The sequence below is a fragment of the Roseburia hominis genome (genome assembly GCA_040702975.1).
Lineage (GTDB): Bacteria > Bacillota > Clostridia > Lachnospirales > Lachnospiraceae > Allocoprococcus > Allocoprococcus hominis_A.
Window position 1 is genome coordinate 1,095,761 of record CP159990.1, and the last position, 57,671, is coordinate 1,153,431.

At 44.5% G+C, this 57,671-nt stretch carries 53 protein-coding genes, 1 tRNA gene and 3 pseudogenes (2 of these 57 running past the window's edge); 46 read left to right on the forward strand and 11 right to left on the reverse strand.

Translation table 11 applies throughout. The features are described from left to right. From ABXS75_05110 to ABXS75_05120, 3 genes and pseudogenes are all read left to right on the forward strand, one after another. Nucleotides 1-1,085: pseudogene (locus ABXS75_05110) on the forward strand (virulence-associated E family protein); it begins 112 nt to the left of the window's first position. 255 nt (nucleotides 1,086-1,340) lie between these two features. Beyond that, nucleotides 1,341-1,571: pseudogene (locus ABXS75_05115) on the forward strand (excisionase). 124 nt (nucleotides 1,572-1,695) lie between these two features. Continuing rightward, the gene (locus tag ABXS75_05120; GenBank protein ID XCP86189.1) at nucleotides 1,696-2,895 is read left to right on the forward strand and encodes a site-specific integrase; all 1,200 of its coding nucleotides are present in this window, start codon (nucleotides 1,696-1,698) and stop codon (nucleotides 2,893-2,895) included. A 233-nt stretch (nucleotides 2,896-3,128) separates the two neighbouring features. On the opposite strand, the gene ABXS75_05125 is transcribed toward ABXS75_05120, so the two are convergent. Then, nucleotides 3,129-4,601, reverse strand: coding sequence for an IS1182 family transposase (locus ABXS75_05125; GenBank protein XCP86190.1), 1,473 nt, complete (start codon nucleotides 4,599-4,601; stop codon nucleotides 3,129-3,131). A 141-nt stretch (nucleotides 4,602-4,742) separates the two neighbouring features. Here ABXS75_05125 and ABXS75_05130 point away from each other — a divergent pair, with 141 nt between their 5' ends. Beyond that, on the forward strand, nucleotides 4,743-5,204 hold the full coding sequence (locus ABXS75_05130; GenBank protein XCP86191.1) for a low molecular weight protein-tyrosine-phosphatase: 462 nt from the start codon (nucleotides 4,743-4,745) through the stop codon (nucleotides 5,202-5,204). Between the two features lie 660 nt (nucleotides 5,205-5,864). Further along, the gene (mgtE, locus tag ABXS75_05135) at nucleotides 5,865-7,280 is read left to right on the forward strand and encodes a magnesium transporter (protein ID XCP86192.1); all 1,416 of its coding nucleotides are present in this window, start codon (nucleotides 5,865-5,867) and stop codon (nucleotides 7,278-7,280) included. Between the two features lie 67 nt (nucleotides 7,281-7,347). Here mgtE and ABXS75_05140 read toward each other — a convergent pair whose 3' ends face one another. Genes ABXS75_05140 through ABXS75_05150 form a run of 3 tightly spaced genes read right to left on the reverse strand, consistent with a single transcriptional unit; the run spans nucleotide 7,348 to nucleotide 11,896 of the window. Beyond that, nucleotides 7,348-8,763, reverse strand: a complete 1,416-nt coding sequence (locus ABXS75_05140; protein ID XCP86193.1) for a HAMP domain-containing sensor histidine kinase — start codon at nucleotides 8,761-8,763, stop codon at nucleotides 7,348-7,350. Further along, entirely contained in the window at nucleotides 8,764-9,465 is a 702-nt protein-coding gene (locus ABXS75_05145; GenBank protein ID XCP86194.1) for a response regulator transcription factor, read from the reverse strand. A gap of 55 nt (nucleotides 9,466-9,520) precedes the next feature. Continuing rightward, nucleotides 9,521-11,896 (reverse strand): endonuclease MutS2, encoded by a 2,376-nt coding sequence (locus ABXS75_05150; GenBank protein XCP86195.1) that lies wholly within the window; start codon nucleotides 11,894-11,896, stop codon nucleotides 9,521-9,523. A gap of 232 nt (nucleotides 11,897-12,128) precedes the next feature. On the opposite strand from ABXS75_05150, the gene ABXS75_05155 reads away from it, so the two are divergent. From ABXS75_05155 to ABXS75_05170, 4 genes are all read left to right on the forward strand, one after another. Further along, nucleotides 12,129-13,484 carry a trypsin-like peptidase domain-containing protein gene (locus tag ABXS75_05155; GenBank protein ID XCP86196.1) on the forward strand — a complete coding sequence of 452 codons (1,356 nt, stop codon included), beginning with the start codon at nucleotides 12,129-12,131 and terminating at the stop codon, nucleotides 13,482-13,484. Nucleotides 13,485-13,639: 155 nt separating this feature from the next. Next, a complete protein-coding gene (locus ABXS75_05160) occupies nucleotides 13,640-14,581 on the forward strand; it encodes an HD domain-containing protein (protein ID XCP86197.1) in 942 nt (313 codons plus the stop codon). Between the two features lie 108 nt (nucleotides 14,582-14,689). After that, nucleotides 14,690-16,261 (forward strand): 23S rRNA (uracil(1939)-C(5))-methyltransferase RlmD, encoded by a 1,572-nt coding sequence (gene rlmD / locus ABXS75_05165; protein ID XCP86198.1) that lies wholly within the window; start codon nucleotides 14,690-14,692, stop codon nucleotides 16,259-16,261. Next, nucleotides 16,254-17,291, forward strand: coding sequence for a virulence RhuM family protein (locus ABXS75_05170; GenBank protein XCP86199.1), 1,038 nt, complete (start codon nucleotides 16,254-16,256; stop codon nucleotides 17,289-17,291). Before rlmD ends, ABXS75_05170 begins: the two co-directional genes overlap by 8 nt. 63 nt (nucleotides 17,292-17,354) lie before the next feature. Here ABXS75_05170 and ABXS75_05175 read toward each other — a convergent pair whose 3' ends face one another. Then, nucleotides 17,355-18,602, reverse strand: coding sequence for an IS110 family transposase (locus ABXS75_05175; protein XCP86200.1), 1,248 nt, complete (start codon nucleotides 18,600-18,602; stop codon nucleotides 17,355-17,357). Between the two features lie 920 nt (nucleotides 18,603-19,522). On the opposite strand from ABXS75_05175, the gene ABXS75_05180 reads away from it, so the two are divergent. The 14 genes and pseudogenes from ABXS75_05180 to ABXS75_05245 all read left to right on the forward strand — a co-directional run bounded on the left by ABXS75_05180 (nucleotide 19,523) and on the right by ABXS75_05245 (nucleotide 28,155). Further along, complete coding sequence (locus tag ABXS75_05180) at nucleotides 19,523-19,681, forward strand: hypothetical protein (protein ID XCP86201.1); 159 nt, start codon at nucleotides 19,523-19,525, stop codon at nucleotides 19,679-19,681. Nucleotides 19,682-19,766: 85 nt separating this feature from the next. Continuing rightward, nucleotides 19,767-19,964, forward strand: a complete 198-nt coding sequence (locus tag ABXS75_05185; protein ID XCP86202.1) for a hypothetical protein — start codon at nucleotides 19,767-19,769, stop codon at nucleotides 19,962-19,964. Nucleotides 19,965-20,091: 127 nt separating this feature from the next. Next, a complete protein-coding gene (locus ABXS75_05190; protein ID XCP86203.1) occupies nucleotides 20,092-20,721 on the forward strand; it encodes a CatB-related O-acetyltransferase in 630 nt (209 codons plus the stop codon). A gap of 114 nt (nucleotides 20,722-20,835) precedes the next feature. Then, nucleotides 20,836-21,186 (forward strand): DUF2200 domain-containing protein, encoded by a 351-nt coding sequence (locus ABXS75_05195; GenBank protein ID XCP86204.1) that lies wholly within the window; start codon nucleotides 20,836-20,838, stop codon nucleotides 21,184-21,186. A gap of 16 nt (nucleotides 21,187-21,202) precedes the next feature. Continuing rightward, nucleotides 21,203-21,607 carry a DUF1801 domain-containing protein gene (locus ABXS75_05200; protein XCP86205.1) on the forward strand — a complete coding sequence of 135 codons (405 nt, stop codon included), beginning with the start codon at nucleotides 21,203-21,205 and terminating at the stop codon, nucleotides 21,605-21,607. Nucleotides 21,608-21,609: 2 nt separating this feature from the next. Continuing rightward, nucleotides 21,610-21,987, forward strand: a complete 378-nt coding sequence (locus ABXS75_05205; protein XCP86206.1) for a DUF5655 domain-containing protein — start codon at nucleotides 21,610-21,612, stop codon at nucleotides 21,985-21,987. Between the two features lie 141 nt (nucleotides 21,988-22,128). Next, a complete protein-coding gene (locus tag ABXS75_05210) occupies nucleotides 22,129-22,587 on the forward strand; it encodes a helix-turn-helix transcriptional regulator (GenBank protein ID XCP86207.1) in 459 nt (152 codons plus the stop codon). A 7-nt stretch (nucleotides 22,588-22,594) separates the two neighbouring features. Beyond that, nucleotides 22,595-23,017, forward strand: a complete 423-nt coding sequence (locus tag ABXS75_05215) for a hypothetical protein (GenBank protein XCP86208.1) — start codon at nucleotides 22,595-22,597, stop codon at nucleotides 23,015-23,017. 3 nt (nucleotides 23,018-23,020) lie between these two features. Further along, nucleotides 23,021-23,740 carry an NAD(P)H-dependent oxidoreductase gene (locus ABXS75_05220; GenBank protein ID XCP86209.1) on the forward strand — a complete coding sequence of 240 codons (720 nt, stop codon included), beginning with the start codon at nucleotides 23,021-23,023 and terminating at the stop codon, nucleotides 23,738-23,740. Further along, entirely contained in the window at nucleotides 23,728-24,555 is an 828-nt protein-coding gene (locus ABXS75_05225; GenBank protein XCP86210.1) for a KilA-N domain-containing protein, read from the forward strand. Before ABXS75_05220 ends, ABXS75_05225 begins: the two co-directional genes overlap by 13 nt. Before the next feature lie 179 nt (nucleotides 24,556-24,734). After that, a pseudogene (rhuM, locus tag ABXS75_05230) lies at nucleotides 24,735-24,974 on the forward strand (RhuM family protein). A gap of 441 nt (nucleotides 24,975-25,415) precedes the next feature. Beyond that, the gene (locus ABXS75_05235; GenBank protein ID XCP86211.1) at nucleotides 25,416-26,285 is read left to right on the forward strand and encodes an AraC family transcriptional regulator; all 870 of its coding nucleotides are present in this window, start codon (nucleotides 25,416-25,418) and stop codon (nucleotides 26,283-26,285) included. 52 nt (nucleotides 26,286-26,337) lie between these two features. After that, a complete protein-coding gene (locus ABXS75_05240; GenBank protein ID XCP86212.1) occupies nucleotides 26,338-27,387 on the forward strand; it encodes a C45 family peptidase in 1,050 nt (349 codons plus the stop codon). 432 nt (nucleotides 27,388-27,819) lie between these two features. After that, nucleotides 27,820-28,155, forward strand: a complete 336-nt coding sequence (locus ABXS75_05245; protein XCP86213.1) for a PBECR4 domain-containing protein — start codon at nucleotides 27,820-27,822, stop codon at nucleotides 28,153-28,155. A 171-nt stretch (nucleotides 28,156-28,326) separates the two neighbouring features. On the opposite strand, the gene ABXS75_05250 is transcribed toward ABXS75_05245, so the two are convergent. The 4 genes from ABXS75_05250 to ABXS75_05265 form a co-directional block, all read right to left on the reverse strand. Next, a complete protein-coding gene (locus tag ABXS75_05250; GenBank protein ID XCP86214.1) occupies nucleotides 28,327-28,641 on the reverse strand; it encodes a DUF6618 family protein in 315 nt (104 codons plus the stop codon). A 19-nt stretch (nucleotides 28,642-28,660) separates the two neighbouring features. Continuing rightward, the gene (locus ABXS75_05255) at nucleotides 28,661-29,467 is read right to left on the reverse strand and encodes an AAA family ATPase (protein ID XCP86215.1); all 807 of its coding nucleotides are present in this window, start codon (nucleotides 29,465-29,467) and stop codon (nucleotides 28,661-28,663) included. Next, on the reverse strand, nucleotides 29,467-30,735 hold the full coding sequence (locus ABXS75_05260) for a DDE-type integrase/transposase/recombinase (GenBank protein ID XCP86216.1): 1,269 nt from the start codon (nucleotides 30,733-30,735) through the stop codon (nucleotides 29,467-29,469). Before ABXS75_05260 ends, ABXS75_05255 begins: the two co-directional genes overlap by 1 nt. An 89-nt stretch (nucleotides 30,736-30,824) precedes the next feature. Next, nucleotides 30,825-31,610, reverse strand: a complete 786-nt coding sequence (locus ABXS75_05265) for a DUF6431 domain-containing protein (GenBank protein XCP86217.1) — start codon at nucleotides 31,608-31,610, stop codon at nucleotides 30,825-30,827. Nucleotides 31,611-31,650: 40 nt separating this feature from the next. Here ABXS75_05265 and ABXS75_05270 point away from each other — a divergent pair, with 40 nt between their 5' ends. The 8 genes from ABXS75_05270 (at nucleotide 31,651) to ABXS75_05305 (ending at nucleotide 37,845) form a co-directional block, all read left to right on the forward strand. Continuing rightward, nucleotides 31,651-32,043, forward strand: coding sequence for a hypothetical protein (locus ABXS75_05270; GenBank protein ID XCP86218.1), 393 nt, complete (start codon nucleotides 31,651-31,653; stop codon nucleotides 32,041-32,043). 20 nt (nucleotides 32,044-32,063) lie between these two features. Further along, nucleotides 32,064-32,600, forward strand: coding sequence for a GNAT family N-acetyltransferase (locus ABXS75_05275; protein ID XCP86219.1), 537 nt, complete (start codon nucleotides 32,064-32,066; stop codon nucleotides 32,598-32,600). A 259-nt stretch (nucleotides 32,601-32,859) separates the two neighbouring features. Then, entirely contained in the window at nucleotides 32,860-33,507 is a 648-nt protein-coding gene (locus ABXS75_05280; protein ID XCP86220.1) for a helix-turn-helix domain-containing protein, read from the forward strand. Between the two features lie 146 nt (nucleotides 33,508-33,653). Next, nucleotides 33,654-35,009: an MFS transporter gene (locus ABXS75_05285; protein ID XCP87087.1), complete on the forward strand. Its 1,356-nt coding sequence runs from the start codon at nucleotides 33,654-33,656 to the stop codon at nucleotides 35,007-35,009. 39 nt (nucleotides 35,010-35,048) lie between these two features. Then, nucleotides 35,049-36,020, forward strand: coding sequence for an alpha/beta hydrolase (locus tag ABXS75_05290; GenBank protein XCP86221.1), 972 nt, complete (start codon nucleotides 35,049-35,051; stop codon nucleotides 36,018-36,020). A gap of 41 nt (nucleotides 36,021-36,061) precedes the next feature. Continuing rightward, nucleotides 36,062-36,379, forward strand: a complete 318-nt coding sequence (locus ABXS75_05295) for a MazG nucleotide pyrophosphohydrolase domain-containing protein (protein ID XCP86222.1) — start codon at nucleotides 36,062-36,064, stop codon at nucleotides 36,377-36,379. Nucleotides 36,380-36,432: 53 nt separating this feature from the next. Continuing rightward, complete coding sequence (locus tag ABXS75_05300) at nucleotides 36,433-37,197, forward strand: NUDIX domain-containing protein (protein ID XCP87088.1); 765 nt, start codon at nucleotides 36,433-36,435, stop codon at nucleotides 37,195-37,197. A gap of 168 nt (nucleotides 37,198-37,365) precedes the next feature. Next, a complete protein-coding gene (locus ABXS75_05305; protein ID XCP86223.1) occupies nucleotides 37,366-37,845 on the forward strand; it encodes a flavodoxin in 480 nt (159 codons plus the stop codon). 6 nt (nucleotides 37,846-37,851) lie between these two features. On the opposite strand, the gene ABXS75_05310 is transcribed toward ABXS75_05305, so the two are convergent. After that, nucleotides 37,852-38,772, reverse strand: coding sequence for a LysR family transcriptional regulator (locus tag ABXS75_05310; protein XCP86224.1), 921 nt, complete (start codon nucleotides 38,770-38,772; stop codon nucleotides 37,852-37,854). A 159-nt stretch (nucleotides 38,773-38,931) separates the two neighbouring features. Between ABXS75_05310 and ABXS75_05315 the strand changes: the two genes are divergently transcribed. The 8 genes from ABXS75_05315 to ABXS75_05350 all read left to right on the forward strand — a co-directional run bounded on the left by ABXS75_05315 (nucleotide 38,932) and on the right by ABXS75_05350 (nucleotide 47,781). After that, entirely contained in the window at nucleotides 38,932-40,236 is a 1,305-nt protein-coding gene (locus ABXS75_05315; GenBank protein ID XCP86225.1) for an NCS2 family permease, read from the forward strand. Nucleotides 40,237-40,248: 12 nt separating this feature from the next. Beyond that, on the forward strand, nucleotides 40,249-41,985 hold the full coding sequence (locus ABXS75_05320; GenBank protein XCP87089.1) for an adenine deaminase C-terminal domain-containing protein: 1,737 nt from the start codon (nucleotides 40,249-40,251) through the stop codon (nucleotides 41,983-41,985). 193 nt (nucleotides 41,986-42,178) lie between these two features. Next, nucleotides 42,179-42,754: a GNAT family N-acetyltransferase gene (locus ABXS75_05325; GenBank protein XCP86226.1), complete on the forward strand. Its 576-nt coding sequence runs from the start codon at nucleotides 42,179-42,181 to the stop codon at nucleotides 42,752-42,754. A 162-nt stretch (nucleotides 42,755-42,916) separates the two neighbouring features. Next, nucleotides 42,917-44,179 carry a glycosyltransferase family 4 protein gene (locus ABXS75_05330; protein XCP86227.1) on the forward strand — a complete coding sequence of 421 codons (1,263 nt, stop codon included), beginning with the start codon at nucleotides 42,917-42,919 and terminating at the stop codon, nucleotides 44,177-44,179. A 335-nt stretch (nucleotides 44,180-44,514) separates the two neighbouring features. Then, the gene (locus ABXS75_05335; protein ID XCP86228.1) at nucleotides 44,515-45,678 is read left to right on the forward strand and encodes an MBL fold metallo-hydrolase; all 1,164 of its coding nucleotides are present in this window, start codon (nucleotides 44,515-44,517) and stop codon (nucleotides 45,676-45,678) included. An 18-nt stretch (nucleotides 45,679-45,696) separates the two neighbouring features. Then, nucleotides 45,697-46,641, forward strand: coding sequence for a DMT family transporter (locus ABXS75_05340; GenBank protein XCP86229.1), 945 nt, complete (start codon nucleotides 45,697-45,699; stop codon nucleotides 46,639-46,641). Nucleotides 46,642-46,977: 336 nt separating this feature from the next. After that, nucleotides 46,978-47,403: a hypothetical protein gene (locus ABXS75_05345; protein ID XCP86230.1), complete on the forward strand. Its 426-nt coding sequence runs from the start codon at nucleotides 46,978-46,980 to the stop codon at nucleotides 47,401-47,403. An 18-nt stretch (nucleotides 47,404-47,421) separates the two neighbouring features. After that, on the forward strand, nucleotides 47,422-47,781 hold the full coding sequence (locus ABXS75_05350; GenBank protein ID XCP86231.1) for a YccF domain-containing protein: 360 nt from the start codon (nucleotides 47,422-47,424) through the stop codon (nucleotides 47,779-47,781). A gap of 116 nt (nucleotides 47,782-47,897) precedes the next feature. Here ABXS75_05350 and ABXS75_05355 read toward each other — a convergent pair. Further along, nucleotides 47,898-47,980 (reverse strand) — tRNA-Leu (locus tag ABXS75_05355). Between the two features lie 227 nt (nucleotides 47,981-48,207). On the opposite strand from ABXS75_05355, the gene ABXS75_05360 reads away from it, so the two are divergent. The 7 genes from ABXS75_05360 to ABXS75_05390 form a co-directional block, all read left to right on the forward strand. Then, nucleotides 48,208-49,923 (forward strand): AAA family ATPase, encoded by a 1,716-nt coding sequence (locus ABXS75_05360; protein ID XCP86232.1) that lies wholly within the window; start codon nucleotides 48,208-48,210, stop codon nucleotides 49,921-49,923. Nucleotides 49,924-50,189: 266 nt separating this feature from the next. After that, on the forward strand, nucleotides 50,190-50,822 hold the full coding sequence (gene pgmB / locus ABXS75_05365) for a beta-phosphoglucomutase (GenBank protein XCP86233.1): 633 nt from the start codon (nucleotides 50,190-50,192) through the stop codon (nucleotides 50,820-50,822). Nucleotides 50,823-50,955: 133 nt separating this feature from the next. Beyond that, entirely contained in the window at nucleotides 50,956-52,068 is a 1,113-nt protein-coding gene (locus ABXS75_05370; GenBank protein ID XCP86234.1) for a DUF4432 family protein, read from the forward strand. Between the two features lie 134 nt (nucleotides 52,069-52,202). Then, nucleotides 52,203-53,936, forward strand: coding sequence for a sensor histidine kinase (locus ABXS75_05375; GenBank protein XCP86235.1), 1,734 nt, complete (start codon nucleotides 52,203-52,205; stop codon nucleotides 53,934-53,936). Beyond that, nucleotides 53,930-55,414, forward strand: coding sequence for a response regulator (locus ABXS75_05380; protein XCP86236.1), 1,485 nt, complete (start codon nucleotides 53,930-53,932; stop codon nucleotides 55,412-55,414). The genes ABXS75_05375 and ABXS75_05380 overlap by 7 nt, the downstream gene beginning before the upstream one ends. 219 nt (nucleotides 55,415-55,633) lie before the next feature. Continuing rightward, nucleotides 55,634-56,962 (forward strand): extracellular solute-binding protein, encoded by a 1,329-nt coding sequence (locus ABXS75_05385; GenBank protein ID XCP86237.1) that lies wholly within the window; start codon nucleotides 55,634-55,636, stop codon nucleotides 56,960-56,962. Between the two features lie 134 nt (nucleotides 56,963-57,096). Next, nucleotides 57,097-57,671: the 5' portion of a sugar ABC transporter permease gene (locus ABXS75_05390; protein XCP86238.1), read on the forward strand. The gene runs 295 nt beyond the window's last position; the window shows 575 of its 870 coding nt (coding positions 1-575); its start codon is at nucleotides 57,097-57,099; its stop codon lies off the right edge, out of view.

Sequence of the window (57,671 nt, forward strand, 5' to 3'; positions counted from 1 at the left end):
AGCGGAATGACCTGATAAGGCCCATCCGCAAACGGCGCAGCCCCGGCAGAGCCTTGACGGATACCGATATGAAGTATATCCGGCTGTATCTGGAAAAGAATTATAACCTTACCAGCGAGAAAAAGATCGAGGACGCTGCCGAGCTTGCCGCCGAGGAAAACGCCTACCACCCTGTAAGGGAGTACCTTGACAGCCTTGTGTGGGACGGCACGGAACGAATCCGCTATTGCCTGCGGCACTTTCTGGGAGCCGACACGGACGAATACACCTACCAGTCTCTACGGCTGTTCCTGCTGGGGGCGGTATGCCGGGTATTCTCACCTGGCTGTAAGTTCGAGGTCATGTTCTGTCTGGTGGGCGGGCAGGGAGCCGGGAAATCCACGTTCTTCCGCTTCCTTGCGGTCAGGGATGAATGGTTCTCTGATGACCTGCGGAAGCTGGACGATGATAACGTGTACCGGAAACTGCAGGGCCACTGGATCATTGAAATGTCGGAGATGATCGCCACAGCCAATGCCAAAAGCATTGAGGAAATCAAGTCCTTCCTGAGCCGCCAGAAGGAGGTCTATAAAGTGCCGTATGCCATCCACCCGGAGGACAGGCCGAGACAGTGCGTGTTTGGCGGTTCTTCCAACGCCCTTGATTTCCTGCCCCTTGACCGCACCGGGAACCGGCGCTTTTTGCCGGTCATGGTCTACCCGGAACGGGCGGAGGTACACATTTTAGACGATGAAGCCGCTTCCAGAGCCTACATCGGGCAGGTATGGGCGGAAACGATGGAAATCTACCGCAGCGGCAATTTTAAGCTGGTATTCAGCCCCGAAATGGTACAGTACCTGAAGGTACACCAGCGGGATTTTATGCCGGAGGATACCAAAGCGGGGATGATACAAGCCTACCTTGACCGCTATACCGGCAGCGCCGTCTGCTCCAAGCAGCTTTACCGGGAAGCCTTGAACCATCCCTGCGAGGAACCCAGGCAGTGGGAAATCCGGGAGATCAACGACATCATGAACCACTGTATCACGGGATGGCGGTATTTCTCCAATCCCCGGATATTTGGGGAATACGGCAGGCAAAAGGGCCGGTTGCCGGGAAAAATCCCGTAACTGCGGGCTTTTCTCCCCCTTAACAACCAAAAAATAAAAGAAAAAGTAAATAGATAAGCAGACCGCCAGACAGAGATTATTTTCAATGTTTTTTGAAGCCCGTTGCCGGACTTCGTTGCCGCCCATCCCCTGTCTGGCTTATTTCATATGCGCGGGCAACGAGCCAAGCGGATATGTTTGCATATCCATTTGGTGACTGCTGTACAACGATAGTTATGGAGGTAAATGCCTATGGCAAGTAGTAAGACAAGTGTTAATGAAAACTATAATTCTGATATTCCGGTTTGGCACAGATATACGCTGACCATTGAAGAGGCTGCAGGATATTATCATATCGGCGAAACAAAGCTGCGGACGATTATTGGCGAACATCCAAACGGAGATTTCTATGTTATGAATGGAAATAGAGCGTTGATTAAACGTGAGAAGTTTGAACGGTATCTGGATCAGGCGACTGTCGTGCAAAAACTCTTGAAAAAAGATCGTGGCAGACTGCTGATTTTCCATGATAAAGCTATACGGAGAGCTGGATTTGTGGTATGATGACATCGCAAGTCTGACTCTCCTTTTTGAAAGGAGAGATTTCATGAGCGAAAAAAGGCGAGATAATCGTAATAGGATTTTGCATGAAGGTGAATACCAGCGTACAGATGGGAGGTATCGTTTTCGGTATATTGATGAGGACGGTAAGGAAAAGAATGTATATAGTTGGCGGTTGGACAAAAAGGATCCGACACCCAAAGGCAGGAAGCGTGAGCTATCTCTGAGAGAGAAAGAAAAGCAGATCGAAGCGGATTTGTTCGATCATATTGTTACCAACGGAGGCAATTACACGGTTCTTGAGTTGGTGGAGAAGTATGTATCTCTGAAAACAGGTGTCCGTCATAATACCGTTGCCGGGTACAAGACAGTTATTAATGTCCTGAAGAAAGAAGCATTTGGAAAGCAGCGCATTGATAAAGTACGTTTGTCAGATGCAAAGGCGTGGCTGATTAAGCTCCAGCAGGCGGACGGCAGAGGGTACAGCTCCATTCACTCTATCAGAGGTGTGCTTAGACCGGCCTTTCAAATGGCAGTGGATGACGATCTGATTCGCAAAAATCCCTTTGGATTTGAACTTGCATCTGTAATCGTCAATGATTCCGTTACCAGAGAAGCGATCACCCGGAAGCAAGAGCGGGATTTGCTGAAATTTATCAAAGAAGATAGGCATTTCAGCAGATACTACGATGCAATTTATATCCTCTTTCATACGAGCCTGCGGATTTCGGAGTTCTGTGGGTTGACTATTCCCGATATTGAGTTCAGCGATATGCGAATCAAGATAGATCATCAGCTGCAGCGCACATCGCAGATGCAGTACGTGATTCAGGAACCAAAGACGGAAAGCGGTGTCCGTTATGTGCCGATGACAGAGGAAGTGGCGGAATGCTTTCGCCGCATCATTGCTAACCGGGAAGCACCGAAAGTGGAACCGATGGTGGATGGCTATATTCGGTTTCTGTTTCTGGACAAGAATGATATGCCGATGGTGGCTCTTCACTGGGAGAAGTACATGGAACATATTGTTGAAAAATACAATAAGATTTATCGTATCCAGATGCCGAAAGTTACTCCACATGTATGCAGGCATACCTTCTGTTCCAATATGGCAAAATCCGGAATGAACCCGAAGACATTGCAGTACATTATGGGGCATTCGGATATCAGCGTGACGTTGAACACCTACACACATGTGCAGTATGATGACGCAAAGGCAGAGCTGCTTCGGGTGGCGGACGCCTGAAGAGCCTGTTGGTACAGGGCGAAATTTTACCAACAGTTTTACCAATATTGCAGAGAAAATATGGGAAGATTTGAAAAGATAGTCCCAAGACAAGGGAAAGCTTAAATACCGGAAAAACCTGTAATATAAGGGCACTGAAAAACTTCCATTTTTTAAGTGGGAGTTTTTCTTTTATGACAATTTTTCGTGATTTTCAGTTCTTTTTCGATAAGATTACAGAATAATGCTATGGTTTAAGCCATAGCCAATTCCTGTAATCTTACTATCCTTTTTACATTTGCTGTAAATGCGGTAAAATACATTTGAACATGCATAGCAAATAACCCTCTTGAATCTGCTCTGCGCAAACCGTGGGCTTCTTTTAATTCTCCATTCTTTTCTTCTATCCTATGCCGGATTTTCATTCTCTCTTGGAAGTATTCACTTTCTTCAAATTTAAGCCTTTCCATGTTTTTCGCGCTTGCCTGCGTGATACTGTAACTTCGTTCTTTTGAGTTTGATTTTCCTACACGGCAGTTTTCTCTTTGTGGGCATTTCCGGCACTTAACTTTGCTAAATATATATCTTAAATAGGTGTTCCCGTTTTTGGCAGCTCTCTTTTCCACTCGCATGGAAAGCTCTCCGGCAGGACATTGCAGCAACCCTGCATCTTTATTGAAACAGAACCCCTCCGCAAGGTTTCCGTTTGCAGCCGCCGCTACAGCTGTATTCGTTCGGGCAATCAGTGCAATCTCTTTTCCGCATACTTCCAGATTATCATCACTGACATATGCCATATCTCCGATAACTTCTGTTACTTTTATTCCATTTTTCTGTGCTTTTTCTATCAGTTTCGGCAATTCCTGACCATCCGGTGCTCCTCCATCTGTTACACTTATCCCAGCAATCAGACGGCCTTCTGTCATTGCGAGATGATTCTTATACCCATAAAACGTACTGGTCGCCGTTTTGTGCCCAAACCGTGCATCTTTATCATCTTTGGAACGGATCTCTCTGATCTGTTCGTTCTCAAGCAGTTCTTTCATCTCTTTAGAGATTTTCTGTATCTTTTGATTTCCACAGGTTTCTATCCCTTCCTCCAGAACCTGGAGCAGTTCCTTCGTATAGGCGATCTCTTCGTCCAATCCTGCTTCCAAAGATGGTTTCTCTGGAAATCTTTCTGATAATTCAAAAGCATTTTTATAAATCTCTTTCCGAAGTTGTTTACTCATATCCCTCAGGATTTGTGTGGGGGATTTCGCTCGGACGGATGCAGTTGTGTGGGTAGAATCCACGATAATCGTTCCCGATTTGATTAGACCTTTGTCCAGAGCCTGCTGGATTGTTTCTTTCAGCATTTCCTTCAGAATATCTTCCGTGATGCGGGTCTTTCTGAATTTCGTCAGAAGACTGGGATCTATCATTTTTTCTTCTGGTTCCAGATCCAGAAAAAATTTATATGCCATGTCTGTCTGAGCACTACTGATCAGGGTTTCATCGGACAGATCGTACAGCTTTTTCAGAAAAAGCAGTTTAAACATCATCTCCGGTTCTTTCGCCGGCCGCCCGAAATTTTCACAATACTGTTTACGGAGCATTGGATTTACAAAACTAAAATCTATATTTTCTTTAATTCTACGCAAAAGATGATTTGCTGGAATGATTGCATCATAAATCCCCTGATAGGGTGATAATGAAAGTTTCAACTGTGAATGGTCTTTCAACATGGCAGAACCTCCTTCCTCATGATTCTATTATAATGGATACATTAAAAAAGCCCAATTCTTTTTTAGAATCAGACTTTTTCAGTGCCCTTTAATATTGGGCATTTGAGAAGAAATATAGGACTTATAAGGAGCTATAAGAATATGATAAAAATACTTTTTGTGTGCCACGGCAACATTTGTCGTTCCCCCATGGCGGAATTCATTTTCCGCGACATGGTGCAAAAACGAGGCATGGGATCCTTATTTTCCATCGCCTCCGCGGCAACCAGCCGCGAGGAAATTGGTAATCCGGTTCATTATGGAACCGCAAGGAAACTAAAAGAACATGGTATCAGCACATATGGGAAATATGCTGTACAGATGAAAAAGCAGGATTACGCAGCCTATGATTACATCATAGGAATGGAATACCGCAATATTCGAAATATTGAACGTATTATCGGTTCAGACCCGGAGCATAAGGTTCATCGGCTGTTGGATTTTTCGGCCAATCCCAGGGACATTGCGGATCCGTGGTATACAGGTAATTTTGACAGAACCTATGATGATATTGTGGAGGGGTGTGAGGCTTTATTTTTGCATATTATGGAAAATGAGCAGTAATATATGCAGTATTCTAATATTGTTATGGCGGTCAGACATATATAAAAGATAGCCGGAAACTGAAAATATTTTCCAAAAATCACAAATAGCGGGGTAAGGGTTTACATATCCCGGAAAGAAGTCTATAATACGATTAAAGTTTATCCTGATTCATGAAATAACAGGAAGAAAAAGGCAGGTGAGCAGAATGGACGGCTGTGATAGTCGAGGTCGAAGTAGTTATAGGACAGGAATATGTGAAAAGGCAAGAAAGACAGACGGCTTTAGGCAGGCAATCTTTCTGCAAACTTGCAGGCGCTATTGTGAGAGAATATAGGATTCTTATGAAAGATAGTTCGCTTTTGGGATGAGTTCCGTAGATGAAACATTAGAACGTTAAAGAGTTCTTTCATAAAGTGTTCCCTATCAGAAAGTTCTCCCCGCAAGGGAATGTTTCGCCGTCCCCCCCTTAAATAAGCCGGCAAAGCATCTATTTGTCGCAACAGGTTCATTTCTATTTCTTATTTACATATCCGGTCCTAAGCAAAATTTCATGATTTATACCCAAAGGGCATCCCGTATGGTCATTCGGCCGTTTCATAAGGTATAAGTAAAGAAGGAACATGAGTGGAGGAGTACGTCCTGCACTTCTTAAAATGCGCGCAAAGGAGGACTGGAAAGATGGAGAAGAAAATATTGGAAATGACAGAAGAGACCAGAATGGTCCGGAGACCGGACTACAAAAGCGAGATAACGGAGATAGTCCGGAGTAATTTTTCGCCGAAGCTGATGAGCAGCCATCTGCGCGATTATCATGAAAATGATATTGCGGAGGCGCTTTCGACCCTGGCTTTGCCGGAAAGAAGGAAGCTGTATCGCATTTTGGACGCAGCCGTGTTGTCTGATATTTTTGAATATATGGACGAAAATGATGTGGCGTTATATTTGGAAGAGATGGATTTGAAAAAGGCGGCAGTTATCATTTCCAATATGGAGACAGATGCTGCGGTGGAGGTGCTTCGCGAGATTCGGAAGGAGAAGCGGGAACTGTTAATTGAGTTGCTTGATGAGAGTATCCGAAAGGATATCGCGCTGATTGCTTCGTTTGATGAGGACGAGATTGGCAGCAGAATGACGAAGAATTACATTGTGATCCGGGAGAATTTGTCGGTAAAGCAGGCGATGAGCGAGTTAATCGCTCAGGCGGCTAAAAATGATAATATCGCTACACTTTTTGTGGTCGACGAATCAGATGCATTTTACGGGGCATTGGATTTGAAGAATCTGATCATTGCCAGGCAGGATACGGCGCTGGAAGAATTGGTCATGACTTCCTATCCCTATGTTTACGGGAATGAGGCGATAGATGATTGTATCGAAAAACTGAAGGATTATTCGGAGAACTCGATACCGGTACTGGACAATAATAACCATCTTCTGGGGGTAATCACTTCGCAGAATATTATCGCGGTCGTGGACGAGGAGCTGGGAGAAGATTACGCCAGACTGGCAGGTTTGACTGCCGAAGAGGATCTGAAGGAACCGCTCAAAGAAAGTATGAAAAAAAGGCTTCCCTGGCTTTTAGTGCTTCTGGTCCTTGGTATGGTGGTTTCCTCGGTAGTCGGTATATTTGAACAGGTAGTATCGCAGCTCACCCTGATTATGTGTTTCCAGTCGCTCATTTTGGATATGGCGGGAAATGTTGGGACGCAGTCACTGGCTGTGACGATCCGTGTCCTTATGGACGAAAATCTTGCTACACGGCAGAAATTTATGTTAGTAGGCAAAGAGGTAAAGATCGGATTTTTTAATGGTGTGATATTGGGATCCTCTTCTTTTTTGCTGATCGGCCTGTATATCTGGCTTGCTAAGAGCAAAATGATGGCGTTTTCCTTCACGGTCTCCGGCTGCATCGGGCTGTCGCTTATGTTCGCGATGGTCATATCCAGTGCGGTGGGGACGATGATTCCTCTGTTTTTCAAGAAGATTAAGATAGATCCTGCGGTTGCGTCGGGACCGCTGATTACGACGATTAATGATTTGGTGGCAGTGGTTACTTATTACAGTTTGAGTTGGTTTTTGCTGTTGAAGATTTAGAGCTAAATTTAAAAATTGTGGAGGCTGATTTTTCAGCCTCCATAATTAAAAAAAGTTAATAGGATATCTAAAAGATTTTTTCCTTGGGAAGCGAAAAAATAAATTCCGTCCCAACCCCTTCTGTACTGATCACATTAATATTTTCCCCGTGCGCCTGAATGGCTTCCTTTACGATGGACAGCCCCAGTCCGGTGCCTTTCTTATCTTTTCCTCTCGAGAGGTCTGTCTTATAAAAACGTTCCCAAATCTTGTTCAGACTTGTTTTGGGGATTCCGATTCCTTCGTCTTTTACAGAGGTAAATACTTTGTCGCCCCGTTCCGTCGTCTCCACGGTGATGGTAGATTCCGGGTTGCTGAATTTGATCGCGTTATCCAGAAGGTTATAAAGCACCTGCTGGATTTTTCGCTTGTCCGCATAAACGATCACGTTTCTGGAAGAAAACAGAAGGTTGATTGATATTTTTTTGGCTGTGCAGGTGCCCTCGAAGGAGGCGGCCGTGTTCCGGATCATCTCGTGGATATTGAAATTACTTTTATCCAGGAGGAGATTCTTGGTATCGAACTCATTCAGGGTGAGAAGGTCGCGTGTCAGATCGGTCAGACGCTCGGTCTCGAACAGAATGATACGCAGATATTTCTCATGCATTTCCGGTGGAATCGTCCCATCGGCCATGGCTTCTACATAACCTTTGATGGAGGTGAGCGGGGAGCGGAAGTCGTGGGACACGTTTGCGACAAATTTTTTCTGATAATCCTCCATGTCCTTTAACTGGGAAGACATGTAATTCAGGGACGCGGAGAGGTACCCCATCTCGTCCTGTGTGTTTACCGGGATCACTACGTCCAGGTTGCCGGAAGCGTATTGTTTGGCGGCATCTGTCACCTTCTTAAGCGGACGGTAGATCAGGAAGTGGATTCCCAGTAAAATGACGAAGGAAAACAAGTATATAGTCACCATAATGATAAATGTGTGCCACATCAATACAGAACAGTTCTCCTCGATATGGCGGTACGGCTTGTGGATCAGCAGATATCCCTTGGTTGTGAATTTCTGCGTGACAGGGGTCATGACGGTGATCATGTCTTCTGTAAAATAGCCGTGATAATTTCCAATCGAATATACTTCGCTTCCCCCTTCGGCGGGATCAAAATCTTCGATGCTGGAAGGAACGTAGGGAAGCTCATCGGTCCGGACGGAGGCCAGCATCTTGCCTTCCCGGTCCACAAGCCAGACAGAAGCCTCCAGGTAGGAGCGCATTCCGCCGAATTGGGCGTAGACTTCGGAAAGAGTGATCTTTTCAGAAAAATAGCCAGGCAGATAATCGGAGGCAAGAAGACTTGCCTCCTGATACAGATCGCTGCCGGTCTCATTTTCCAGATAGTTTGTGGTCAGAAGCGGAAATAATGCACTGACCGCAAAGATACTTAAAAAACCAAAGATGACGTATAAAGCGACAAACTTCAGATATAATGTACTGCGCATTTATTTCACCTCAAATTTGTAGCCGATGCCCCAGACCGTAGCCAGTCCCCAGGAAGAATGATCCTTGATCTTCTCGCGAAGACGTTTGATGTGCACGTCTACGGTACGGGTATCTCCAATGTATTCATAGCCCCAGATCTGGTCCAGAAGCTGCTCTCTTGTAAATACCTGATTCGGTGAAGAGGCCAGAAAATAGAGCAGTTCCAGCTCTTTGGGGGGCATGTCGACATTGACGCCGTCCACCATGACAGAATAGTTGGTCAGGTTGATCACGATTCCCGGATATTCCACGCATTTGCCGCGGTCTGCTGCCGGCGCGTCCGGTTTAGCCGGCTGATAACGGCGCAGGACCGCCTTGACGCGGGCTACCATCTCCTTGGAATCAAAAGGCTTGATTATGTAATCGTCGGCGCCCAGCTCCAGTCCAAGCACCTTATCGAAGACTTCTCCTTTTGCCGAAAGCATAATGATCGGCGTATTGGAACGGCTCCGGATCTCCCGGCATACCTGGTATCCATCGATGCCCGGAAGCATCAGATCCAGAAGGATCAGGTTCGGGCGGTACGTGTCGAAAGCGCTCAGCGCATCTTCTCCGTCGTAAACCATTAAAGTATCAAAACATTCTTTGTTCAGATAAAGAGAGATCAGTTCTGCGATATTTTCATCATCGTCTACTATTAAAATTTTCTGTTTACTCACCATTTTTTATCACCCCTTATTGGAATAACGTTTTAGGTAAAGAACGTTTGCCTGCGCGCTATTTGAATTCTACGATTGTCACTCCGGCGTCTCCTTCGCCAAATGCGCCCAGCCGGAAGGTCTTTACATGTTTTTGACGGCGCAGGTACTGATGGACCCCATTTCTCAGCGCGCCGGTTCCTTTGCCGTGCACGATGCGGACCGGACTTAAATGCGCCAGATAAGCGTCGTCCAGGTATTTGTCCAGTGCGGCGATGGCCTCGTCCACCGTCTTGCCCAGCAGATTGATCTCCGGGCTGATGCTCATGGCTTTGCCCATTTTCATCTTGCCGCTTGTGGTGCGGCGCATCTGTTTCGCCGTGATAGTCAGCGGTTCCTCGATGATTTCCAGGTCAGACATATGGACCTGGGAACGAAGGATTCCCATCTGTACGGACAGATTGCCCTTGGCGTCGGGAAGGGAGTTCACTGTTCCGGTCAGATTCATGCTGAGCACTTTTACCGAGTCGCCCAGATGGAAGTCGGAAGCCTTATGCTGCTTCCTGGGTTTTGCTGCCTCCAGACGGGTGGAATCCTGCTTCTTTGCCAGCTCCCGGCGAATCCGTTCCCGTTCCTTTTCCATCTCGGAAGCGGAAATATTCTCTTTCCCGAATTTGCGGAAATTCTTCATCGTCTCGTCGGCAAATTCTTTTGCTTCCCGCAAAATGGCGGCGGCTTTTTCGTTGGCGTCTTTTAAAATCTTCTCTTTCTGCGCGTCCAGACGTTCCTGTTTGGTACGGGTCTCGGCCTTGAGACGCTCGATCTCCCGGCGGTATGCGGCCGCCTCTTCCTGCTCTTTTTCGAGGGTCTTTCGCCCTTCTTCCAGGTCGGTGAGCAGATCCTCAAAGGATTCCGCCTCTTCGCTGAGCCGTGTGCGCGCGTCCTGAATGATAAATGACGGTAGTCCCAGCTTTTGGGAAATGGCAAAGGCGTTACTCTTTCCGGGCACTCCGATCAGCAGATGGTAGGTGGGACTTAGGGATTCCACGTCAAACTCGCAGCAGGCATTTTCCACGCCGGGCGTAGAAAGGGCAAAAACTTTCAGCTCGCTGTAATGTGTGGTCGCCATGGTCCGAATTCCCCGATTGTGCAGATGGGAGAGAATGGCAGTGGCAAGCGCGGCGCCCTCCGTAGGATCGGTTCCTGCCCCTAGCTCGTCGAAAAGAACCAGGGATTCCTCGTCTACATGCGAGAGGAAGGATACAATATTCGTCATATGAGAGGAGAAAGTACTGAGCGATTGTTCAATGCTCTGCTCATCTCCGATGTCCGCGAAAACCTGGTGAAATACTGAAAGCTCCGAGCGGTCAAGCGCCGGAATATGAAGCCCGGCCTGGCCCATGAGCGTAAATAGCCCCACGGTTTTGAGGGAAACGGTCTTTCCGCCGGTATTCGGTCCGGTCACGATCAAAAGATTGAAGGTATCGCCCAAGGTCAGGCTGATCGGAACGACTTTCTTTTTATCTAAAAGCGGGTGCCGCCCCTCGCGGATCCGAATCCGTTTCTCTGTATTGAAAAGCGGGCGGCTGGCGTTCATATTAAGCGCCAGTGCTCCCTTGGCGAAAATCATGTCCAGCTCCGTCAGCATCTTGTAATTGGTGCGGATCTCCTCGGTATATTCTGCCGCATCAGCGCTTAAGCGCGCCAGGATAATCTGAATCTCTTCCTGCTCTTTTGCAAATAACTCTTTCAAATCGTTGTTGAGCTTTACAACCGCCATCGGTTCGATAAACAGAGTGGAACCGGTGGAGGACTGGTCGTGGATCATACCATTCACCTGGCTGCGGTATTCCGCTTTGACCGGGAGACAGTAACGGTCTCCCCGCATGGTGATGATCGCGTCCTGAAGGTAAGTCCGCATGGAACCGTTCAAAAGTCCGACCAAAGTGGAATGAATCTTGTCGTTCATTCCGTCAATGCTGCGGCGAATGGAGCGGAGCTTCGGGCTGGCGTCGTCGCTTATCTCCTCCTCGCTGATGATGCACCGGTCAATCTCGGCGGCCAGTGCGGCAAGAGGGGATAGCTGTTCAAAATAAATGTCCAGGCAGTCGGAGAGTTCTTCTGTGGTGTCATGCCGTCCGTACGTCTTTGCGCGGGCGGTGACGGTCAGAAGTTTGCCGATTCTAAGCAATTCGCCGCTTCCGAGGGCGCTGCCTACTTCCAGCCGGCGCAGGGAATCATTTACTGCCAGACAGCCGCTGAAGTTTAGTTGTCCTTTGCGGACGATTCGGGTAAATGCGGCGGCGGTCTGTTCCTGGGCGGTATTGATCGCCTCCAGATCCGTCATGGGTTTCAGTCGTTTGCAGAGCTGCTTTCCTCCCGGGGAGGAGGCAGAGTCTACAAGCATATCTATAATTTTTGGAAATTCAAGTTTTGTTAATGTTTTCTGATTCATAATACACCTCTCATAAGTTACAGTATATCCTATTTGCGTGGGAATGGAAAGTGAAAATGTAGTTCTGTTTCCGGAAAGTTTTCGGGAAAGTGATGAGATTTATTCCTTTTTGAGAATGTTTGAAAATGAAAGGGAATGAATTTTGGGCTAATGATTGAACATTTCCCCGGAATCATGTATACTACAAGATAGGGTACTGCTTAAGCCTTTTTGGACCAAAGGAGAAAGAAAGATGTCTGAGGAGCGGGAAGTAGAGAAAAGATTAGAAGAAGAACGGCCGCGGACTCGTAGCGAGGAAGAGGCGGCGGAAAAAGCGAGAGAAAATGGAAACACTTTAGGGGAAGCAGAGCGCTATTCTTTCCTTAAAGAGACGGTAAAAGATGAGCAGGTGACGGGAAAAAGCGTCCTGGGCTTAGTCCTGAAAACGGCAGGAAGAGGGGCCATATTTGGACTTGCGGCCTGTATTGTATTTAGTGCGCTCAGGCCCTGGGCGGAGAGGACCTTTGGAGAAAGTCCCCAGAAGGTGACGATTCCGGCCGATGAGGAGGAACAGGAGAAGCCCCAGGAGGGGAACGAGGAAGAAGAACAGGAGGCAGAGCCTGTAATTCCGGTGCTGACGGCGGATAATTATCAGGAGATGTATGAAGCGCTCTATCAGATCGCGGATACGGCCTCTGACTGTGTGGTGGAAGTAAGCGCAGTCAAGGACGAGAACGCCTGGGAAGGAACGCACTATGACGCGGTGAACAGCGTTTCCGGTATTATTGTGTGGGAAAATGTTTCGGAGATTCTGGTTCTGGCGCCTTCGCGGATTCTGCAGGACGCAAAGAGCCTTACCGTTACATTTACGGATAATGCCAAATATTCGGCGGTGCTGAAGAAACAGGACCGGAATCTGGGGCTTGCCGTATTTGCGGTGGACGGGCATCAGGTCTCGGACAACACGAAAAATCAGACCAAGGCAGCGGTGCTTGGCAATTCTAATATTGTAAATAGGGGTGATCCGGTCATTTGTCTTGGGAAAATGTTTGGTTATGCAGGCGGGACCGGATATGGAATCATCAGCTCCGTGCGCAACAGGATGACGATTACCGACGGAGATTTCCGGATTTTGTGTACGGACGTTGCGATGTCGGAAGGCGGAAGCGGCGTGCTGTTTAACCTCAAGGGCGAAGTGATCGGACTTGCCGATCAGAAGATCACAGACGGAAGCGGGAAGAGCATGGTGACGGCATTTTCCATTTCCGGCATCAAAGAAGTGATAGAAAAACTTTCTAACGGGCAGGCGATTCCGTACCTTGGAATCAATGGCGTGGAGGTCACAGAGAGCATTTCCCAGGACCAGGAGGTTCCCAAGGGAATTTATGTAAAAGACGCAGAGGCGGATTCCCCGGCGATGAAGGCGGGAATTCAGAGTGGCGATGTGATTACGCAGGTGGGGAAAACGAAGGTTTCGACGATCTCGGGATATCGTGCGGCTCTGATGGAGGCCCAGGTCGGCGAGGAACTTCGGCTCAGAGGGCAGCGGCAGGGCGCGTCAGGATATGTGGATGTGAATTTTACCGTGACGGTGGGAAGCCTGGAGTAGAGAGGTTTGTATAAGAAATCGTGATATGCGTGTGTTCATATAGAAAGTCGTAGTATGTGTGCGATTTTATAGATAATAGCTATAGAAAGAACGTTAAATAGGGCAGATGCGAGTTTATAGATGAAAATATAAAATAGATGTGGAAAGAGGAAGTCATGAGATATATCAATACATTACGTGAAGGTGAGACAATCAGAACGATTTATCTTTGTAAAGGGAAAAGAAGTGCGGAGACCCGCAACGGGAAACCGTATGATAACCTGATTCTTCAGGATAAGACGGGGAGTCTTGACGGCAAGGTCTGGGACCCAAATTCCAGCGGGATTGCGGATTATGACGAGAAGGATTTCATTGAGGTGTTCGGTGAAGTTATTAATTATAATGGGAATTTGCAGTTGAACATTAAACAGCTCAGAGTGGCGAATCCGGGAGAGTACAAACCCGCAGATTATATGCCTACCACTGAGAGAAGTGTGGAGGGTATGTATGCGGAGCTGCTGAAATATGTGGCACAGGTGAAGAATCCGTATTTGCAGCAGGTTCTCCAGTATTATTTTGTGAAGGACGAAGCATTTATCGCGCGCTTCAAGAGCCATTCGGCAGCAAAAAGCGTGCATCATGGATTTTCCGGAGGACTTTTGGAGCATACATTGAGCGTGGTGAAGCTCTGTGAATATTTTGTCGGGGCGTATTCTATTTTGAACCGGGATCTGCTGTTCACAGCGGCGATTTGTCATGATATCGGGAAAACGCAGGAGTTGTCCTCATTCCCGGACAATGACTATACAGATGACGGACAGCTTTTGGGACATATCGTGATCGGCGTGGAGATGGTGGACGATGCGATCAGGGAGATTGATGGTTTCCCGCGGAAGCTGGCAAGTGAGCTTAAGCATTGTATTATCGCGCATCACGGGGAGCTGGAATACGGTTCACCGAAAAAGCCGGCTCTGGCGGAGGCTCTGGCATTGAATTTTGCAGATTGCACGGACGCAAAGATGCAGACATTGACGGAGATCTTTAAGGAGAAGGCAAGTAATGACTGGCTGGGATATAACCGGCTGTTTGAGTCGAATTTGCGGAAAACGAGTCTTTAAATTAAAGAGAATGGTATGGCTGGACAGGCGGCAGAGTGAGTTCTTTCGCCTGTTCATTTTATGAAATGAGGAAGAACAGGATTTCAGGCGATTGTGAGGAGTGGAAAAATGTTGGATAAAAATGAGACTGCGGTAGTCGAAATCATAGATATGAGTGTGAGCGGCGAGGGGATTGGCAAGGTCGACGGCTATACATTATTTATCAAGGACGCTGTGATCGGCGATCTGGTGGAAGTGAAGGTCACGAAAGCGAAAAAGAATTATGGTTATGCCAGAATGATGAAGATTTTGAAGGCATCTCCTGACCGGGTAGAGCCAGTCTGCCCGGTGGCGCGGCAATGCGGTGGCTGCCAGATTCAGGCGTTATCGTATGAAAAGCAGCTTGAATTTAAGGTGAAAAAGGTGAGAGGAAATTTGATCCGCATCGGCGGTTTTGGTGCGGAAATGATCGATCGTATTATGGAGCCGGTTGCCGGTATGAAGGAGCCATATCATTACAGGAATAAGGCACAGTATCCGGTGGGAAAGGACAGAGAGGGGAATCTGACCGCAGGATTTTACGCGGGACGCACGCATCAGATCATTTCCAATCTGGATTGTGCGCTGGGAGCGGAAGTGAATCGGGAAATTCTGGAGATGATTCTTGAATTTATGAAGAAATACAAAGTCTCGGCCTATAATGAGGAAACTGGGGAAGGACTGGTGCGCCATGTGTTGATCCGTGTGGGATTTACGACGAAAGAGATCATGGTTTGTCTGGTGGTGAACGGGAATCGGGTTCCGCATGAGGAGGAACTGGCGGAGGAGCTTTGCAGGGTGCCGGGAATGACCAGCATTACCTATAGTATCAATCGGGAAAATACGAATGTGATTATGGGGAAGGAAATCCGGGTTATTTGGGGGCAGGAATATATTACCGATTATATTGGAAATGTGAAATATCAGATATCTCCGCTTTCTTTCTACCAGGTGAATCCGGTGCAGACGGAGGTGCTGTATGGGAAGGCGCTTGAGTATGCAGGCCTCACGGGCAAAGAGATCGTCTGGGACGTGTATTGTGGGATTGGGACGATTTCACTTTTCCTGGCACAGAGGGCGAAGCAGGTGTATGGGGTGGAGATTGTGCCCCAGGCGATTGAGGACGCAAAAAGAAATGCCGGACTTAATGGGATTTCGAATGCGGAATTTTATGTGGGAAAGGCGGAGGAGGTTCTGCCGGGATATTATGAGAGGTATGAGAAGGAGCACCCCGGTGAACATGCCAGAGCTGATGTGATCGTGGTGGACCCGCCGAGAAAAGGGTGTGAGGAGAGTGTGCTGGAGACGATGGTGAGAATGCAGCCGGAGCGGATTGTGTACGTGAGCTGTGATTCGGCTACGCTGGCGCGGGATTTGAAGTATTTGTGTGATGGTGGGTATGAGATACGGAAGTGGGGGGCGGTGGATATGTTTCCGGAGACGGTGCATGTGGAAACTATCGCGCTCCTTCAGAAGAGCAACCGAAAATGCGTGAGCAATGAGCCAAAGTCGGAGCTTGCTCCAGACCTTGGCGAATGCCGCGACACCGCACGAAGCTTGCAAAGCTTTGGGCGGAAACCTGATACTTATGTGAAATTAAGTTTGAACATGGAAGATTATTACAGGATTATGGATGCAGAAGGGGGCGCGAAAATTGAATGATTTTTCAAAACAAATGGAAATGGTATTGTATAATTCAGAAGATGAAGATGTATCAATAAATGCATATATTAAGGATGAAAGTCTGTGGGTTACTCAAAAAGCAATGTCAGAGCTTTTTGGTGTAGATAAGTCTGGAATTAGCAGACATTTGAAAAATATTTTTAGTACTGGTGAATTGGACGAGAAAGTGGTTGTTGCAAAAATTGCAACAACCACTCAGCATGGTGCAATCAAAGGAAAAACACAGACATCTGAGACTAAATATTATAACCTTGATGTGATTATATCGGTTGGATATAGAGTAAATTCAAAAAAGGCCACTCAATTCAGAATATGGGCGACAAAAATCCTGAAAGAATATATGCAAAAAGGTTTTGTACTGGATGACGAAAGATTGAAGCAAGGGGAAACTGCTTTTGGTAAAGATTATTTCAGGGAACTTTTAGAAAGAGTTCGTTCTATTCGAGCGAGTGAGCGAAGGATCTGGCAGCAGATAACAGATATATTTGCAGAGTGTAGTATTGATTATGCTAGAAATTCGGAGACAGCATATCATTTTTATGCCACAATACAGAACAGATTTCATTATGCCATTACAAATCATACAGCTGCAGAAATTGTATATGAATCGGCCGATCATGAGAAAGAGCATATGGGTTTGACAACATGGAAAAATGCTCCTGATGGGAGAGTGTTAAAATCAGATGTTATAATTGCAAAGAATTATCTTAATGAAAAACAGATTCGCCAGTTGGAGCGTGCTGTTACAGGATACTTTGATTATATTGAAGATTTGATTGAGCGAGAGAATGTTTTTACTATGGACGAATTTGAAAAAAGCGTTAATGCATTTCTTGAATTCAGACAATATAAAATTCTCAGAGACAATGGAAAAATATCGCATAAACAAGCACTTGAAAAGGCTTATGGTGAGTATGAAATTTTTAATAGAACCCAGCCGATTGAATCCGATTTTGATAAGGCAGTAAAAAGGTTGAAAAAGAATAGTAGAGGATATCCATTTTTTTAGGCATCACAAACAGACCATCTTGCGGTGGTTATTTAAAAATTGAATATGTAGCAAAGTTAAGGTTTATTCAGCAACTGACTTGATTTTATAACCATGAAACTGAGCCATTAAAATTGCCTGTTCAATTGTAATTTCACGATTGACAGGAAGAACATCACTTTTTCGGTAAAGTTGTGCATTATAGGGTTCCTTATTTTTCAGCATGTTGTATAATGCTGTTAGAAGCATTCTTGCTATTGCAATGATTGCTTTCTTGTGGCCGCGGCGCTTTCTTAAACGAAGATAGCGGTTGCGGATTTCAGGGTGCTTTTCACTTTTAACCACAGAGTTGGCACATTGAACCAAAAGTGGTTTGATATAGCATCCGGCTTTGGAAACCCGGACAGATTTTTTCTTCCCTGCACTTTCATTGTTGGTCGGCGTAAGTCCAGCCCATGAGCATAAGTGTTTCGCCGAAGGAAAAGCCTCCATATTCACGCCGATTTCAGAAATGATTCCGATAGCGGTAAATTTATTTTTGAATGATGGAGCGGTTAGGATTAGGTCGAGTTCTTGCTGATAGGGACTGGCGAGCGCAAGAATCAGTTCTTCTAGCTCTGCTTTCCGGGATTCCAAATCTTCAAAATGCTTTTTGATAATCTTTAATTTACCAGCCTGTTCCGGTGTGATAAAACCATCAATGGCGAGCTCCAGTTCAGGAAGCTTTTTCTTCATGGAGCCATGAATTAAAGGTCCAATATCAAAAGAAGTATCTTCAGGATTTTCAAGAATCTTATCCAGAATTCGTTGTGAACTTTTACCAAAAGTGTCCGAGACAACGGAAGCCAACTGAATGTTGGAGACCGTGAGACAGTTTTGAAAACGGTTCTTCTCACTGGACATAAAGCAGGTCAGTTTGAAACGATAGCGCATCAGGTCACGAAGTTGTCTGATATCAACAGAGGGAATGAAGCTACCGGCAACAAGATCATGCTTGAAGAGGTCAGCAATCCATTTTGCGTCTTTCTTGTCAGTTTTTTTACCACGGATAGCCTTAACATATTTGGGATGAGCAAGTACAATTGTACAGCTTTTTTCGAGCACATTGTAAACTGGAATCCAGTATTTGCCAGTAGATTCCATGCAGACATCCTTACAATGATTGTCAAGCAGCCACTGTAACAATTCCTTCAACCCTTGTGTGAAGGTTGAGAAACGATGGCGCTTGTAGGTGGTAACACCTTGTTTGTTAGTGGAAGCGATACAGGCAACAACAAAAGTCTTGTGAACATCGATACCACAACAAATTTGATACACAATTTTTAAAGCCATAGGGCCACCTTTCAGAACCATAGGTTCGATAGAATTATAGGGAGTAAACAGCATTGACTGAATGCTTAGGATTAAAACGAGAGTTGTTTTAACAAAGATAAGGTTACGTGCTCGAGGCACACTTATTTGTACTTGAAAAAGCATTCTACACATATAAAAATACGGTCACCCAATAGTTCGGACAGCCCACTCACCTCCCCGTGATTTGTAGTGTACTGAGTATCCCTATGGAAACTATTATAAAAAGAAAGCTGCGAGAGTCCAACGTTTTTTCATCACGTTTTGTGCCTTGAGCAGCGCGAAAGGAATGGATATAAAAATGATAGAAACAAACGAAGAGAAGTGAAAGAACCGTAAATTGGTCAGACAGTCTCTGACCAATTTGTACAAAGCAACAAATCAGGTTGAACAGTCATTCCGTGATAATAAAGACATAACGAAAATTATTGTAGAAATACGTCAAAAGCTAGATGATAGCTTGATGGTTAGAGTAGTTCGGATATATCGGGACAAATTCTTTGCTCATTTAGATAAAAAGAGTGCTATGTCTTATATCAGAATGGATTCATCTTCAGCAATGAAACACATAGTTGTCCTTTATCAAATCCAGGATGATATATTCAGATTACATTCTTGATTGCTGCAGGGATTATAGTTGGTTCATTCACTAATAGGATGGATATTCGGTTGCTCAACGAAAAGACAGTCGAGACGGTCACTCTGCTGACGAGAAAAGCCCAGTAAATCAAAGGTTTCTGCCGATTAAAAGAAAAAATGTTGCTGTGTCTCACGTGAAAAATGTTTGGTGAGACGGCTTGTTTTCCGGGGTGGGGTTCAAAGATAATTTGCTGAAATGGAGTTTCGCTAAATTGTATGGGTTTCGCTAAAAGGTATAGCTGAGAATAGAATGCAGGTTGCCATTGGGAGTACAGCGGTATGATGCAGCAAGGGACCGGCCTGCCGAGGGGGATAGTATTATCCATGGGAAGCAGGCAAGAAGGGAAGAAATCGATTTGTTTCTTGCGGAATTGGATAAGTTGAAAACTGTCACGGAATTCCATGAGGATGTCTGGTTTTAGTGGAAAGAGCCCATTCTCTATGGTATACTTGCAATACGGCGAAAAGACAAATATGAAGTTATCAACTTGAGAAAGGAGTAGCATTATGGAAGAATTAAAATCTATTATGGAGAAGTTTGTTGCGTCTGGTTGGGATTTAATAGCTGTTCCGGCACAACAATGGTTAGACGGAAAAGGTGATAAAGATACTTTAATATCAGCAATCGAACAGGCAAACAAAGAATGTGGAAGCTGCGGTTGTGATTTAGACCCACTATATAAAAGAGCTTTAGAGCTGATTTAGTAGCACTGTCAATCCCAGTCTGCTAATTGACAAATAAAGCAAAAGACAATGAGGTGGTATGAGGTGAAACGCTGCATTGCAGTAACCGGAATAGTCGGATAAAAATAATGAAAATCAGGAGGTTTTTATGGCTATTTCGGAAAGAAAGACCTATCCCCGGACGGGAGATAAAGAAACGATTTATTTGAATAGTGTGGTCACAAATCCCAATATCAGTGTAGGTGAATACACGATGTATAATGATTTTGTGAATGACCCGACACAGTTTGAGAAGAATAATGTGCTGTACCATTATCCGATTAATCATGACAAGCTGATGATCGGAAAGTTCTGTTCCATTGCCTGTGGCGCTAAGTTTATATTCAACAGCGCCAACCACACACTTTCTTCCCTATCGACCTATCCGTTTCCGCTCTTTTTTGAAGAGTGGGGACTCATGCGGGAAGAAGTTACAGATTCCTGGGATAATAAAGGCGATATTGTGATTGGTAATGATGTGTGGATTGGCTACGAGGCTGTCATCATGGCAGGAGTTACGATTGGTGACGGAGCGATTATTGGGACGGGAGCGGTTGTGACAAAGGATGTTCCGCCTTATGCGATCGTAGGCGGAGTGCCAGCCAGGATGATCAGGAAGCGTTTTCCTGATAAGATAATCTCAGAACTGTTGGAAATCAGATGGTGGGACTGGCCAAGGGAAAGGATTGCTGAAAATATCAGTGCAATTAAGCGAGGCTGTGTTCATGAATTGAAGTAATAATTTTATAAGGATGGAATCCTCATTGCCGGAGATGCCTGGCAGTGAGGATTTCTTTCAAATGTACATGGAAGAACAGTGTTTGCATTGAGTGAATAGGGGAGAAAAACAGGTATGGAGAATCAAAAAATATATGCGATGAGTTTTGGAAAAATATACCCGTTACTGGTGGCAAAAGCGGAAAAGAAAGGCAGGACTTTAGAAGAAGTAGAAGAGATAGTCTGCTGGCTGACAGGATATGATAAAGAGGGAATCGCATATGCAGCAGACAACTCCGTCACATATGGGGACTTTTTTCTGAATGCCCCCAAATTGAATCCGAACAGAAAATTGATCAAAGGCTCAGTGTGCGGTGTGCGTGTAGAAACAATTGAAGAACCGTTGCTGCAGGAAATCCGGTATTTGGATAAGCTGATTGATGAACTGGCGAAGGGAAAAGCAATGGATAAAATTTTGCGGGGTTAAGGGAGAAGGTGAAACAATGTGGGAATGTCCAAAGTGCGGACGTACATTCAAAAAGACGAATCAGGATCACTATTGCGGTCCGGCTCCGGCTACTATAGAGGAATATATAGAACGCCAGACAGAAGAGGCTCAGCCGTATCTGCGGCAGATCAATAGTGCGTTGAAAGCTGCATTGCCTGACGCAGTGCAAAAAATATCGTGGAGTATGCCGACTTACTGGAAAAAACGGAATCTGATTCAGTTTGCCGCTTTCAAAAAGCATATCGGATTGTATCCGGGGCCTGAAGCTGTAGAAGCCTTTGCGGATATGCTTAAGGAATATAAAACCAGTAAGGGAGCTATACAGCTTCCCTACGATAAGCCATTGCCGCTTGGATTAATAGCGGAGATTGCCAGGTGGTGTGAGAAAGGAAACGGATGATTATGAATGCGGACAGCTTGCTTTTCTTTGATAAACATATGGATGCGGTGCCTTTATATGAGGCTTTGGAAAATCGAATCCTGAAAGAGATAGAAAATGTGCAGATAAAGGTTCAAAAGAGCCAGATTTCATTTTATAACAAACACTTATTTGCCTGTGTTTCTTTTGCAAGAGTAAGGAAAAAGAGGGATTGTCCGGCAAGTTATATTGTTGTGACATTTGGATTAGATCATAAACTGGAATCTTCAAGGGTAGAAATCGCAACAGAGCCATATCCGAACCGCTGGACACACCATCTTCTGGTAGCGGATACAGAAGAGATTGATGATGACCTGATGGCATGGATCAGGGAGGCCGCAGTTTTCTCCAACACAAAGTGATTCGTATACCAATTCGCAGAGCTGGGCTTTTGCACGCAGTGTGATGTCAGGAAAACGTGCAAAACTGCAAGGTATAATTGGTAGCTTTATTTTCCCGTCAGAAGTATACTTGCCTTATCAAAAACGAATGAGGTGATGAGGATGAAATTAGGAAACAGTCTGTTCCACGCACGGAAAAAATGCGGGCTTTCCCAGGAGGCAGTTGCCGAGAAGCTGGGGGTGAGCAGGCAGACGATTTCAAAATGGGAAACGGATGAAACGCTGCCGGATATCCGTCAGTCCAAGCAGATGGCTCTGCTTTATAACGTGTCGCTAGACGAGCTGATCGAATTTGATGTGGATGTGAAGGAAATCCAACAGATCATTGACCGGACAAGCGAAGAACTTGAGGAAAAAATTGATTGGACAAGCGCCTGGGGCAAAAAATATCCTATTCTGCTGAACTACCAGAAGGAGGTCAATGCGGCAAACTATGCGGCGCGGTTAGGCATTATGATCGATGAGTTGAAGATGGAATATGGGTACAGTGAACTGGATGCCTTTCTGGTTTTGAAGGATATTCTGGCGAAGGTTTGGAAATCCAGAAAAGAGCAATCTTAGAAGAAGCATGGTTCCCTACTGCCTGGAGCAGATGGTAAATGGGATTGTTGATCAGTTCCGCTCCATTCAGGAGAGGACAGAGGGGCTTTCCCCTTTTGAAAAGCTGGAATATCTTGGAAATATGACTCTGACGTTTCTGTTTGACCATTATGCCGTGTCGAGAACGTCTGTCCTTTCGGATATGGTTTGCCCAAAGGAGGACGATAATACACACAGAACATACCAGGCATATCTGCCGTTGGTGGCGGCCTGCCGTCCGGACTGGAACATGGAAACAGCGAAACGGAAAACCTTCTGTCTGATTAACACAATGCAGCATGCATTTCTGAGGCACAAGGTGCTCCTTTTGGAGATGGGAATTGATCTGACAGTTCCTGTAGAACGGGGAAAATTTCATACACAGATCCTGCATGATATTTTGGAGGTATAACGGATGAAAATTACAGTGGTCAACGGGACGGAAAAGCATGGCGTTACCTGGCGGCTAAAAGAACTCTTTTTAGAGCCATTCAGAAGCAAGGCTGAAATTATAGAATACGATTTACCCAGGGACTGTCCTGCTTTTTGTATGGGGTGCGTGAATTGCGTTTTGAAGGGAGAGAACTTCTGTAAGGATGCTGCATGTATACAAAAAATTGAAAGTTCCTTATTGGAAGCGGATTTGATCGTAATGACCTCGCCCGCCTATGTCATGCATGCGACAGGGGCAATGAAAGCTTTTCTTGATCATTTTGCGTACCGCTGGATGCCGCACCGGCCAGCGCCGCAGATGTTTCAAAAGCGTGCTGTTGTTATCACACAATGTCTCGGGGCGGGAGCAAAATCTGCAGCAAAGGATATTCGGCACAGCCTATCGTGGTGGGGAATTTCTGAGATTCGTATATTTGCAGAATCTCTCATGGAGAATATTGCATGGGAAAAGCTGTCGGAAAAACGAAAAAGGAAGCTGACAGGAAAAATGCAGGCGTTGTCAAAGAAATTAGCCGGTATTGATTACATGGAGCCTGCGAGGACTGGAATAGTTACAAAAGTAAAATTCTATTTCTGCCGCATGATGCAGAAATCATTATATAAAGAAAATCCGGAGTATTTGGATGCAAAGTATTGGTCGCAGCAGGGGTGGATTGAAAAGTCCAGACCGTGGAAAATGTGAAAGGTATTGATATAGGCATTTATACAACAAATTTTGAAAGCGAATTTATTTCATTAACAGATATCGCAAAGTATCGAAATGAAGATGACCCAAGATTTGTGATTCAAAACTGGATGCGTAATCGAAATACGATAGAATTTTTGGGGGTTTGGGAAGAATTGCATAATCCCGATTTTAACCGTGTGCAATTCGAGGCGGTTAAAAATGAGGTGGGGTTAAATCGTTTCGTAATGACACCGACTAAGTGGATTACACAGATGAATGCAATCGGTATTACTTCAAAGGCAGGACGTTATGGAGGGACATATGCTCATAGTGATATTGCCATGTCTTTTGCAACTTGGATTTCACCTGAATTCCAGTTGTATATTATGAAGGATTATAGGAGATTAAAGACGGATGAGAATAGTCGATTATCTCTGAATTGGAATTTGAATAGGGAGATTTCCAAATTAAATTACAGAATACATACGGATGCAATAAAAGAAAATCTAATCCCGCCAGAATTAACATCTGTCCAGATGGCTTATACATATGCTAATGAAGCAGATATGTTGAATGTTGTTTTGTTTGGAAAAACAGCAAAGCAGTGGAAAGATGAAAATCCTATGGTAAAGGGGAATATGCGAGATGCAGCAACATTAAACCAGTTATTAGTGCTTGCAAATTTAGAAAGTTATAATGCTGTTTTAATAAATCAGGGCAAGAATCAAAAAGAACGAATGGAATTACTTCGGCAGTTGACGGTACAGCAGTTACAAACATTGGAAAATATAAGATTAAATAATTTGCCCAAATTAGGAGTGGATTCGTAGTAAGATAATAGTTCTGAAATTCATATTGTGTAATCAAGAAAGAGTAGTAGAGGAGACGGTAATGAGAGGAAAAACAATTCGACAATTTTTAATTGATGGAGAAGCAGATGGAAGATAGGCAAGCGAGCTTTCTAATTGGACAGAAAAAACTATAATACAACTCATTATAACCTTGATATTTCCGGCATCGGGCAACGGAACGTTTAAAAGAGTATATGATAAAAGGCTTTACAATGGATGATGAGCTGTTAAAAAATTTAGGTGGAGGAAGTTACTGGAAAGAGTTATTAGACCGTATTCGGGATATTCGTTCATCTGAGAAAGGAATGTATCGGCAGGTACTTGACCTTTATGCTACTAGTGTGGATTATAATCCGAAAAGTAATGAGTCGATTGCATTTTTCAAAATGGTACAAAATTGATAATGTTTTAAAAACTACAGGTGAGAAGGTGTTGCAGGGGGCTGTTGTGTTTACATAGTAGCCCCGACACATGTGGAGAGTGTCGCATTGATGTCACGGGTGGAGAAATAAAGAACTGAAAAAGCGTAGAAAACAAGGGATTTCCGGGAGTTGGGACTGTTTGGATGGCAGTTTCAATTCCCGGATTTTTTGCGCTTTGGAAGTCTGCGGAAACTGGTCAACTGCAAAAAATAGTGGAGAGCCCCGTGGACGGGTTGGATATCAGGTATGTTGTAGAGGCAGGATTGATAAAAGGGATGTCGAATTGATAGGAATGTTGAAATTGAAAAAGAGGGTTGAATAGAAATTTTTAATACGGTAAAGTTTACAAAAGCGGACATAAAAAGCGAGGAAAATTTGCACTTATTCTTGTATGCTTATACCCAAGGAGGTCAGTAGATGGAATGGTTAAAAAAACTCGGAGCAGCCATTGATTACATAGAAGAAAATTTAGACAAGGAAATATCCTACGATGAAGCAGCCCGCATTGCTTGTTGTTCAACATATTATTTTCAGCGGATTTTTTCTTATGTATCGGGAGTGTCACTATCAGAATATATACGCCGCCGCAGAATGACACAGGCTGCCTTTGAGCTGCAAAGAACGGATGCCAAGGTTATAGATGTTGCTTATAAATATGGATATTCATCTCCAACATCATTTAATCGTGCTTTCCAAAGCGTACATGGAATAGCACCTATAGCGGCGAAAAATTTGGGTTGTACTTTGTGTGCGTATCCATCAATTCAATTTTCTATAAAAGTTTCGGGGGGTAGTGCTATGTCATATCATATTGAAAGAAAAAAAGATGTTCGTATTGTGGGAATTAGAATGCCTCTTGTTGAGGATGCAGAAGAAAATATGCAGAATGTTCCCGCTTTTTGGAGGCAGGCTCTAAAGGAAGATTATATCTCAAAGATTTCCGCTCTATCAAACGGAAATCCAGAGGGAATATTGGGAGTTAGCGTTTACAATAATCCCAAAGATATTTATTACTATATTGCTACTGCCAGTGATAAACCTATTCCCCAAGGTATGGTTGAATATACAATCCCAGAAGTTATGTGGGTAATTTTTGAAAACGATGGAATATTCAAAGAAGATGTGCAAAGCGTCTTTCGTAGATTTTTAACGGAGTTTTTGCCGTTTTCTGGTTATGAATATGCAGGACTACCCGATGTCGAAGTATATCCATTCTGCAAAGGACAACCACTAAGAGGTCATTCCGAAGTATGGATCGCAATCAAAAAAGTTAAGGACAACCATTGAGAGGTCATTCTGAAGTATGGGTTGCAAACAAAAAAGTAAAGGAGAACTAAAGATGTATCATTTAAGATTAAAGGGTGAGCATTATCAAATGGGCGTAAAGAGAGGAAACATTTTCAAAAAAGCCCATATTTCATTTCCGCTTCAGTTGGATGATTTTCAGCTTGAACACGGAATCCAAAGTGAAAAGATATTAAGAACCTTTTTCCCCGAAGTATGCGAAGAAATAAGAGGTGTAAGCGACACAATAGGCGTGGATTATTTGCATTTTGTTTCTTGGATGCTATGTATGGGGTGCTGTATGTATAACTTAGAGAAAAATGCTCCTACAGAGATACGAGGTTGTACTGCTTTTGCATATTCGCAAAATGGCAGAGTGCTTTATGGAAGAAATAACGATTTACCGCCCTATTTGCGGGATGGCAGCAACAGCGAAATCTATGCGCCTAAGAACGGAAACAGATTTAATATTACTACATCTTCTTTCATTAACGGAGAAGAAGGACTGAATGAACACGGACTTGCTGTTGCAATGACATTTGTGATGACCGAACTTGAAAAGATACGGGCAGGTTTTAATTCATGTTTTATTGTGCGGTATTTGCTTGAAAAGGCAAATGACACAGAACAGGCTATCTCGCGGCTTTGTGATTTGCCCATAGCCTCTAACTGTAATATTTTACTTGCAGACAAAAGCGGAAAAATGGTGGTAGTTGAGTGTACGCCGTCTATAAAACAAATTCGAGAAGCGGAAATTTTTGAGAATGGCAGTATTGTTTGTACCGTCAACAGTTTTACATCCGATGTGATGAAATCGTATGATGATGCACATGGAAATGATTATAACTCCCACAAGCGGTACAAGGTCGTAATAGATAGTTTTTCTTCAGAACTCATAAAAGAGGAATACATTGAAACCACCAAGCGACTCTTAAAAGGTGAATATGGATTTATGTGCCAATATGATGATGAGCCAGATTTTGAAACAGTTTGGAGTTCAATATTTGACTTAGAAAGTTTGGTAATTTATCGCGCAGAGGGAGACCCCAGAAAAAAGAAATTTGTTACAGATAGACGACTGCATGACCTTATAAGACGGAAATAATATTAAGAGTTCTTAAAGTGGAAGGCTGTGTTTGCACAGGAGGCACTTTGCCAAATATATCTCCATTTTATCGAGTACGCAGGGAATGTGTTGCCGGAATTACTTTATGAGATTAGTGGATGTCGATCCGGAATTATAAATCCTCATCGTGCAGGGCAGAGCATCATATATCAAAATTCCATTGACATAAAAAAGTTGATTTCGTATAATAATAGTAGAAGATGCAGCGCGCTGTATCTAGTGGGCTAACACTCAAATCCGAAATGCTTACCGGACAGATGTGCCGGTGGTTGGCAGGCAACGCAAAAACCTGAAACGCTTACTGGACGAATGTGCCAGCTGTTGGCGGACAACACAAAAATTAGCCATAAAAGAGAGTTGGTAATGCTACGGTATTATGACTCTCTTTTTTAGTCTAATAAGGAGAAAGACATGAAGCATACATATACAAAAAAAGAAGCCTTACGGATTATAATTGCAACTGCAAAAGAATACGCTAAAATGCTGGAAGGTTTGAACTATTTATTCATATACCGCAATCGACACAGTAATGAAATTGAACATTTTGAGGCAGTATTTCTTCCAAGGAATTATCAACATTTGACGGGAATTGAGTTTTTAGATGTGAAGGGCAATTTGCGGAAGAATTCTGTATTCTTTTATCATAAATGCCTTGATAATAGTCTTACAGAAGATGAAATTCGATTTAAAGAGGATGGTACGACGCCGTTGAAATTAGTGTTGGACGGCAAATTGAAGGAGACATAAACGGCGAATTATTTTTCTGATTTTTATCCCGTTGACTGCGCAGTGCAACCTGCAAATGCATTCTTCTATCAAAAACGCGGCACGCTGTTGGCAACAGGGAGACTGCTCTGAAATACAAAGAGCTGTGGAATCCATTGTGGGATCCACAGCCCATGTAAAATTCGTAATCTTTCAAATATTATCAGCCAGGGCAGGCAGATACACCAGGGCGGTGGCCACGGTTACTGCGTCTACCTTCCGCATCAGACTGCGGAGCCTTTCTTCGTTCCAGAAGATATCGGAGAAATCAGATAATTCGCACCCGATATCATGGTTGGGGATGCACAGGTAATTCCCATATTTATGCCGCCCGGCAAGGATGTGGAAGTAAGTCCCTCTCCCGCTGATTTCTGCTTCGTACTGGCCGGGAAGTTTCCGCAGCAGCGTAAGTTTTCCAGTCCAGCATTCTTTCCGTGAACCGTGCCTGAGAATACAGGTGTATTCCATAAACAGTACCCCTCCTTCCTTAGCCGAGGTTCTGGCTGCTGACGGAAGCCAGGATGACCTCTGTATCAATGACCTTCTTTTCCATCTGTGCCCCAAGTGTCAGCGCGTTGGTCATCAGGTTATCAACAAGCCTGGGACTGCCCTGGGAGTGGCTGTGGACAGCACACAGGGCTGCATGGTCAATAATGGAGGAAGCTCCGCCAGCACAGGCGATCTTGTGGAGGACATACTGCCCGACTTCCGAATCGGAGAGCCCGGAGAAGTTATAGTGGACGGTAACACGCTGCCGCAGTGCCTCATGGACGGGCTTTTTGAGCGTATTGTTCAGATGGGGCTCCCCACAGAGTATGAGAGTAAAGCAGTTGAGGGAATCATAGCCGTAATTCATGAGCATCTTGATATCCTCCAGAATGCCGGTAGAGAGATACTGTGCCTCATCGATGGCAAGGAGGAGGGGCTGCTTCTTTTCACGGTAGAGATAGAGGACCTGCTCCTGGATCGCCCGGAACATGCCGGGTTTGCCGCCTTTGGGTTCTATACCAAGCGTAGAACAGAACTGGCGGTAGAACTCCATGACACTGACGGTAGAGAGGCAGAGATACTCCATGTGGTAAAGATTCGGGTTCAGGCTTTTGGCAAAACAGCGCAGTGCGAAGGACTTGCCCATGCCGGGGCGTGCGGTGAACAGCCCGATGCCCCTGGTATCCTTGAGGTAGTCCAGCCGTGAGAGCATCTCCGAGATGTCTTTCGAGAGGAAACGGTCCTTCTCAGAGGCCATCTGTTTGTCAAAAGGGTTGAAGGCCAGCCCATAGTAAGTGCGGAACATCAGCAGGCACCTCCTATCTTTGAATAATCAATAGAAGGGGTGTTGTTACGTTTTGTCCTGCAGTTTTCATTTTTATCTGTCGGCCGGATGGGATAATGCTCCCCCTCATAAAGGATGTAGGCAGAGGACATATCGTCGGGAAGGAAGCGGATCTCAACTTTGGATGAGATGAACTGCATGGGGACGTCATAGGAGACCTTGTCGATGGAGACAGTGGAATCCTTATTCACCTTCCTGTTGATGCGGTTTAAGAAACATTCCTCCAGCCATTCCCTGGACTTTGGCATCTGTATGGCACAGCGCGTCTTCTGGTAACGTTCCATGGGGGTACAGCCGATGCCGGAATGCATGGAAGTATTGTAGGTGCGGATATAGTCCCGCAGGAGGGAATTGAACTGTGCCAGGGACGTGATGGAATCCATGTCCAGCGTATAAAGCCAGGTCTCCTTGAATGTCCTGAACTGGCGTTCGATCTTGGCCTTGCTGGCGCCGTCCCGCACTTTTGTATGAAGGAGGACCGTGCCGATGGAGCCGCAGATCAGGGAGAGCTGTTCATTTGAGTAGCTGCAGCCATTGTCGACATAGAGTTTCGCCGGAATGCCGTGGGAGGCAACTGCGTTTTTTAAAACTTTCTGGAAGTTATAGGCGTTATCGTTATAAAAAAGGCCGCCGCCCACCAGGAAACGCGAGTGGTCATCAATGATCATAATGCAGTAAACCCTCCTGCGCTGCCCGCCTTCCGTGATATAAGGGAGGTAACAGGTATCCGCCTGCCACATTTTCCCAAAGGCATCTTCCTCAAAAGCTTTCCTGTCCCTCATAGATGGATTGCGCGCCGACTTCAGGTCATGCTTTTTCACGAAGCGCTGGACGGCGCAGACGCTGACAGAGGCGGGGATAAAAGCTTCCTCCACAAGATGGCGGTGGATCTGGGTTGCGTTTAAGCGTGGGAAAGCCTCTTTCAGCCGGTAGATCTCTTCAATGGCCGTGTCCGGCAAGGCGCGTGTGGAGCCTTTGTCGGAACGTTCCCGGGGCATGAGCGCGTCAATGCCGCCATTCTGGTAAAGAGAGGCCCACTTGCTGAGGGTCTTGGGGCTGTACTGGAATACAGAGCCGTCAGGCAGGGTGAGGGGTTTTTCCGTTACCCGCTGGTAATAGGCGTTTCTGGACGCATCCGGATAAAGGCCATGGATGACCGGTGCAATGAGTGCGAGCCGGAACTGTGCCATAGCAGATGCGTCTGAAAAGTTTTTGGTGTTGTAATGCATAAAAAAATCCTCCTTTACTGTTTTCTATCAGCATATAGGAAGAACAGCCTGGAGACCATCCCTGTGTTATGTGGTGTCTGGGAAACGGTTCAGGGGCCGAACTGCTGTTGGCAGTAAGCCGCCGGATTTCTGTGGGACTGGAGGAAGGAGACAGAGAAGCGGCGGACAAAACCGGATGCAAAGCCGGAATAAGCGGGCATCCGAAAAAGGCCTTTCAGGAAAGAGAGGCCGGAGGACTCCCTGGAAGAGAGAAGGCCCAGCCACTCTTCCTTCTGCTTTTTGAACAGGGAAAGCCAATGGTAGAGCTGGTTTTGGTTAATACAGAAGCGTGCGCAGATTTTTTCTACGGAAGCAAGCCGAAGGAAATATTCCGCCAGGACACGGAGGATAAAGAAAAGGCCGTAGGAGGAATAAGGGATGATGAAATCCGGAAGGATGGCATGGGTATGGCCGCAGGAACAGACAAGGCGCAGGATACAGAGGCTGTGCCAGACAGGCTTTCCACCAACGAAATCAGCCAGGGAACGTTCATAATAGGCATGGACGGAACAAGCTCCCTTTGCCCCACAACAGGGGCAGGTCTGTAGTTCAGGCCGGAAACCGTCCATGAAGGAGTCAAAAAGCTTTTTTGATGAAGATTTTATACGAATTAACTTGCAAAACAGGGAATTATTTCTTATCATAATAAATGTCAGTGATGCCAAAGCCTCATGAGTGGGACATGATCCCGTATATGGCAGGTATGCTGGTGTATGAGAGAAAGAACGAACTGTAGGAGGGGCTGTTCTTTCTCTTTTTTGTTCCATAAAAACTATACTGGAATAGAGCAGGATGGTCAAGATAAAAGTGTGCTGTTTTTTACTGCACGCTGACATAGATAATAATTAAATGTTGAGATTTTAATTTGCTGTATTTGTGCAGGAGACAGGAACTTTAATTTGCTGGCTGACAAAATTAGAAGCATTACCGAAACTGGTTCAATTTTTGCGATTTTCAAAAATGACTGCATTGTATAATGGAATAAAACCAAAGTTGGCTGTTGATCGGGTTGCGGGAACAACAAATTATTGCCTGGGTTTTATAAAAGATGGAGACTATTTTGTTCCAAGTTCCTGTTTGCTCGAGGATATTCGTAAGCTTGGAGATAATCCATCACAGATATTAGCGATTATGTCAAAAAAGGCAAATCAATCAGAACCTATTTATAAAGAGATACGTTATGTGGCCAAAGGAGTTCCTTTGAATAAGTTAAATTTGTCAGATGAATTGAGTAACCTGATTTCATTAGAAAAATATGTTGAAAAATGACTTGTAGGTGGTGCTCTCGTGTGGCTGGTAAGGGAGGTGATTTGCAAATGCTTTTGGAAACAAAGGATTTATTGCTGAAAAAAGCAGAATTTGAGGATTGGAAAGCAATGTACCGGAATGTGTGGTCCAGGCCGGAGACTGCAAAATATATGGCATGGCGTGTGACAACCAGCGAAGAAGATGCCAGAGTGCGGATACAGAAGACCATAAAATATCAGGAAAACCACGATACCTATTTGGTTTATGAGAAGAAATCCGGTCAGGCGATAGGGTTTGCGGGTGTGGAGGAAATCGCGCCGCATATTTATCAGGATGCGAGTGTAGCACTTGGACCTGAATATGTGGGAAAAGGATTTGGAAAGCAGATTTTACGGTTGCTTCTGGAATACTGCAGGTCGCTGGGAGGAAAGGAATTTTATTATTCCACACGTGCAAATAATGAGGCTTCAAAAGCTCTGGCATTGTCCTGTGGCTTTATATATCGGTGTGCAGAGAAGAAGACGGATTTGCGTAATGGAGAACCTTATGAAGTGGAAACCTATCATAAAGAAATGTGAGGCTGACACATCTATGATTTTTCAATCACTGATGCGCCAGCCTCTTCTTAGTTTCCATGTGTATCTGAAATAAAGTTCAATAGAGTTTCCTACGAATATCTTTGATGACTTCCAGGAGGCCTTTCAGGATTGGTACGGAAATTTTTCGCCAAATTTCACAGAGCAAATTTATATTGCATTTAGAAATAAAATATGATAGTATTACTATCAGAAAATAACATCTATGGAAATCGCTGGAAGAAAGGGAAAGGAGGAGACGATGGAAGCTACATCGAAATGGCAGCAGAATGCCATGCTTCGTTCTGCCAAAATACTGGCAGCAGCCTTGAAGCTGTTCTGCGAAAAAGGAATTGAGGATACGTCTGTGGAAGATGTGGCCAGGGAGGCAGGAGTCGGGCCTGCAACGATTTACCGGTACTTTGCAACGAAGGCAGAACTGGCGATTCAGAGCGGAATTGCTTATTGGCAGAAGGTTTCGGGGAACTATCTGGGAAAGCTGGAAGAGAAGGAATACCGTGAAGGCAGCGGGAAAGAGCAGCTGGAGCAGATTTTTGATATTTTTCTCAGAGTGTTCACAGAGGAATTCGATTTTCTGAAATTTCTGCAGGAGTTTGACGTGTTTGTGCAGAAGTATCAGATTTCCCATCAGCGTCTGGCGGAGTATGAAAATACGATTCTTGATTTAAAATCATATGTGATAGACGCGCTGGAAAAGGGACTTGATGACGGAAGCCTGAAGTTTGCCTACAGCGCGGACGAAATTTATTTTTCTATTATGCATACTATGCTGAGTCTGATGCAGAAGCTGGCCCTAGGGGGAAAGATCTTATCTTCAGACGAGTGTGTTGAGCTGGCATTGCAGGTAAAAATCGCGGGAGAGCTGCTGGTGAAGGGGCTGTCTGCATAAATGTCTTGGACGAAATTTTGCATCAGCGCTGCCCTTTTTTAGGAACTGTACTGATGTCCGCAAAAATGTTTTGAAAGAATTCCAAGAAAAAGTTTATGGGCGCTTTTAATGAAAAGGAAATTGAAAATAGAAACGGGGGTTTTATGATGAAGAAACTAACGACAGGAAAGATTTGGCTTTTTGCTACGGGACAGTTTGGGTGGGCATTATTGTCCGGGATTATTTCCAACTGGCTGGTATATTTTTATCAGCCGGATAAGGCGGCGATTGCCCAGGGACAGACTGTATTTATTCCCCAGGGGCTGGTAGTTCTTGGGATATTTACGGTGATTGGAGGAATTACGGCATTCGGACGTATTTTTGATGCGGTGACGGATCCGCTGATCGCTTCCTGGTCTGACCGCTGTACTTCCAGAGATGGAAGGCGTATCCCATTTATGAAATTTGCGGCGCTGCCGCTTAGTTTGGCTACAGTGCTGGTATTCTGGTCGCCTGTATCGAAAACGAGTTTTGTAAATGCGGTATTTCTGTTTGTCATGGTCATGCTGTATTACTTTTCCATTACTGCGTATTGTACGCCCTACAATGCGTTGATCCCGGAACTTGGGCATGACCAGAAGGAACGTCTCAATATTTCCACAGTGATTTCTTTTACGTTCATTGCAGGTACGGCGGTGGCTTACCTGGCTCCGACGATCTGGGGAATGTTGATTCCGTCCTTTGGACGTGTAAACGCCATACGGGTGACATTTACAGTGATGGCGGTGATCGCTTTTGTGTGTATGGAAGTGCCGGTACTGACCATTAAAGAAAAGGAATATGTGAATACGGTTCCTACCAGCGACGGGGCTTTCGGGTCGCTTGCGGCTACCTTCCGCAATAAGGAATTTTGTAAATTTGTAGGCTCTGATATTTTTTACTGGATCGCGATTACCATGTTCCAGACAGGACTGCCCTTTTTTACCACAAGTCTTTTGAAACTGCCGGAGTCTATGACAACGATTTATTTTGTGGGAATGACGGCACTCTCTCTGATTTTTTATGTGCCGATCAATAAGCTGACTCCAAAATTTGGAAAGAAAAAGCTGATCCTTGTAGCCTTTGGGATTTTCTGTATGGCCTATCTGTACACAGGCTGTCTGGGGAAAATAACCCTGATCTCTCCTTCTGTGCAGGGGCTGATTCTGACTGCTGCGGCAGCGCTTCCTATGGCAATTTTCGGTATTCTGCCCCAGGCGGTGGTCGCGGATATTGCCCAGAGCGATGCTCTTGAGACAGGAAAAAACAGGGAAGGAATGTTTTACGCGGCCCGTACATTCGCATTTAAGATGGGACAGAGCGTGTCTATGCTGATCTTTACAGCCGTTTCTACAATAGGGACCGGTACAGGCGTGGGATACCGTATTGCGGCATTTGGTGCGGCGGCATTTTGCTTTGCCGGAGCGGTACTTTTCCTGTTCTATAATGAAAGGAAAATTGATGGGATCATCGCGAAAAAATAATGACTGGCGACGGAAAAGGGGAATGGCAGGTGATTGATCATGCAGAAAGATTTAGTTTTTAAAGAAGAAAGCTACCTGGAAATGATGGAAAACGTGGCAGAGCCGTTTCTGAAGGAAAGGTCCAAGGAGTTCTTTTTGAAGCGGGAGAAGGGTAGAGAGCTTTACTGTATCAAATATCAGGTGGAGAATCCAAAAGGAGTTGTGCTGATTTCTCACGGTTTTACAGAATCTGCGGAAAAATATAAAGAAATATGTTACTATTTTGTAAAAGAGAATTACCATGTGTACATTCCGGAGCATTGCGGCCACGGAAAAAGCTATCGTCTCACGAAAGATTTCTCCCTGGTTCATGTGGACCATTATGAGAGATATGTGAGAGATTTGCTTTTTGTTGCAATGCTGGCGAAAAAAGAGAATCAGAATCTTCCTTTGTTTCTCTACGCACATTCTATGGGAGGGGGAATCGGGGCGGCTGTGGCTGCTCGAAAACCGGAGCTTTTTGCGAAAATGATCCTGACCTCTCCCATGATTCGGCCGCTTACCGGAAAGATTCCCTGGGGCGTTGCCAGAGCGATCTCAGCAGGACTATGCTTTGTCGGCAGAGAAATGGCTTATGTTAGTGGTCAGCCATATGCTGGGAAGGAGACCTTTGAGGACAGTTGCTCTCTGTCCAGGGCGCGGTTTGATTATTACCAGGAAAAAAGGGATAGTAAGAGAGAACTTCAGACATGTGCGGCCAGTTTTGGGTGGCTTCGGGAGTCCGGAAAATTGAATGCCTATCTGCGAAAAGAAGCGGTAAAAAATATCCATTCTCCGGTAATCTTATTCCAGGCTGAGCAGGAAACTATGGTTTCTAAAAAAGTACAGAGTCGTTTTATAGATGCATTGAAATCCAGAGGGGTAAATGCAGAATTGATTTCTGTGGAGAATGCCAGGCATGAGATTTTCAACGCGGAATTTCCGGTTTTGGAAAAATACTGGGAGCAGGTGTTTGAATTTCTTGATACATAAGAATCCCGTTTACAATAGATTGCAAAGAAAGGAATGCTGATATGGAGGGAAAGACAACCATTAAGTACCTGCAGAATTATATAAAACAAAAAGATTACCATCCTGAATTATTAAAAGATTACTTTTTAAAGTTGTCCGAAGAGGTGGGAGAACTTTCCCGGGCGATAAGAAAGGGACTGAAAGCAGCTAATAATGAAGAAATCAAAGGAACGATAGATGAAGAACTCTGGGATGTGATTTACTACGCTATAGCTATAGCAAATTTATATAATATCGATTTGGAACAAGTCATAAAGTCTAAGGAAGCGATAAATCTTAAAAAATATCATTCAGCTGTAGTGTTTGAAGAAAACAGATAGATGGGAGGCCATTTCCAAATGAGGCAGAATTGGACCCGGTGCTGGGAAGAAAGGTGGTTCCGTTGTCACGAAAAAATCATAAGATAATTGATGGGCAATTGCTCCAGACAGATAAAAAGTATACTCATCTGAAATTAAAGCAGAAAGATAAAATTGCGGAATGGATGTATTTGGAAACCCTGGCATATTATGAGAAAAATTATGTATTCCCAGACGATAAACATCTGGACGAAGTGGTGTTTAAAGTCTATGGCAGGATAGAAGATGCTGATATTTGGATTCCTTATGGCGAAGTTCTGCGTCATTACAGAAAAAAGCGGCGAGACATCAACAAACGTGTGAGGAAAACTCTGAATCAGCATGAAGATAGAGAGCCGGATCCGGTATGTTTTATGAATATGTGTATGATATATGATGAGAAAGGGAATGTACTTGCACTGGATAAGGAAAATGATAGCTATACCGGAACCACTTTCCCAGGCGGTCATGTAGAGAAAGGTGAAGTATTCCAGGAATCTATTATCCGGGAAATCCGGGAAGAGACCGGGCTGGAGATTAAAAATCCGCAGTTATGCGGCATGTATCATTGGATAAGGTCGGGAGTACATAATGTGTTATTTTTGTATAAGACAAATGAGTTTAGCGGGTTCTTGAAAAGCTCTGAAGAAGGGCAGGTTTACTGGATTTCTTTGGAAGGGTTTAAACAAAAGGAGCTTGCTACCGGCATGGAATACGTTTTACAGATTCTGGAGTCGTCACGGACAAATGAGTGTTATATGCATCTGGAAAAGGGAAAATATGTGGGAACTTTATATTAAATGTTGTATTAACCGGCAGGAAAAATCTGCCGGTTTTTTCCTGCTGCGAGTGAGAATAGGGATGGTGTGGTATAAAAAACGAGTGGATGCATTTCCCTCGAATTTGTGATATCCTATAATAAAATACAACGATAACATATGATTTTCAGGAAAGGTGAGGTATTGATTATGAGCAAGGCATTAGTGGCATATTTCAGTGCCAGCGGAGTGACTGCGAAACTGGCCAGCCGGCTTGCAGAGGTGATCGGAGCAGATCTGCATGAGATTTGTCCAGAGGTTCCTTATACAGAAGCGGATTTGAACTGGATGGACAAAAAGAGCCGCAGCAGTGTGGAAATGAATGATAAGTCTTTCCGGCCGGCGGTAGCGAACAAAGTGGAGAACATGGAACAGTATGATGTGATTTTCACAGCTTTCCCGATCTGGTGGTACGTCGCTCCGACCATTGTGAATTCGTTTTTGGAGCAGTATGACCTTACTGGGAAAACGATTATTCCTCTGGCAACTTCGGGCAGCAGCGGAATGGGGAATACGAACAAAGAACTGGCAGTTTCCTGTCCGGGAGCAGAGTTAAAAGAAGGTAAACGATTCCCAGCGGATGCCGGTGAGGAAGAACTGAAGGTTTGGGCAGAGAAATATGGTATCTGATAAGTCTCACACAGATGGTACTACATTTTCCTGCGCGATCTTTATAAAATCTCTGGCGTAGGAGGCCAGATAGGCTCCCTTCCTGTAAGCGATGGTCAAGGTGCTGAAGATACCGCCCTCGCCAACGGAAAAACAGAGGGGAGCCCTGTCAAACACCATATTTTTCACATAGGTTTCCGGAACAAAACACGCGCCAAGCCCCTGCTGGGAAAGGAGAATGCAAGCCTGCGAGTTCCGCGTATGAAAGGGGACAGGAGGCTGGATCTGATAAGCTTCAAATAACTCCAGAGCTATTTTCCCTGTGGTTTGGTCGGAAAAATGCAAAATAAATGGTTCCTGCGCAAATAACCGCAGATCCATCCAGGGGTATCTGCAGCCTTCCTTCTCTATTCCACATGCAGCCAGAGGATGATCCGGAGAAACAACAAGCAGGATTTCTTCCTTTAGCAGCACCTCATACGTCAGCTTTGGATGTGGCCGGGCCTCGTTAAATATGGCGAAATCCAGCTGATCATCCAGCAGAAGACGCTCCTGTATCGCATAGGTCTCCTCCAGAAAATTCACCTTCACGCCGGGATATTTCTGATGGAATAAGGGCAGAATCCGGGGGATCATACAGGAGCTGCGCATCAGCGGAAAGGCAATGTTCAATTCTCCTTCATTATAGGAATGCAAATCTGCCAGTTCCCGCTCCCAATCCTGGTTGAGTTCCAGGATTTTTTTCGCATAGTCCATATACCGCCGCCCGAGATAAGTAGGAACATAGCAGTTCCCGCTCCGGCTGAACAGCTTCCCGTCTAATTCTAATTCCAGCTTTTGCAGATGTTTGCTTAAGGTAGGCTGTGAAATATACAGCTCCTGGGCCGCTCTGGTCAGATTCTTGTGTTTTGCAATACATAAGATATAGTTTAACTCCTGAATATTCACGTCTCCCGCTTCCCTTCTTCTTTGCAGCAATTATGCACAAATGGAATAATTTGTATGAAAAATAGAAATTGGACTTTCTTTTCTTCTCATTTTACAATGAATCTTAAGAAGAATCAACTTCATAAGAAAAATATTACATAGGAGAAGGAGAGTTAAAAAATGAGTCGTTTTCTTGAAAAGTATTTCAAACTGTCAGAATTTAACACAAATGTAAAAACGGAACTTCTGGCAGGCCTTACCACGTTTGTCACAATGGCGTATGTGCTGGCAACGATCCCGAATATTCTGGGAGGAGCCGGACTGGACAAGCATGTCATGCTCACAGTTATGGTCATGCTGATCATTCTGACAAGCTGTGCCATGGCATTTTATACCAACCGTCCGTTTGCGCTGGCTCCGGGGCTTGGCAGCGTAGGCATTGTTGCTTCCATGATTGCCAATGAAGGTATTTCCGCACCTATTACGGCAGGGGTAATCTTTTGGAGCGGTGTTCTGTTTATCCTGATTTCGTTCCTGGGACTTCGCGAAGCGGTAGTGCGGGTGATCCCGGTCAGTCTTAAGCACGCTGTGAGCGCGGGAATCGGACTTTTTATCGCCCTTTTGGGTGCGAAAAGCTGCGGCTTGATTGTTGCAAACGCAGATAAGAATACACTGGCGTTCGGACAATTAACTTCTGCACCTGTTCTCGTATGTGTCATTGGATTCATTATCCTGTTGATCGTAAAAGTGCGCAACATCCCGGGTGGATTGATTCTGACGATCCTGCTCACTACCGTGATCGGAATTCCGTTCGGCGTTACAAAAATACCGGAAACGATCTTCTCACTTCCTGCTAATATCGGAAGCCAGTTTTTGAAAATTGATTTTCTCGGAGCACTGGATTTTGCGTATATTCCGTTTTTGATTGCGCTGTTTGTACCGGACTTTTTCTCAACCTTTGGAACGGTCCTCGGAGTAGGTGCGAAGGCCGGATATCTTGATAAAGACGGAAACCTGCCGGGTATTGACAAGTGTTTTAAAGTCGATGCGGTTTCTACAAGCTTTGGTGCACTGTTCGGTATGCCGAGCATGACAACGTATCTGGAATCCTCAGCCGGCGTGGAGGCCGGTGGAAAAACTGGACTGACTGTGGTGTTTACGAGTATTTTCTTCGCCCTTTCGCTCTTTATTGCGCCGATCGCACTCATTATTCCTTCCGCGGCTACGGCTCCGGTATTGATTTATATCGGAATCAATATGCTAAGCAGTATGCGAAATGTTGATTATACGGATATCACGGAAGCAGTTCCGGCGTTTGTATGTGTAACGTTTACGATTTTTGCCAACAATATTGCCAACGGAATCTGCGCGGCGCTGCCGGTTTATCTGATTATGAAGATTGCTTCCGGCAATATCAAGAAGATTTCACCGGTCATGTATGTGTTGGTGGCTGTCTGTATGCTGTATTTCTACACGATTATTTAAGGAATTTTTATGATGGAACATGTATCTTTACTGATAAAAAATGTGTATGTATTTAATTCATATTTAAAACAATTTATACTTGCAGATGTGTTTGTGCTGGATGGAAAATTTTACTACATAGACCGGGAACGGTCCACCGTATTTACTGCTGACAGAACACTGGATGCAGATGGCCTTTACATGCTGCCCGGGCTGATTGATATTCATATGCATATCGAAAGCTCTATGATGACCCCGGGGCCGTTTGGGAGGTACCTGGCGTCATGCGGAGTAACAACGGTGGTATCGGAGCCGCATGAAATGGCAAACGTGAGAGGGATGCGGGGTATCCTGGAAATGATCCGGACAGGGGAGGATGCACCTTTGGATATTTATTATGGTATTCCAAGCAGTGTCCCTTCTACCAGTGAAGAGCTGGAGACGACTGGCGGAGCCATTCGTTTTGAAGAAATGAAGCATCTGATGGCTGAAAAGGACGTGATCTGTGTAGGCGAAGTCATGAATTACCGCCAGGTCATTCGTGAAAATAATCTGGATATTACCCGGTTTTTGGAATATCTGCATCAGGAGCATCCGGGGTATGTAATGGAAGGCCATTGCCCTTCTCTGGTGGGACTGGATCTGGCAAAGTTTCTTTATCTTGGCATTAATGGAGATCATACCGAGCATACGCTGGAGGAGGTCAGACAGCGGATAGAAAACGGAATGTTCATGGAAATACAGGCTAAGATGCTGAAAAGTGAAGTGCTGAGCTATATTAAGGAGCATCAGCTTTATGAATATTGCTGTTTTGTTACCGATGATACGATGGCTGACGTGCTCTATGAGGAGGGGCAGCTGAACGGCGTAGTGGAAAAAGCGATGCAAAAAGGGTTTCCGGTAGAGCAGGCAATTTATTGTGCCACATATACTCCCAGTCAGCGTATGCATTTATACGATCGCGGAGTGATCGCGCCGGGCAAGCTCGCCGATTTCATGTTGGTAAAGGATCCTTCCAGGTTGTCGCCAGAGGTCGTTTATAAAAACGGGCAGGAAATATTCTGTCGGGGGGAAAGCACCGGCCAGGTATATGTGAAAGATTCCTTCCCGGAGGATTTCTATCAAAGTGTTCAGCTGCCTGCGCTGACGGAGGAGGATTTTCAGATGCCGGTATCGCGTTTCCTCCCGGCGGGAAGTCCTGTGCCCTCGCAGGTGACGGTGCGAGCCATTGAAGTGCACGCGGATCGGACACAGACAACGGAAAAGCTGGTGCAGATGCCCGTTAGGAATGGCTGCATCGACTGGAAAGGCAGCGGATGCCTTCTGGCAATGGTTCTGGAACGTCATGGGAAGAATGGAAATATCGGCTATGGTTTTCTTATAGGAACGTGTCTTACAGAAGGAACGGCTGCGACGACCTGGTTTCATGATCATCACAATCTTTTTGTGGTTGGGGATGATGAAAAGGATATGTTGTTTGCAGTCAGAAGGATTCAGCAGATGCAGGGAGGATTTCTTACCGTGAAAGATGGAGTGATCTTATCGGAACTCGCATTGCCGGTGTGCGGCATCCTTTCCGACCGGCCGCTTAAGGAAATCAGCGCACAGCTTTGCCAGGTACGCGAAAGCCTGATTCATTTAGGGTATCAGCATGGCAATCCGATTATGTCGTTGGGAACGCTGGGGCTTCCGGTCAGTCCTGCTCTAAAGCTGACGGATCATGGATTGGTCGATGTCCGTAGGGGAGCAGTGGTAAGTCTGGTGGTATAGTTTTGAATGATTGAGTAGTAGAGCGGTCCGCCCGAAAGTCTTCGGAGAGCGGACCGTTTTTGATGCCATGTATACCTAAGTGAAGGTCTAGTGGACTTTCATCTTGTTTTTGGGCGATAATTAAGTTGTGCTCCCGGGCTTTTGGAGGTAAAATGGACATAGATTTTTAGATAATACTGATTTGGAGAACGATATGAAGAGAAATAATTTTAACATCATCCACTTGCCAAAGGCACAGTGGGAGGGCACGGTGATACCGATGCGGTATACGACAGAGGAATTTTATGATGTAAAGCTGGAGACAGAGGAGACTGGATATCGTGTAACGCTCTGCAAAAGCAGGTTTGAAACGCCGGTTTCCCACTATCCGGAGGAATATGATTTCCCGGATAAATTATATCAGCCCCATTGGGAAAAAGCGTCTGCATGGGGAATTGTGTCGGAGGAGGACAAAGAGGCAGAGCTGCTTGCCTGTATCGAGACCTGCCCGGAGGAGTGGAGCAATCGGCTGATGGTAACAGAGCTGTGGGTGCATGAGAGCCTCAGAAGGCAGGGGATCGCACATGAGCTGATGTCAATTGCAAAAGAACAGGCCGCTTCTGAGAACCGAAGAGCGATCATTCTGGAGACCCAGTCATGCAATGTAGGGGCCATTCGTTTTTATCAGCAGGAAGGCTTTGAACTGATCGGTTTTGACAGTTGCTGCTACTCCAATCGTGATCTGGAACGGAAAGAAGTCCGCATTAATATGGGATATTTTCTGAAATAGCGGACGAAATGAAAGCTGCGGTGTCAGTGGGATTGAGGGGATCTTTTTTTAGGACAGTAATACCCACGCCATTCTAAGCTTGGCAGGTTGTGCCATAATGTGCGAAGAGCTAAAATCTCCTTATAAAATCTAAAAACTATGGTGGTGCAGAAAGGAAAAATCATGAGAATACTTAGCGTTACGGCTCAGAAACCGAACAGTACAGGAAGCGGTGTCTATCTGACGGAATTAATGAAAGGGTTTGAAAAGCTGGGGCATGAGCAAGCGGCAGTTGTGGGAGTTGCGCGCAGGGATACGGTGCAGCTGCCGGGAAATGCAGCGGCCTATCCTGTTTATTACGGAACTGAAGAACTCCCTTATCCGGTGGCCGGTATGTCAGATGAAATGCCGTATGACAGTACCCGGTATTCGGATATGACCGAAGAGATGACGAGGCAATTCAGGGAAGCGTTTGGAGCGGCGGTCCGGCAGGCGGTCAGCGAGTTTAAGCCAGATGTGATCTTGTGCCACCACCTGTATTTCCTGACGGCGCTCGTGCGCAAGTGGTGCCCCAAGGTGCGCGTGTTTGGGGTATGCCACGGCTCTGATTTGCGTCAGTTTAAGAAAAACCCATGGCAGAGGGAGTGGATTAAAGCGCAGATTTGTCAGCTTGACGGGATTTTCGCTCTGCATAAGGAGCAAAAGGAAGAAATTATTCGCTGTTTTGGCTGTGAGGAGAAATATGTCTATGTAATCGGTACCGGGTACAACAACAGTATATTTTATATCGACGAAGGTGTGAAAAAGGACAGAAAGGCGCAGGAAGCAGTGCCTACCGAAGAAACTGTGGATAACGATGAAATAGAAGCGGAAGAGGAACTGTGTCTGATATTTGCCGGGAAGGTTTCGGAGAAAAAAGGAATTAAGAGTCTACTAAAGGCGATGGACTACCTGAAAGGGGAGCAGATTCGGCTTGTGCTTGCAGGTGGCTATGCCACAGATGCAGAGTTTGAAGAACTCTGCAAATTGGCGGAGAAATGTCCTTGCAAGGTGGAATTTCCCGGACGCATGCCGCAGCAGGAACTGGCGCAGCTTATGAATGCAAGTGATCTGTTCGTACTTCCTTCCTTTTATGAAGGACTTCCGCTGGTTTTGGTGGAGGCGATGGCCTGCGGCCTCAGGGCAGTGTGCACCGAGCTTCCGGGAATCCGTCCCTGGCTTGTGGAAAAAGGACTGGCGGAAAGTGTAGTATTTGTTAAGCCGCCTGAGATGAGAAATGAAGATGAGCCTGTGGAGGAAGCACTTCCGGATTTTGAAAAACGTTTGGCTCAAGCGGTGATAGAAGCGAAAGAGGCAGCACTTCCCAATCAGGAGAAGCTGCGTGAGGTGTCCTGGGACGGTGTCTGCCGGAGAGTGTTGGAATTGATGCTAAACATGGAAAAATAAGTATATTCAAGAGCATCCCGCATGGCCATTCGGCCGTTACATAAGGTATTTTTTTAGATACAGAAAAGTTTTTCGGTTGAAACGCAGAGGGGGATATAGTAAGATATTTCTGGTATATTTATGATATCAAAGTTACGGGAGCGCGAAGTAATTCATAGATCATACCCCAGGAGCATCCCGTGTGGCCATGCGGTCATTTCATAAGGTATACCCCGAGGGCATCCCGTATGGCCATTCGGCCATTTCATAAGGTATGATACCAAGGAGAGGATTTTTTCCTCGCAAAAGAAAAATATAATCTGGAAATACATAGGAAAAAACAGGAGGAGTTTCAGATGAAGGACATAATAATTTCAGATGCAGTGAAGTACATTGGAGCGGACGATAAGACTTTGGATCTATTTGAAAGCCAGTATATCATTCCTAATGGAGTTTCTTATAATTCATATGTGATCTTAGATGAGAAGATTGCAGTCATGGACACGATTGATGCGAGAAAGACTGAGGAATGGAAGGCAAATCTTGTGGAGGCGCTTGCGGGACGTACACCGGATTATCTTATCATTTCGCACCTGGAGCCGGACCATTCGGCTAATATCCAGATGTTTGCCGAGATGTATCCGGAGGCGAAACTGGTCGCAAGTGCGAAGGCGATTGCCATGCTGCCGCAGTTCTTTGGCGCAGATTTCACCGGAAGAACGATTGCGGTAAAAGAAGGGGAGACCCTGTCACTTGGAAGCCATACGCTCCAGTTTTTTATGGCGCCGATGGTACACTGGCCGGAGGTAATGGTGGAGTATGAGCAGACAGAGAAGATTCTGTTCTCTGCCGATGGATTTGGTAAATTCGGAGCGCTGGACGCAGAGGAAGACTGGGCATGCGAGGCGAGAAGATACTATTTTAATATCGTAGGAAAATATGGCGCGCAGGTGCAGGCTCTGCTTGAGAAAGTGGCTGCATTGGATATTCAGACAATCTGTCCTCTGCATGGACCGATCCTGAAAGAGAATCTGGGATATTACATAGAGAAATATCAGACCTGGAGCAGTTATCAGGCAGAAGACGACGGGGTGCTCATTGCTTATGTATCTATTCACGGCAATACGGCGAAGGCGGCTGAAAAGATGAAGGAGATTCTGGAGGCGAAGGGAGCAAAGAAGGTTGCGATCACGGACCTTTCCAGAGATGACATGGCGGAGGCCATTGAAGATGCGTTCCGGTACGACAAGCTGGTTCTGGCGGCAGCGTCTTATGATGGAGGGGTTTTCTTCTGTATGGATACCTTCCTGCGCAAGCTGGCGCACAAGAATTTCCAGAATAAGAAGATCGGCATGATCGAGAACGGAAGCTGGGCACCGAGTGCGGCGCGTACCATGAAAGGGATTGTGGAAGGCATGAAGAATGTGACGCTTTGCGAGAAGGTGGTTACGATCAAATCAGTAATGAAGGACGCAGACGTAGCTGAGATGGAAACACTGGCGGACGAAATTCTTGGTTAGTCCCGCAGGAGATACGTGATGGATAGAAAAGAGAGCATATTGAGGAAGACCTGGGTGGTCTGCCTGCTTGCAATGGTCTGCTGTCTGCTTTGGGGAAGTGCGTTTCCCTGCGTAAAGGTAGGGTATCGCCTGTTTGAAGTAGGGGAGGCGGATACGGCGGCTCAGATCCTGTTCGCAGGTATCCGGTTTATGATAGCGGGCGTGTTGGTGGTCATCTTTGGATCCCTGATGAAGGGGAAGTTCCTGAGACCGAGGCGGGCATCACTTCCTAAGATTGGGAAAATCTGTCTTTTGCAGACAGTTATACAGTATTTTTTCTTTTATGTAGGGCTGGCACATACCACAGGTGTGCGTGGGGCAATCGTAGAAGCATCGAACGTATTTCTGGCGATTTTGGTATCCAGCCTGTTTTTCCGTATGGAAAAACTGGACGGAAAGAAGATGACAGGCTGTCTGATTGGATTTGCAGGGGTGGTACTCATTAATTTAAGCGGCGGAAACGTAGATATGCGGTTCAACCTGCTGGGAGACGGATTTGTGTTTATCTCAGCATTTGCTTACGCACTTTCCTCCGTGCTGATCAAGCGATACTCGGAGACGGAGGATCCGGTAATGATCAGCGGTTATCAGTTCCTCGCAGGCGGACTTATAATGACCGCGGGAGCATTTTTAGCAGGCGGGCGGCTGGGAGCATTCACGCCGGCGGGCGGAGCACTGCTTCTGTATATGGCATTTATCTCCGCTGCCGCCTACACGATATGGGGAATTCTTCTGAAATACAATCCGGTATCGAAGGTAACGGTATTCGGGTTCTCGAATCCGGTGTTCGGAGTGCTGCTTTCTGCGCTGATTCTGGGCGAGGGAAGCGCCTTTGGCTGGCAGGGGATAGTCTCGCTTGTGTTGGTCTCCGTTGGAATATTTGTGGTCAATTATGGCGGAAATGTAGAGCAAAAGGAAGCGTAAAAGAAGGAATGCCTGTCGATAAGAATTTGCCTGAAAATTGCCCGAAAATTTGTCGGAAAATGATGGTTCAGACTTGACAGGAAAATGAGAAAGTGTTATATTTTTATCAAGCAATGGAAAGGGAGTAGCTGAACAGCCAAAATGGCTGGATTTGAAACCGTCAATCGATACCGAGAGGTATCCGTATCAAATGAGATAGCAAGACTTTTATTGTGGCAGATGTCATAATAGAAGTCTTTTTCTATTATATTAAGAATTTCGTTATCTGTATTATAAAAACGGAAATAATCGGAGATGTCTGCCGCATAAACTTGCTGAAGAAAGTGAGGAGACAAGATGAGTGATGAAATGATGAGACAGGAAATGCAGGAAGCTATTGAAGCGGGAGAGCGCGCACTTCGAAGCCTTGAGATGGCAAGGGACAAATTGAACAGCGCGAGGAGTTGGGGAATCGTGGATCTGTTTGGAGGAGGTTTGATCACAGATATGATCAAGCATACCAGGATGAACGATGCGGCAGATTATATGGAAGCTGCCAAGCAGGATCTGCTGATATTCCAGAGGGAATTAAAAGATGTGAATGTACCCATGGATTTACGAATGGAAGTAGGCGGATTTCTTTCTTTTGCGGATTTCTTTTTTGATGGCCTGGTGGCAGACTACCTGGTGCAGTCGAAGATCGCAGATGCCAGAGCGCAGGTGGCTGATGCCATCAATATGGTGGAGATACTTCTTCGTGATTTGAGAGCAGTCGAGATATAGGCGGAAAGGAGGAACAGTATGGGCTGCTTGGGAAATGCATTATGGTTCGTTTTTGGCGGTGCACTTAGCGGATTGAGCTGGTGCCTGGCGGGGTGTTTATGGTGCATCACGGTCGTGGGTCTGCCGATTGGAATGCAGTGTTTTAAGTTTGCGGCGCTTAGTTTTTTCCCGTTTGGCAAGGAGGTGCAGTATGGCGGCGGAGCCGGTTCCTTTTTGCTAAATGTAATCTGGCTGGTGGTCTCGGGACTGCCGCTGGCGTTGGAGCATCTTGCGATTGGGGCGACGCTTTGCGTTACGATTATCGGAATCCCGTTTGGGCTGCAGCAGTTCAAACTGGCAAAGTTGGCGCTTATGCCGTTTGGGGCATCGGTGTATTAGACAGTGTAATGGGAAAGGCAGCTGCTGCGGAAGAATCCCGCGGCGGCTGTCGAAAAAAAGATTCTTGGGAAAACAAAAAGCTTGGAAACTTAATGTTTCCAAGCCTTTTGATGAGATGCGGAAGATGGGACTTGAACCCACACGCCCTTGCGAGCACTAGAACCTGAATCTAGCTCGTCTGCCATTCCGACACTTCCGCGTCAACGATATTTATATTACCACAACATTTTATATTTTGCAATAGCTAATTTGAAAAAAACTTAATTTTAAAAAATGAATTTCTAAATAATTCGTACTATGTTTTATTGATATAGCATGAATTATTTTTTTGTGCTAGAATAACCATATGATGTTGGGGGTAAAAGATATTTTGACCCCTATGATATACGGAGCACGCCCGATGAGTGAGGATATGGTGGAGGTTGTATGCAGAAATTAAAGAAGCTCCCGATAGGGATTGAGAATTTTGCAGAGATGCAAACGGAAGACTTTTACCTTGTGGATAAGACTGCTTTTATAAAAGAACTACTCGAAAATTGGGGAAAAGTGAATTTGTTTACTCGGCCGAGACGTTTTGGCAAGTCTATGAATATGAGTATGCTAAAAACCTTTTTTGAAATCGGTTGTGATGCAAGGCTATTCGAAGGACTTGAAATCAGCCGGGAGGAAGAGCTGTGCAGGGACTACATGGGGAAATATCCGGTTATTTCCATTACTTTAAAAGGTGTGGAAGGCCTGACATTTGACAGTGCTTGTGGTTCTCTGCGTGATTTGATTGGAAAAGAAGCGATGCGGTTCTCGTTTCTGGAGACAAGCGGGAAACTTACTGAGATGCACAAAGCTATGTATCGCGCACTGATCAATGTAGATTTAAATGGGAGATTTACCATGTCGTCCGATGCGCTTGCCGCAAGCCTTAAGACATTGTCATTATTACTTGCCGTGCATTATGGACAAAAGGTGATTCTTCTGATTGATGAATATGATGTTCCTCTGGATAAGGCAGACCAGCACGGATATTATGAGCAAATGGTCAGTCTTCTTCGGAAATTTTTTGGCAATGCTTTGAAGACGAACGAGGATCTGCAATTTGCTGTGATGACGGGATGTCTGCGTGTTTCCAAGGAAAGTATTTTTACAGGTCTGAATAATTTGAAAATAGCTTCTATTACAAATGCCGGTTTTGATACTTATTTTGGTTTTACTGACCGTGAAGTCAGAGACATGCTGGAATACTATGGCTTTGCAGATGTTTATGAATCTGTAAAGGAATGGTATGACGGGTATCTGATTGGCCGGGAGAATATTTATTGTCCATGGGACGTTGTGAATTATTGCCAGGAACTGAAGGTGCTTCGTGAGAGTGAGCCGGGTGCTTATATGGTTCCGAAAAATTATTGGGTAAATACAAGTGGAAATGCAATCATAAAAACGCTTTTGACTCAGGCTTCCGGGAGGACGCGGATAGAATTAGAACAGTTGATGGCAGGTGAAATCCTGGAAAAAAGAGTGGAAGAAAACTTAACGTATCATGATCTATATGACAGTATCGACCATATCTGGAGCGTACTATTTGCTACGGGCTATCTCACCTGTGAAGGGATTACAGAAGACGGATTTTATCGGCTCCGTATTCCCAACCGGGAGATTCGGAATATTTTTGTGATGCAGATTATGAAATGGTTCGAGGAAGAGGTGAGGACGGAGCCTGCAAAGCTCGATGCGCTGTGCGAGGCGGCCCTTGCAGGAGATGTGAAAGGTTTCGAGGACGGTCTGAATGGATTTCTGAAGAGGACGATCAGTATCCGGGATACGTTTGTAAAATCAAAAAAAGAGAATTTTTACCATGGAATTCTGTTGGGACTGCTTGGTCACAGAGAGGATTGGTTCATAAAATCCAACGCAGAATCCGGTGATGGATATAGTGATATTCTGCTTCTGGATGAAGAGTCGGAGACTGGTATCGTGATAGAAATTAAGTATGCCGAAAGTGGCGGACTTAAGAATGCGTGTCGCGATGCGTTGAGACAGATTGAGGAGAAGCACTATGAAGTGTTCCTGCAAACGGAAGGCATGGAGAAAATCTTAAAGTATGGGATTGCATTTTTCAGAAAAAAATGTATGATCATGCGTGGAGAATAAGAAAAAACATGGGAGATATGCAGATGCTTTGCTGATCTCCGGAATAAAGAGAAGATAGGACAGGGTTATTGTGTAGAGTGATGATTTGAAATCACATTTATACAATAGCCCTCTTTTTAGTGCCGGTATATAAGTAGTATAGCGCGATAATATACGTAAAAATTTTACAAGAAATGGTTGATGAAGGGGAAAATGTCATGTGATATCATTAAGTCAAAATGAGGAATTTTGGAGAAATTTCTAAGTAAGAAAGGTAGGGCTATAAAATGAAGGGTATTATTTTTGATTTGGATGGAGTGATTTGTTTCACAGACAAATATCACTATATTGCATGGAAAAAGCTGGCAGATAAAGAGGGAATCTATTTTGATGAGACGATCAACAATAGACTGCGTGGCGTATCCAGAATGGAGAGTCTGGAAATCATTCTGGAGAGAGCCAAAAAGAGCTATACCGAAGAAGAAAAGGTTGCTATGGCTGAAGAGAAGAATGCAATCTATGTAGAATTGTTAAAAGAGATGACAGAGGCCGATTTGTCAGAGGAAGTGAAGGAAACCTTGCAGAAATTGCGGGAATGCGGGCTGAAGCTGGCAATTGGATCCAGCAGCAAAAATGCAAAAATAATTCTAAGGCAGTTGGGGCTGGAAGATTTCTTCGATGCCATCTCTGACGGAACGAACATTACAAAATCAAAACCGGACCCGGAAGTATTCTTGAAAGCAGCCGGTTTTATCGGAGAAGATCCGGCAGATTGTTTAGTCGTTGAAGATGCAAAGGCGGGTATTGAAGCGGCCACTGCAGGCGGATTTAAGAGTGCAGGGCTTGGGGAAGCCACAGAGCATCCGGAGGTGACTTATAAGCTGACGAGTTTTCGGGATTTATTAGAAATATGTCAATAATAAAAACGGACGATATGATATTTCTTGAATGGAAAAAAGACGTTTAGGGGGAATTATAGTGACTATACTGAATTACCACGATTTACAAGCGAATCATACATACATTTTTTCCCATACCGATCAAGAGAATTTTGTGAGTTTAGAGCATTCTGCAAATATCGAGGACCTTTCAAGTGCAAAGATAAACGGCATAGCTTATGTTTCGTTAGAGGAAATCAAAGATATACAAGGAAATCCGTTACACATTTTGTGGGTAAGCAATGGAACTTTGCGTATCAGTCTTATTATGGAACGTGGATTTGATGTGGGAGAAGTGTTTTGCCGTGAAGAAAAAATTAGTTGGGTAAGAGGCAAAGAGAGGTGTCTTTCCGATATTAGTGTGGATCTAAATCAGGAGAATGGCTGGGAAAAAGGATTTTTTGCCGCTGTGACCACACTTGGACCACAGCTTTTTGGTACTCCGGATGAGATTCGTACCGTTCACGGAACAGGAGCTTATTCGCCCTTTGATTTGGAAAGTCTTGTAATCATATACGATAAAAAAGAAATCAGTGTTTCAGCGGAAGGATTTTCGAAAGGATTTCGGGGAGAGGTGGAATATAAGAAGAAGGTAACGATGCGAACCCGGATGAATTCCATGGTATTCCTCAGAGAAGAGACCACGACTAATTTGACAGACAGGACTTTGCCGATTGATGACGGATATCATATACAGCTTGCCGGCGATTTCATGGCGGAGGGCGGTTCTTATGTCCTTCCGGTCGCAACAGACCAGATGCTTCTTAGGGACAGTGTACCGAAAGAGGTGAGTCCAAAGGAAATCTATGATTTTAATACGGAACTGGACCCCATACGCTGCTATCAGTATGTGCCGGAGCGGGTGACAGGAGTTGAAGGAATCGGTGACTTTAAAGAGTATAAACAAATTCAGGAGAACAAAGACAATCTGACCTGTGAGATGCTCGTGAATAAAAAGGGAAACAAAGCTGTGGTTGTGGTGAGGCCGCTTGACGTATTTCCGCGTTCACTGCTGGCAAAGCGTAATATCGCAGGAGATGACGCTATGTACGCCATCGAGGTCTGCAAGACCCGTCCAAACTCCATAAGACAGAAAGCGATTGATGGAGAGTTGATGTATTTAGAGGCCCATGCTTCGATGCAGTCTATGGTTGCCATCGGCATACTAAAAGAAGAACTAATACGAGAGATGGTTACCTGTATTGAAACCCGGCACCCGCGAGAATAGATGTTTTCAATTGCTTTTTGCAATTTTCTAAAGAAGTATAATGTTTGAGGGAAAATTTGTACAGTGGAAAAGTATGTTTAGAGAGTGGTGAAAAAATGCGTAGTAGGGTAGATAATGCAAGAAATAACCTGATTATGAAATTTGTATTAGTTCTTGTAATTGTGCTTTTGCTATACACGTTATTTGTTTCGTATAGTGTGTATAGAAAAGTGTTAGATAATAATTATAAGAGTCTGGAGACTGCTATCGAAACAACTGCGGATACTATATCACAGACGTTAGACATGACCCGCGGTATCACCTATGCCCTTTCTGGCAGTGAGTCTGTTGTAAACTGGCGAAGTGATAAGGAGTATTTCGTGGGAAATGACAAGTGGGCATCGTTGAACCGGCAAAAGTTAAATGAAGAGATGCAGCAAGTACTCGCCTATAATAACACCTGGAAATTCAATTTGTTTGATTATATTACGATATATGAGAATGACAGGCTATTGGCGATTTCATACACCAAACAGTTTAGCACACAGCAGATTATCAATGATACAAGCAAGATTCAAAAAGAGCTGAGCGTAGATGAGAAGTATACGCAGATTCTGCCGCCCAAGGATGGCAACAGTTCCATCTATACTACGCTTAGAATACAGGCTGATTTTCAATCAGATGATAGCCTGTATGTGATTGGAGTCACAGGGACTGAAGGTTTTGATAAGAAACTGAAATGCCTGGTGAATCACAAGGGAACAGCAGCTTATGTGATGCGCACAGACGGAACGGTATTTGCCGCCAGCGATGAAGAAAAGTTGGGAAAAAACCTGGGAGACACGATTGTATCGACCGGGAAGGGCCTTGAGGAAACGAACATTGGAGGAAGGAACTACCAAATCATCAAATGGAAGATTAATAATGAATTCTATTTGGTATACCTGCTTCCAAAAGTTGAAATGATGAAGCAGACTCTTGTAGATATGAGAATGCTGCTGCTTTTATCGATCATCACTGCAATCGTACTGATTATACCTGCGACAATCGTGATCGTAAATATGACAACAATTTTTAAAGATCTGATTGACGCCATGAGACGGGTCGGCGACAAAGATTACGAAGTGCGATTACACCATTATAGCAATGCTGCGTACGACGAAGTAGCGGTTAACTTTAATTCCATGGTGGAGAAGCTAAAGGAGCTCATTCAGATTACCTATGAGTCTAAGATTTTATTAAAGGAGATGGAAATCAAATCCTTGCAGCAACAGATGAATCCCCACTTCCTTTTTAATATTCTGCTTACAATTCAAATCAAGGCAAAGATGTCGGGAGATGAGACGGTTTATAAAATGATTTCTTCGTTATCGTCACTACTCCGTGCGGGAATCTATGGAGACAAGCGGACGATAATTACCATCAGGGAAGAGATGAAATATGTAAAATATTATCTTAGCCTTCAACAGGAACGCTATGAAGAGCGGTTAAAGTATCAAATCGAAGTAGAAGATGAGTCCATTTTGGACTGTGAGATTCCAAGATTGGTTGTGGAACCAATGGTGGAAAACACAATTGTTCATGGCGTTGAGGCGGTAGACGGCAATTTGGAGGTAAATGTAAGGCTGCGTTATGACGGAGATCATATTTTAATCACGGTAAAGGATAATGGAGTAGGATTTAACGTAGAAGAGTTAAATATGAAAAAATCTAAAACGATAGATGGCGAAGTACGGCATGAAAAAACGGGTATAAGCAATACACACCAGAGAATCCGGTTAATGTATGGCGAGCCCTATGGAATTCAAATTTTCAGCCAGCCGATGAAGGGCACTGAGGTATTAATTTGTATACCTAAGAATAGTTCTAAGAGGGATGAGAAATGTTAAAAGTACTGATTGTAGATGATGAAAGAAATATAAGAGAGGGCATTCAGTGTCTTGTTGATTGGGAAAGTTTGGGCTGCAAAGTGGTATATTCCTGTGGAAATGGGAGCTCGGCTTTAAGATACATACAAGACAATGATGTGAATATTGTAGTTACAGACATCAAAATGCCAGTTATAGACGGATTAGAACTCAGCCGCCAGATTGCAGAAAAATTTAGCCATACCAAGGTGATTATACTTACCGCTTATTCTGACTTCGAAATGGCAAGGAAAGCGCTTCGATATGGAGTGGAAGATTTTATAGTGAAAAATAATTTTATGGAGGAACTTCCTGCTGCGATTGAAAGAGTAGCGGAGCGCATTAAGGAAGAAGCGGAAAAGGAGGCAGGTTTTGCCCTGGCTGACGAGCGCAGAATGCGTGAATTACAGGGATTTCGTTATTGCATTTGTTCCTGTGAAATCGAAAGCATGGATACTTCTTCGAATTATAATTTAAAAGAGATGCTGAATAATATTTTGAAAATATCGTTGAAGGAGTGCCTTTTTGAGATTATTTCGCAGACAGAGAATTATATGCATATCATAATCAAGTATGAAGCGGCTTCCACGATTACAATTAATGCTATAGTAGATTATTTCAATAATATTCTTATTATGGTGGAAGAGTTTATGCGCATCAATCTCCGTGTGGGAATCAGCAGTGAATCCAACAACCCGGATTCTTATATCCATTTGCGGGAGGAGGCTGACGAGGCTTTATCCCGAATCATATCAAAAGACAGTGAACTTAATGTTTATATAGCAAATGATAAGGAAGAAAATACAGATTTGATTAACGTGGATCACTATAAGTCTGCTATCTGTGAAGTGATTTTCTCAGAAGATGTTTCGGAGCCGAAGCAGGTTCTAAAGGAATTTGGAGAGACCCTGTTAAGAAAGGATATCTGTTTTGAACAGTGCCAGCTATATGCTCTGGTGATTTATAGCGCCATGATTCATAAAGTCGTAAAATATCATCTGGATATTGAGCAGGATTTTAACCAGTTAGAAAGAGACGTGTACAAAAAGAACCAGAGTGCCAAGACTTTATATGGACTGATTGAGATTGGAAATGAAATTATAGATAATTTGCGCAGTCTTTGTCTTGGGAAAATGCATGTAAAAAATGAATTAGTGAAACGTGTAGATGATTGTATCAAGCAAAATTATAAAGCAGATCTGAGCCTGGACTTTATCAGCAATTGTCTGTACTTAAATGGCAGTTATGTCAGCAGGGCATATAAAAAGCTTACGGGGATTACGGTCACGGAAAAAATCAATCTGTTTCGCGTGGGAAAAGCCAAAGAACTGTTGAAATCGACCAACAAAAAAATTTACGAGATAGCAGATGAAGTGGGATTTAAGGATGCGGCTTATTTTAGCAATGTGTTTATTAAATATTGCGGGATGAACCCAAGTGAGTTTCGGAAAAACAGTTAGTTTTAATATGTGTTATTTTTTGTGGGTAGGCAAAAAACAGATAAATTATTTACAAAAAATACAGAAAAGTAAAAATTTTCCAAGAAATAGTTCATGATTTGGAGTGCGCCCTTGGAAAAAGTAATTTTTTTAAAGAAAACAGAAAATTGCTCTCATTAAAAAACGGTCAAAACCGAGGTAAAATAGCACTACAAGAGAAATTTCGAGGAGGAAAACAAAATGAAACGAAATTACAAAAAAGTTGCAGCTTCGCTTCTTGTAGCTGCAATGACAATGTCACTGATGGGCTGTGCAGAAAAGAAAGATTCAACAGACTCAGCAAGCTCAACAGGCTCTAAAAAGGAACCAATTGAGGTTTCTTACGCAACATTCATGGTTGGTTCTCACGCATCAGCAGAAGCGGAGACAGAAGTTATTGAAGAGTTCAACCGTCTTCACGAAGGTGAGATCAAAGTTGTGGTTGAGGAATTACCTTCTGACGATGCCTTCGTAGACAAGATGAAAACATTAGCTTCATCTAAAAACCTTCCGGATGTAATCATCGGAAAAAATGGTATCCGTGAGCTTGCAGTTGAGAATGGACAGGCAGTTAACTTAAAACCGTATTTGGATGAAGACAGCGAGTGGAAGAAATATGTCGGCGATGCAGCGATCAACTACAATACGGAAGACGATGGATCTGTTTATTCTGTTTCTAATCAGAGACAGGTTATCGGATATTTTTACAACAAAGAAATGTTCGAAAAAGCAGGTATTACACCGGCTAAAACCTGGGACGAGTGGATGGAGAATAACAAGAAATTAAAAGATGCCGGTTTTACACCGCTTGCTCTTATGACGGGTGAAAACTCATGGACAACTAATCTGTGGCTGGCAGCTATGATTGGAACAGATGGCGAAGAAGGCAATAAGTTCATGAACACCAAATACCCGGATACATATAGTACAGATTCTGTTGTGAAAGCAGCTGAAATGCTTCAGACCTGCTTAAAAGAGTATACGACCTCTGATGCGGTTGGCGCTATTTATGCAAATGCAGCAAATAACTTCGAGCAGGGAAATGCAGCAATGATCGCAAATGGTCCTTGGATGTGCCCGGACTTCTCCGATACTTCTAAAGCAATGGAAGGATTCGAGGATAAAGTAGGCGTGGCGCTGTATCCGGAAGATGGTCTGATTACACAGTTTGAGGTTGGTTACATTCTTTGTACAAATGGAAAATCTGAAGAAGAGCAAAAAGCAGCTTTAGAGTTCTTAAAATTTAAGACCGGCGCTTATGCACAGGAAGTATTCCTTGAGAAAGCAGGAGCTCTTCCGCTTACAGAGAACGTAGAAATCTCAGATGAGTACAAAGCGGCTAATCCGATTGTTGCAGAGCTTCTTGAGATCAGTGAAACTGCAAAATATGAATGTGGAGCCCTTGATAACAATGCTTTTGAGAGTGTTGTTGAGGAGACAGGCGTAAGATATCCGGAATTGGCATATGATGAGATTACACCGAAGGAGTTTGCGGACTACTTAACGAAGGCAGCAGGACAGAATAAGTAATCTGGCGCTTGCGAATCGAAAACAAATGGATACTATGTAATTAATAAAATAACACAAGCATTACTGCTGATTGCTTTGGCGATAATGCCTGTGTTATTTGCAAAAAAAAGAGATTGTAATTATAGGAGAGAGCCATGAAAAAAAATACAAAATGGGTTGTTCTTTTTCTTCTCCCGGGAGTGGCGCTGTTTGCCTTCGTTTTTCTGAGCACACTGGTAACACTTTTTGTTACTTCTTTTACTGATTGGGCAGTAGGTAAGGATATGACCTTCGTTGGTCTGAAAAACTATATTTACCTTTTTACTGAGGATGAGAACTTTATTCAAAGTGTGAAAAATACGATTATTTGGATTGTACTCCAGTCCGTGTTCCATGTATTTATTGGAGTTGTAGTAGCACTTCTGATTTCGAAGAAAAAATGGTATTCAAGCGCCATGCGAACCATTTTCTTTGTACCGAACATTATCTCAAGTGCAGCGCTCGGAATTTTGTTCCTCTGCATCATGAACCCACAGTTTGGTCTTGTGAATAATATAATAACCAAACTTACCGGATCTACATTTTCACATAACTGGTTTATGGACCCCAAGACGGCTTTCGTATCGGTCACTCTGACCTGGCTGCCATATGCAGGCCTTGTAACAATCTTAGTATTGGCGGAAATGTCATCTATCTCAGAGGATGTCTATGAGGCGGCCATGATTGATGG

Excerpts from the sequence above, each read along its gene's own strand:
- ABXS75_05240 (XCP86212.1), top strand. The coding sequence starts at position 26,338 with ATGTATCATTTAAGATTAAAGGGTGAGCATTATCAAATGGGCGTAAAG.
- ABXS75_05330 (XCP86227.1), top strand. The coding sequence starts at position 42,917 with ATGAGAATACTTAGCGTTACGGCTCAGAAACCGAACAGTACAGGAAGC.
- ABXS75_05210 (XCP86207.1), top strand. The coding sequence starts at position 22,129 with ATGAAATTAGGAAACAGTCTGTTCCACGCACGGAAAAAATGCGGGCTT.
- ABXS75_05235 (XCP86211.1), top strand. The coding sequence starts at position 25,416 with ATGGAATGGTTAAAAAAACTCGGAGCAGCCATTGATTACATAGAAGAA.
- ABXS75_05215 (XCP86208.1), top strand. The coding sequence starts at position 22,595 with ATGGTTCCCTACTGCCTGGAGCAGATGGTAAATGGGATTGTTGATCAG.
- ABXS75_05265 (XCP86217.1), bottom strand. The coding sequence starts at position 31,610 with ATGTCAGCGTGCAGTAAAAAACAGCACACTTTTATCTTGACCATCCTG.
- ABXS75_05375 (XCP86235.1), top strand. The coding sequence starts at position 52,203 with ATGAAATTTGTATTAGTTCTTGTAATTGTGCTTTTGCTATACACGTTA.
- ABXS75_05160 (XCP86197.1), top strand. The coding sequence starts at position 13,640 with ATGAGATATATCAATACATTACGTGAAGGTGAGACAATCAGAACGATT.
- ABXS75_05255 (XCP86215.1), bottom strand. The coding sequence starts at position 29,467 with ATGTTCCGCACTTACTATGGGCTGGCCTTCAACCCTTTTGACAAACAG.
- ABXS75_05130 (XCP86191.1), top strand. The coding sequence starts at position 4,743 with ATGATAAAAATACTTTTTGTGTGCCACGGCAACATTTGTCGTTCCCCC.
- ABXS75_05205 (XCP86206.1), top strand. The coding sequence starts at position 21,610 with ATGAATGCGGACAGCTTGCTTTTCTTTGATAAACATATGGATGCGGTG.
- ABXS75_05290 (XCP86221.1), top strand. The coding sequence starts at position 35,049 with ATGCAGAAAGATTTAGTTTTTAAAGAAGAAAGCTACCTGGAAATGATG.
- ABXS75_05380 (XCP86236.1), top strand. The coding sequence starts at position 53,930 with ATGTTAAAAGTACTGATTGTAGATGATGAAAGAAATATAAGAGAGGGC.
- ABXS75_05305 (XCP86223.1), top strand. The coding sequence starts at position 37,366 with ATGAGCAAGGCATTAGTGGCATATTTCAGTGCCAGCGGAGTGACTGCG.
- ABXS75_05245 (XCP86213.1), top strand. The coding sequence starts at position 27,820 with ATGAAGCATACATATACAAAAAAAGAAGCCTTACGGATTATAATTGCA.
- ABXS75_05335 (XCP86228.1), top strand. The coding sequence starts at position 44,515 with ATGAAGGACATAATAATTTCAGATGCAGTGAAGTACATTGGAGCGGAC.
- ABXS75_05260 (XCP86216.1), bottom strand. The coding sequence starts at position 30,735 with ATGCATTACAACACCAAAAACTTTTCAGACGCATCTGCTATGGCACAG.
- ABXS75_05285 (XCP87087.1), top strand. The coding sequence starts at position 33,654 with ATGAAGAAACTAACGACAGGAAAGATTTGGCTTTTTGCTACGGGACAG.
- ABXS75_05315 (XCP86225.1), top strand. The coding sequence starts at position 38,932 with ATGAGTCGTTTTCTTGAAAAGTATTTCAAACTGTCAGAATTTAACACA.
- ABXS75_05140 (XCP86193.1), bottom strand. The coding sequence starts at position 8,763 with ATGCGCAGTACATTATATCTGAAGTTTGTCGCTTTATACGTCATCTTT.
- ABXS75_05295 (XCP86222.1), top strand. The coding sequence starts at position 36,062 with ATGGAGGGAAAGACAACCATTAAGTACCTGCAGAATTATATAAAACAA.
- ABXS75_05185 (XCP86202.1), top strand. The coding sequence starts at position 19,767 with ATGGAAGAATTAAAATCTATTATGGAGAAGTTTGTTGCGTCTGGTTGG.
- ABXS75_05360 (XCP86232.1), top strand. The coding sequence starts at position 48,208 with ATGCAGAAATTAAAGAAGCTCCCGATAGGGATTGAGAATTTTGCAGAG.
- ABXS75_05195 (XCP86204.1), top strand. The coding sequence starts at position 20,836 with ATGGAGAATCAAAAAATATATGCGATGAGTTTTGGAAAAATATACCCG.
- mgtE (XCP86192.1), top strand. The coding sequence starts at position 5,865 with ATGGAGAAGAAAATATTGGAAATGACAGAAGAGACCAGAATGGTCCGG.
- ABXS75_05325 (XCP86226.1), top strand. The coding sequence starts at position 42,179 with ATGAAGAGAAATAATTTTAACATCATCCACTTGCCAAAGGCACAGTGG.
- rlmD (XCP86198.1), top strand. The coding sequence starts at position 14,690 with ATGTTGGATAAAAATGAGACTGCGGTAGTCGAAATCATAGATATGAGT.
- ABXS75_05175 (XCP86200.1), bottom strand. The coding sequence starts at position 18,602 with ATGGCTTTAAAAATTGTGTATCAAATTTGTTGTGGTATCGATGTTCAC.
- ABXS75_05220 (XCP86209.1), top strand. The coding sequence starts at position 23,021 with ATGAAAATTACAGTGGTCAACGGGACGGAAAAGCATGGCGTTACCTGG.
- ABXS75_05155 (XCP86196.1), top strand. The coding sequence starts at position 12,129 with ATGTCTGAGGAGCGGGAAGTAGAGAAAAGATTAGAAGAAGAACGGCCG.
- ABXS75_05200 (XCP86205.1), top strand. The coding sequence starts at position 21,203 with ATGTGGGAATGTCCAAAGTGCGGACGTACATTCAAAAAGACGAATCAG.
- pgmB (XCP86233.1), top strand. The coding sequence starts at position 50,190 with ATGAAGGGTATTATTTTTGATTTGGATGGAGTGATTTGTTTCACAGAC.
- ABXS75_05150 (XCP86195.1), bottom strand. The coding sequence starts at position 11,896 with ATGAATCAGAAAACATTAACAAAACTTGAATTTCCAAAAATTATAGAT.
- ABXS75_05345 (XCP86230.1), top strand. The coding sequence starts at position 46,978 with ATGAGTGATGAAATGATGAGACAGGAAATGCAGGAAGCTATTGAAGCG.
- ABXS75_05320 (XCP87089.1), top strand. The coding sequence starts at position 40,249 with ATGGAACATGTATCTTTACTGATAAAAAATGTGTATGTATTTAATTCA.
- ABXS75_05145 (XCP86194.1), bottom strand. The coding sequence starts at position 9,465 with ATGGTGAGTAAACAGAAAATTTTAATAGTAGACGATGATGAAAATATC.
- ABXS75_05120 (XCP86189.1), top strand. The coding sequence starts at position 1,696 with ATGAGCGAAAAAAGGCGAGATAATCGTAATAGGATTTTGCATGAAGGT.
- ABXS75_05280 (XCP86220.1), top strand. The coding sequence starts at position 32,860 with ATGGAAGCTACATCGAAATGGCAGCAGAATGCCATGCTTCGTTCTGCC.
- ABXS75_05125 (XCP86190.1), bottom strand. The coding sequence starts at position 4,601 with ATGTTGAAAGACCATTCACAGTTGAAACTTTCATTATCACCCTATCAG.
- ABXS75_05340 (XCP86229.1), top strand. The coding sequence starts at position 45,697 with ATGGATAGAAAAGAGAGCATATTGAGGAAGACCTGGGTGGTCTGCCTG.
- ABXS75_05385 (XCP86237.1), top strand. The coding sequence starts at position 55,634 with ATGAAACGAAATTACAAAAAAGTTGCAGCTTCGCTTCTTGTAGCTGCA.
- ABXS75_05250 (XCP86214.1), bottom strand. The coding sequence starts at position 28,641 with ATGGAATACACCTGTATTCTCAGGCACGGTTCACGGAAAGAATGCTGG.
- ABXS75_05190 (XCP86203.1), top strand. The coding sequence starts at position 20,092 with ATGGCTATTTCGGAAAGAAAGACCTATCCCCGGACGGGAGATAAAGAA.
- ABXS75_05350 (XCP86231.1), top strand. The coding sequence starts at position 47,422 with ATGGGCTGCTTGGGAAATGCATTATGGTTCGTTTTTGGCGGTGCACTT.